The organism is Flavitalea sp. (assembly GCF_035489435.1).
GTDB lineage: Bacteria > Bacteroidota > Bacteroidia > Chitinophagales > Chitinophagaceae > DATHKG01.
This window is the reverse complement of record NZ_DATHKG010000181.1, coordinates 1-57671: the sequence shown is the minus strand read 5'-3', so window position 1 is coordinate 57671 and position 57671 is coordinate 1. Positions and strand designations below refer to the sequence as shown.

Genomic DNA, 57671 nt, shown 5'->3' with positions numbered 1-57671 from the left:
AAGCCGGCCATCTTCCTGTTCCAGGTGAAACAATCCTTGGAGGAACATTTCTGATGAATCCTGGAGGCAAAGGTGCTAATGCTGCTGTCTCGGCTGCCAGGCTTGGAGCCAATGTGGTATTCATTTGCAAAACAGGCAATGATGTTTTTGGCCATCAATCTATAGCAATTTTCAAAGATGCGGGGATTGATGTATCTCATATTGTTACCGACGCAGATAATCCTTCCGGGGTGGCGTTGATAACGGTTGACAGGGATGGCGAGAATTGCATAGTAGTAGCTTCCGGCGCCAATGCAACACTGTCACCGGGTGACCTAACCGGGATTGAAGATCTGGTAGCATCGTCAGCTGCCGTTTTGATGCAGCTCGAAATTCCCCTTTCTACAGTTCAATATGTGGCGGCCTTAGCTTTTCAAAAAGGAGTAAAGGTGATTTTAAATCCAGCACCGGCCTGCGAAATTCCGGACGAACTGCTGCGATATGTAAGTATTATCACACCAAATAAAACAGAAGCAGAAATGCTCACCGGCATCAAGGTGTTTGATCTTCAGTCGGCAAAATCTGCTGCCGCGGCGCTGAGCAGCAAGGGTATAGCAACAGTAATAATAACTATGGGCAGTATGGGCGCGCTGGTTCTACACGATAATGTATATGACCATATACCGGCAGTTCCAGTAGATTCTATCGATACAACGGCAGCAGGCGATGTATTTAACGGAGCACTTGCAGTTGCTTTGTCTGAGGATAAAGACATAATTCAGGCAACCCGTTTCGCCTGTATGGCAGCCGCGATATCAGTTACCAAACTTGGTGCTCAAGCTTCGGCGCCATCTAAGCAGGAGCTGGAAGCTTTTATTGCCGTTCTAGAAAATTCAATTGGTTAAAATTTGCAGGCCATTGAATCAGTTTGCACCTTTTTGAGTTATGAAACGAAATGATAGCAACGGTTTTGTATTTTCTTTCATAATTCATAACTCATAATTCATAACTCTCTTAAACCGTCGCTATATGACAAAACAAAATATCCTGCTTATTATTTCTATGTTTTTTGTTTCTTTAGTTGTCTCACAAAAACCTGTCTCTATTTCAAAAAAAGTGCTGCATGACAAAATCAAAGGTGGCTGGGCCGGTCAGACCATTGGTGTAACATTCGGTGGTCCTTATGAATTCAGGTTTAATGGAACTTTTATCCAGGACTATCAACCGCTGGTTTGGAAGGATGGATACCTGAAGGCTGCGATGATCAATAATCCTGGCCTTTATGATGATTTGTATATGGACCTTACATTCGTTGACGTATTTGACAAATACGGGTTGAATGCGCCGATCGACTCTTTCGCAAATGCATTTGCAAATGCTGGTTATATGTTGTGGCACGCGAACCAGGCAGCAAGATATAATATCCTTCATGGGATTAAAGCACCGGAATCGGGTCATTGGAAATACAATTCACATGCAGAAGATATTGACTACCAGATTGAAGCTGATTACGCTGGTTTAATGAGTCCCGGTATGCCGAATACGGCCTCCGCAATCTCTGATAAAATCGGGCATATTATGAACTATGGCGATGGTTGGTATGGTGGAGTTTATATCGGTGCCATGTATTCGCTCGCATTTATTTCAGATGATATTTCATATATAGTTACGGAGGCTTTAAAAACCATTCCAGCAAAAAGTACTTATTATCAATGTATCAGTGATGTGATCAAATGGCATAAACAATTTCCGGCCGACTGGCACCGGTCTTGGTACGAAATACAGAAAAAATGGTCAAGTGATATTGCCTGTCATGAAGGAATTTTTAATCCATTCAATATTGATGCAAAAGTAAATTCTGCCTATGTTGTACTCGCTCTTTTATACGGACAGAAAGATTTCGGTAAATCTGTAGAGATCGCCACCCGCGCCGGTCAGGACGCTGACTGTAATCCTTCATCAGTAGCAGGAGTACTCGGTACGGTGTTGGGCTACGACAAAATTCCTTCAGAATGGAAACTTGGATTATCAGAAGCAGAAGACATTAATTTTAAGTATACCGAGATCTCACTTAATAAAGTTTATGAGATCGGTTTGAAACATGCATTATTGAATATAGAAGCCAATGGGGGAAAAGTCAGCAACGAAATAATAACCATCAAAAGCCAGTTACCACAGTCAGTGAAATTTGAACAGGGTTTTACCGGTTTGTACCCGATTGCCAGGGTGGACTTTAATCATAGTATCACTGAGTTGTCATTTGAGTTCGAAGGGACAGGGTTTTCATTAGCCGGTGAAGCAAAAAAGAAAACCGGGGTTAAGGAGGATTATATATTTCGTGCCGAGATTTATCTTGATGGTCAGAAGGTGGAGACAGTGGAACTCCCCACCAATTTTACACATAGGCGACTGGAACTGTTTGCTAGGTATCCCCTCGATAAAAAGAAACACCTGGTAAACATCAAACTGTTGAATCCAAGTGAGCAGCACGAATTGAGGAGTTATAATTATGTTGTTTTTTCCGATAAACCTTTTAATGCTAACAAACCTTGAGTTAAATATAAACCCTGGGTACACCTCAATATATTATTCTGGGTACATCTCAACATGTCTTTAACGTCTCAACTGCAAACAGATTCTGAAAACAACGCCCCAATAAACTTTATCAAATGTATATTGTCACAGACTATTCACTCGCTATCCTGTTTTGTTTTATTACGATGTTGTGTTGGGGTTCATGGGGAAACACACAAAAGCTGGCATCCAAACATTGGCGTTTTGAATTGTTCTATTGGGATTATGTGATAGGGATCTTGCTGTTTTCGATTATTTCCGCTTTTACAATTGGCAGCATTGGTAGTAATGGAAGAAGTTTCCTTGAAGATCTAAAGCAGGCTGACGGTGCAAACATCAGGAGTGCATTCCTGGGTGGGATTATTTTTAACGCAGCAAATATCCTCTTATCGGCGGCTATAGCCATCGCTGGCATGTCGGTAGCCTTCCCGGTAGGAATTGGTATTGCTTTGATACTTGGAGTTGTAATAAACTATGGAGCTGAACAGAAAGGCGATCCGGTGTTTATTTTCTCCGGTATAGCTTTGGTTATGATCGCAATTGTATTAAATGCTATCGCTTATAGAAAAAAAGAAAATACAAATAAAAAAGTTTCTTCAAAAGGTATATTTATAGCGATTGCGGCTGGTTTCCTGATGTCTTTTTTTTATCGCTTTATTGCCGCTGCTATGGATCTGAATAATTTTGAATCACCGGCTATAGGCAAGATGACCCCATATACTGCTGTTTTTATTTTTTCCATAGGTATTTTAGCCAGCAACTTTATTTTTAATACCATACTTATTAAAAAGCCAATTACCGGTTCGCCGACAAGTTATTCCCAATATTTTGCAGGTTCACTAAACACCCATCTCACAGGAGTACTGGGCGGACTTATCTGGGGACTTGGAAATTCATTAAACCTTATTGCTGCGGGGCGCGCTGGTTCGGCGATATCATATGGACTTGGCCAGGGAGCCACCCTGGTTGCTGCGCTTTGGGGTGTGTTCATCTGGAAAGAGTTTAAGAACGCACCCAGGGGCACAAGCTCCCTGCTTGCATTTATGTTTTTATTCTTTGCGCTTGGAATTGTTTTGCTGATTTATGCGGGTGATAAATAATTCGGGTGATAAATAATTGATGTATAGTAATATATTTAAAAATGAAAAAACCTGGCATTAAGCGGGAGTTTACGAATAAGTCTTACGAAAATCGCGCGGCGAATACCCTGTTAGTTTTTTAAATGTAGTCGCGAAATGTTGTGACGAATAAAAACCGGTATCCAGGGCAATATCAGTAACACTGAAATCTTTACGCCTGAGCAGGTTAACTGCTTTAGAGATCCGGATGTTGATGAGAAAGTTTAGCGGGGAGAATCCCGTGAAATTTTTTACTTTTTCAGAAAATGCAGTATGTCCCAGGCCAACAAGCGAAGCCATCTCGTCGACCGTCCACTGGTGCGACAAATTTTCTCTAAGCGACTTCTCCAGTTTCATAAATACAACCGGGTAATCACGGTGAGTATTTTTCTGCCGGCTCAGGGTGCGTGCCAGCAGGATCAGTAATTCGTTCAGCAACTGGTTCACACGCATGAAATGCCCGATTTCTGATGATACCAATTCGGCCCGTATATTTTGCAACAGATTTCCAGCGGCCGGTAAATTAAGTATCGGCTTATAATGAAGTCGGAATATCTTTTTTATGATTGCCTTTTCTGTTGACGATAAATTGCACCAGGTGCCCGGGAATATACCATGATCGCCCGGACTCTTCGCCACATCGATATCGATCCAGGTCACCGTTCCGATATTAAAATAATTGTTTACCCCACCGAATAACATGCCTGGTAATGCAATTGCAAGGTCACCGGGATATAAAATGTGAGATTGTTTGCCAAGCACCCAATTAAACTTTCCTTGAAAAACATAATAGAGCCTGAGGGTTGGCTTTGAAGTTACAGGAAGAGAATCAAACTGGATGGTATTGCACTTCGTGAGCGCAAATTCGGCAACATGTGGAAATGGCACCAGCTCTTTGTTTGTTCTGTTCAGCAGAAAAGAGATCATATAGGCAAGTTGAATCTGTTTCAGCCGGATACTGCAAAATGTCTTTGCAACACTTATCTAAATATAACCTGTTTTTTGGTATGTACATTATTCGCCGGTGGATTTTATTGGAAGTTTATTGTTGATAAGAAAGGATACTTTGTTATGTAATTGCAGCTTCTAATTTCCTTCAAACTACCTGCTTATGAACAAAAAAATCTTTCCGGCATCTTTGCCGGTTTATTCAAGACTGCTCACAAGCTTCCTTCTCATTTTCTTGTTTTCGGGATCCCTGTATTCACAAACCGTGACTGGTACGGTGACGGATAACCGAAATCAACCGATACCTGGTGTGACTGTATTAGTAAAAAGAACAGGCGATGCTACAGTTACGAATGCAACAGGTAAATTTGAAATCAGGGCAACCGGTACCGACTCATTGCAATTTACATCGGTCGGGTTTGCGGCCCAGACGGTTCCTGTCAATGGCCGCAATGATGTTTCTGTTAATCTCCAGGCAGGTTCGCAGGATCTCGATGCCATCGTTGTGACCGCACTAGGTATCAGTAAAGAGTCAAAGAGACTTGGTTATGCCACAACTACGGTTAATGCAGATGAATTGACCGTTAATCGCACACCAAATCTGATGAATGCCCTGCAAGGCAAGGTTGCCGGGGTTAACATTTCCGGTCTTGGCACTGGCCCTGCCGGTACTTCCAAGATTCGTATCCGTGGGCAATCATCCATTTCAGGTCAAAATAACCCCCTCATTGTTGTCAATGGTATTCCGCTTGACAACACAAATTTTGGTACCAATCCAACTGCCAGCGGATCAGTTCAGGGTGATAATTCAATTGCGGTCCGAGGAGGTGGAAATACATCTGATGGCGGCGACGGATTATCCAGTATCAACCCTGATGATATAGAATCCATGACCATCCTGAAAGGTGCTGCAGCTGCCGCCTTGTACGGATCACGTGCAAAAGATGGTGTGATAATGATAACTACAAAAACCCGGGGCAAAGGAAAAGGCATCGGAGTTTCTTATAATCTTAATTATACCAACGAACAACCATTGGACTTTACCGATTATCAATATGAATATGGCCAGGGTGAAAATGGAAAACGTCCGACAACACGCAACCCGACTTCAGGGCAGTGGTCATTCGGCGAGAAATTTCAACCCGGTATGACCCAGGTATTGTTCGACAGTGTTGTTGTACCCTATGTGCCGCAATACGACCGTATTAAAAAATTTTTCCGTAATGGCCAGAATCTTACTAATACAGTAACCATTGAAGCGGGCGGTGAAAAAGGTGGCCTTCATATTTCTCTTGGTAACCTCGATAGTAAGGGTATTGTGCCTAATAATACATTTAACAGGAAGACGATGAATCTTGGGTTCAGCTACAATCTGTCTGATAAACTAAGTTTCATGGGGAATGCAAATTATTCAATCGAAAAAAACAACAATCCTCCCAATATAGCCAACCAGGACAACTCTATTCCGACGGTTATATACAACATGTCGAATTCCATGCCGTCGGATCTGCTTAATGAAAAGAAATACAATGCACAGGGAAACGAATTTATTTACTCAAGATTTATGAATCGCACTAATCCCTATTGGGTACTGGCTGAACAGTTTCAAACTATTAGGAGAGACAGGTTATTCGGAAACTTCTCTGTTAAATATGACATCACTCCATGGTTGTTTATTCAAGGGCGTATCGGACAGGATTTCTGGACCCGTGACCAGGATTATAATAATTTTCCAACAGGGCATGCCTCAAGAGGCCCGGCCCCCGCAGGATTTGTGAACGGTGTTTACACCCAGGATGCAAGGCGGTTCCGGGAAACAAATGCAGACTTCCTGGTAGCTTCCAATTTCGAATTCAGTAAGTTCGGACTTAATGTAAATCTTGGTGGCAACCAGATGCGCAGACGTTCTGATCTCAATAGCGTGCAGGTAACCGACTTTGTTGTCAGAGGCCTATATACAGTTCAGAATGGCCGCGCAAAAGATCCTTTATATGATCTGCAGAAACGTGGTGTGAATTCATTGTATGGATCGGCAGAAGTATCCTATAACAACCTCTTGTTTGTAAACGGTACCCTAAGAAATGATTGGTTCTCAACTTTGTCTCCTGAGAACCGAAGCATACTTTATCCATCCATTTCTGCCAGTTATCTCTTTTCAGAATCACTAAAATCACTCACGTGGTTGAACCTGGGTAAATTAAGAATGGCTTTTGGTGAAGTAGGTAGCGATACTGATGTTCCGCCTTATGCTGATGTCCTTTTTTACCAGATCAACGCTAATCTTATACCAAACCCGGCAGGTGCAGCACAACCGGTTGGCGGACCAAATGGTAACACAGTTCCTAATGCAAACCTTCGACCTATGAGGATCTCAGAAATCGAGCTCGGAGTTGAGTTGAAAATGTTTAATAACAGGGTAGGGCTCGATATCGCAGCTTATCGGAAGATCACAACAGACCAGATAGTCCAGGCCCAGATTTCTGATGCTTCAGGATTTATAGATACAAGGATAAACAGTGGACAAAGCCGCAACCTTGGTATAGAAGGCTTACTAAGCCTGGTTCCCATTCAGTCCTCAAATTTCCGTTGGGAATTCACAGCAAATGCTACCTATAATAAAACAGAAGTTCTGAGCCTGCTTACAGATAAACCCGGTGAAAGTATAACTGTCGGAACCCATGTTTTTAACGGTGAGCTTCGACAGATAGTAGGAAAGGAAATGGGGCAGATCGCAGGTTTAGGTTATAAAAGAGATGCTAAGGGCGAACGCATATTTGGAGCAAACGGGGTCCCAATAAAAACAGACGCCGTGGTGACTTTTGGGTCGGCATTACCGAAATGGTATGGAGGTTTTCTCAACGCCTTTAATTACAAAGGTGTATCCCTTTCATTTCTGATTGATTATAAACTTGGTAACAAGATGTTATCCGGTACTAATTTCAACATGATACGTGAAGGACATCATAAAATTACCCTTGAGGGCCGTGAAGGTGGAGTAATCGGTAAAGGTGTCAATGAAACTGGTGGTGTAAATACCAAGGCGACCGAGGTCCAGATGTACTGGGAACACCTGAGATCACAAGGCATAGTTGAACCGGTGATTTACAATGGAGGATACTGGAAGCTACGCCAGATTACACTTGGATATGATTTCACGAAATACCTCCCGGGAGCATGGCCTGTCAAAGGCGTTAAGCTGAGCTTCGTTGCAAATAACGTGTTGATCCTAAAAAGATGGATTGATAATATAGATCCTGAAACATTCGGGTATAGTTCTGACAATCTTGTAGGAATGGAATCTACAGGTCTGCCTTCTACACGGGGCCTGGGTCTGAACCTTAACATTAAATTTTAATAGCCGTGCATATGAAAAAGATAATTCAATACACATTCCTGTTGACGGTGCTGTTATTCCAATTCGCTTGTGATAAGGGGCTTTCTGAACTAAATGAAAATAAAACAAACCCGGTTGCTATAGATCCGATTTTCCAATTGAATAACGCGGTCATCAATTTATCTTTCCCAGTGGCAACACTTACTTATGAAATGGGAATAGTTCAGCAGGTTATTTCACCAAATGGAGGCGTACTTGCAGGGGCAAATTTCAACCAGGATAACCGGAACCTGCTGTCGCCGATATGGCAGGCATACTATCGTAATGTTATCCGAAATACCAGGGATGTCATAGCCAACACCAAGGAATCGCCCACCCGGGGTAACCTGATGAACATGGGAAGAATTTTACAGGCTTTTGCATTTATGATTCTTACTGATACTTATGGTGACATCCCATACACTGAAGGTGGGCTCGGTTATTCTGAGCAGGTGTTCTTGCCAAAATACGATGCACAGCAGGCGATTTACACAGATATCATAAAAGAACTGACTGAAGCTTCTGCAGCACTCGACGCAGGGAAACCAACGGAAGCCGGAGATATACTTTATGCTGGAAACATCGTTCAATGGAAAAAATTTGGCTATTCGTTATTATTGAGAGCGGGCATGCACATAACTAAAGCCGATGCTGCCAAAGCAGACGCAACTGTTAAAGCTGCATTCGCCGGAGGTGTCATTACTTTGAATGCAGACAATGCAATCATGCGGCACGATGCTAACTATCTCCACCCGATTGGCAACACGCTCAATGGAACGGAAGGAGCAAATTTCTACCTGGCCAAACCATTCGTTGATCAGCTTAAAAACACAAACGATCCCCGCTTATCAGCTATCGCTATCCGTTATGTGGGTGCCAAATCCGGACCGGAGCAGGTACCAGCTGTTGGTACAACTGACCCCGCCCGGCAAATTGGGCTTGCGATGGGAAAAGACAATGGTGGTGCAACGGCCGCTGCTGCAGCGGATGGTCTTGCCAGCTATTATGAATATAGCCAGGTTGACCGGCGGAGACTTACTAAAGGAACAGTACCCGCATTTTTTGTAACCGCTGCTCAAACACTATTACTGCTTGCTGAAGCTGCTCAGAGGGGATGGGTGACCACCGGAACTGCCAAAGGTTATTACGATCTAGGCGTTACCGCACATATGCAGGAACTCGGTACCCATGATGCGAACGCTGCAGTACCGGCATCAGCAATACAACCATATCTGACAGCAAATCCATTTAACCCCCCTACTGCAATGCAACAAATAGGAACTCAATATTGGATCGTATCGTTTCTGAACGGTTCAGAAGCCTGGGCAAATTTCAGACGCACAGGGTTTCCTGCATTGGCTGCAAATCCTTATGTTGGTGACATCCCCGCTGGCACATTTATCAGGAGAATAACATATCCTCTTTCAGAAATATCAGCCAACACAACAAATGTAAATGAAGCAATTGCAAGGCAGGGCGCGGATAAAATGGACACCCGAGTGTGGTGGGACAAGTAAAAACAGTTATGAATTATGAGTTATTAGTTAAATCCCGTACATGTATTTTCAAACTAAATTTAAAACTAATGTTGAAGATCTTTTTGTTTTCACTTTTTCTGTTTGGTTCTGTAACAGTTTATTCACAGCAAGTTTCATTAACTGCCGAACAGGTAAAACAATTAACCGTTGAATGGAAGGGTGAGAGGTTTCCGGATGGTCGCCCGAAAGCCCCTGCCAAATTGATGGCAAGGTTAAAAAATATATCCATCGAAGAAGCCTGGGGTTATCTCCGTAACAAAGGTTACCAGAATCAATATGAAGGTGAATGGACAATTATCCGTCCTGATTCAGTGATGGTTGGACAAGCAGTTACTGCCCAGTATATGCCGATGCGGGCAGACTTCGATAAAGTGATTAAAGACAAGGGCAAGGAAGAAAAAAGGGTGGGAGCACCCAATTCATGGCCTATTGATGTTTTACAGGAAGGAGATATTTATGTTGCAGACAGTTATGGTAAAATAGCTGATGGTACCCTGATTGGCGACAACCTTGGTAATTCTATCTATGCAAAAACACATAGAGGAGTTATCTTTTATGGTTCGGTAAGAGACGTTGAAGGCTTGCTTGCCATCAAAGGATTCAATGGTTGGGTAAAAGGAATTGATCCATCTTATATACAACAGATGATGCTTGCGGGAATCAATCTTCCGGTGCGGATTGGCCGCGCCACCGTACTTCCCGGAGATGTTGTTCTTGCAAAAAAATTCGGAACCATATTCATTCCGCCTCATTTGCTCGAGGATCTGGTGATAAATTCTGAGTTCATCCAGTTAAAGGATGCATTTGGTCACCAGCGACTCATTGAAGGAAAATACACACCTGGTGAGATAGATCAGCAATGGACTGATGCAATCAAAAAAGATTTCCTGCAATGGTTGTCTGAACGAAAGAACCTTCCCATGACCAGGAAAGAACTGGATGATTTTATGAAGGGCCGCACCTGGTAACGCGGGAACCCGGAATCAATACTAACTCAACACCGAATCACCACCGGGACCAACACTGAACTAACTTCTGAATCACCACCGGGACCAACACTGAACTAACACCTGAATCAACATCTTAAACGATATCGAATTAATATTCAAATCAACATTCGAATCAACCTGTTATTAACGCCATAAATTAATTTTTCATGACACCATCACAAAAATTTCTTCAGAAACTTGGTTTGAAAGATGATCAGCCGCGACCTGATCTGGATTTTAAAAATGATACTTATGAAAATGGACGCAGGAACTTTCTTAAGATGTCAACACTTGGTGGGATTAGTCTCGGTGGTGCTTTGATTGCTTCGCCTATTGAAGATATACTCGCACAAGCCACTCAGAAAGTAAACCGCAACTCAAAACCATCAGAGTTAAAAATTACGGATATGCGGTATTGTGTAACCACTGTGTTAGGACGTACCGCAATTATACGGATCGATACAAACCAGGGCATATATGGTCTCGGGGAAGTAAGAGATGGGGCTGATGTAAGATATGCACTGATGCTCAAGAGCAGGATACTTGGTCAGAACCCATGCAATGTGGAAATGATTTTTAAATCTGTTAAACAATTTGGAGGACAGGCAAGACAGGCGGGCGGGGTTTGTGCCGTAGAGATGGCGCTATGGGACCTTTGTGGTAAAGCTTATAACGTGCCTTGCTGGCAATTGCTTGGAGGAAGATACCGGGACAAGATCCGCATGTATGCCGATACTCCTGAATCCCAGGACGTGGAAGAGTTTAAAGCAAAAGTTAAATACAGGACAGTGGACCAGGGATATACCTGGCTCAAGATGGATGTGTCTATCGGGATGTTGCGTAATATCCCGGGAACCCTTGTAAACAGTGCATTCTGGGGCCAGGGCCTTGCACAGTGGAACGGCGATTATATGTCTTATGCAAACGCCGCACATCCATTTACAGGTATACAGATAACTGAAAAGGGTCTTGAAGTAATGGCCAAACGCGTTGCGGATGTCCGGGCCGTTATTGGGCCAGAAATACCACTTTCAACCGATCATTATGGTCACTTTGATCTGAACAACATGATAAGGTTTGGTAAATCTATTGAGAAATACCGGCTCGCCTGGCTTGAAGATATGGTTCCCTGGCAGATGACCGAACAACATAAAACCATTACCGATGCTTTGGAGACACCGACATTAACTGGTGAAGATATTTACCTGTTGCAAAATTTCAAACCTTTGATCGATTCACATGCCGTCGATATTATTCATCCGGATCTTGCTTCATCAGGTGGGTTACTTGAAACAAAAAGAATAGGAGATTATGCGGAAGAAAAAGGTATAGCTATGGCGATGCACCAGGCCGGAACCCCGGTATCATTTATGGCGAATGTACATTGCGCAGCGGCCACTCAAAACTTCCTGGCCCTGGAACATCACTCGGTCGATCTGCCATGGTGGGAAAGCCTTGTGAAAACAACAGACAACAGGAAGCTTATTGACAAAGGGTTTGCGCCCTTGCCGCTGGAAGCGCCAGGACTCGGCATCGAACTAAACGAAGAAGTAGTTAAACAACATCTGCATGCAAAAGATAAAACATATTTCGCCCCAACACCGGACTGGGACTCTTTGAATTCACATGACAGGACCTGGAGTTAATGGTGCATGCTGAATTTTATTTACGGTTCATTTCATCGTTTTTAACCGAAGTCTGGCATTACCATATTCAGGCTTTATTAAGCGTTTAACAAAATATGACTAAAGCTGCAAATGCTTCCTATCGTGTTTTTTATGGGTTAGCAGCACTGTTTTTCGTTTGCTGGGTGGTGATCACAATTATGGCAAAACACTATCTGGCCGGATGGTTCCTGATGTTATCCCTTGTGAGTGTAGCCATCGCTTTCCGTGGCAGCAGAGTGCTGAAAGGCTTATCATTTACCATAATCATTTTTGGAGTCGTTAGCCTTGCTATGTACTATCCCCAGTATTTTAAAACGATTGGCGACTTTAAACTTTCGGGATTGATAGTTCCGTTGTTACAGATCATTATGTTTGGTATGGGAACAGAACTTAGTCTGAAAGATTTCAATAATGTTTTGCGAATGCCCAAAGGTATAATAGTTGGAATAGTTTGTCATTACACCATTATGCCTTTGATTGGATTTGCGATTGCAAATCTTTTTGATTTTCCAAGTGAAATTGCGGCGGGCATTATCCTCGTTGGGTGTTGTCCCAGCGGTCTTGCATCCAATGTGATGTCTTACCTCGCGAGGGCAAACCTGGCTTTATCAGTATCGGTAACAACTGTATCTACACTGCTGGCGCCATTTTTAACGCCCTTGCTTATGCGCTTATTAGGTGGTGGTTTTGTTGAAGTTCATTTCTGGGATATGATGTGGGACATTACAAAGATTGTGATTATCCCAATTGCAGCCGGTCTTGCATTTCACTACCTGGTGAGGGGTAAGTTTGGCTGGCTTGATAAAGCTATGCCGCTATTGTCCATGGCAGGAATTGCGCTGATTATTATGGTAATTACTGCTGCAGGACGCGATAGCCTGCTCAAGGTTGGTGGCTTGCTGATTATTGCAACCTTTATACACAATGTTGCCGGTTTTATACTTGGTTACTGGTCGGGCCGGCTATTAAAATTCGCTGAACGCGATTGCAGAACAATTGCACTGGAGGTGGGTATGCAAAATGCTGGCCTGGCATCTGGCCTGGCCCTCACCATGGGTAAACTTGCTACCGTTGGCCTGGCCCCGGCAATTTTCGGTCCGATGATGAATATCACTGGTTCATTTCTTTCGAGCTGGTGGCATAGCCGTTTACCCGAAGATGATATTGATCCGAATTCTGTTGAACTGCAAACCGCTGATCGGAACATAACTACTGCTGGTCCCAGGTAGAGATTTGAATCGCATAAACCGGGGCAATCCGGCTTCCGGCTAAACTGGTGACCGGCGACAAAAACATAATTATATGAATAAAAAAATAATAATTGCCTGTCTCCTGGTATCAACTTTTGTAGTTGATCATATACAAGCACAGCAAATCTCAAAAGAAGAATTAATTTTCCTCACCCCGGAATGGAAGGGGGAGCGATTTGCAGATGGGCGGCCAAAAGTGCCCGATGCAATTCTAAACCGTATACGCAAGGTGAGCCAGGAAGAAGCATGGGCAGTAATGAAAAATGAAGGATATGGATACCAGGTTGCTGAGAACTGGCAACAGATAAATCCAGACAGTGTACTCGTGGGGCGGGCGGTGACGGCGACATTTATGCCAGCCAGGCCAGATGTTTGGAGTGCGATCGATGCGAGGGGTAAAAAGGCCGGTAAACGTGGTCAGAACAGCTGGCCGGTCGATCTGCTCGTTAAAGGTGATGTATATGTTGCTGATCAGTTCGGGGCTCATCGCAATGGTCCTACCATTGGTGATAACGTTGGCAATGCTATCTATGCAAAAACAGGTAACGGTATTGTATATGATGGTGCCATCCGCGATATCGAAGGCCTGAAAGAAATAGGGGGATTTACTTCTTATTTTACCAGTTATGATCCTTCATATCATAATCCAACCGGCGATCTAAATACCATGATCATCGGCATAAATCAGCCAACACGTATCCGCACCGTCACTGTTATGCCAGGAGATATCGTTTTAGGTAAACAGGGAATAGTAAGTTTTATTCCACCACATCTTGCGGAAAAAGTTGTAAAGACCTCCGAGATCGTAAGGTTGAGAGATATGTTCGGACATCTCCGTTTAAAAGAAGGTAAATATACAGCCGGGCAAATAGATTCCAGATGGACAGACGAAATTGAAAGAGATTTTTCAAAATGGCTGAATGATCATATCAACGAATTGCCGGTACCAAAAGAACAGGTACAGGAATTTCTGAAAGCCAGGACCTGGTAAAAAAAGCTTTAGAGCCTGGAACATTATACCGCTCACAATTTAAATCCGCTATTATGTCGCATTCGCCATCCAGAAGATCTTTTCTTTCAAAAATCGCTATGGCTTCTGCGCTTGCATCCATAGCGCCTTTTGCACTTTTTGGGAAAGGACTCGAAGATGCTGTTGAAAAAACGCCATTCGCCTCGCCCCCGGCAGATCTGAAAATAACGGGTGTAAAATGTGGTTATATCCGCGGATCGGTATTTGTAAAGATTTATACAAACCAGGATATCTGGGGTTGTGGTGAAGGCGTTGACGCAATACCCGGTACCTATCACCTGGTTAAAAATTTTGGTGCAAGACTAATTGGTAAAAGTCCATTAAACGTTCACCGGCTTTTTGAAGACATAAGAAGATCAGGATTTTTCCAGGGCGCACAGTCGGGTATGTATATAGCTGTATTGTCTGCCATTGAAACAGCGCTCTGGGATCTGGCAGGTAAATCGCTGGGCCTGCCTGTTTACCAGTTACTCGGTGGTAAGTTTCGGGATAAGATCCGTGTTTATTGCGACACTGCCCTGTACCAGAGAAACCTGCCCACTCCGAAGGACTTTGCAGAGGCAGCATTAAAATCAAAAAAAATGGGTTTTAATGCCATCAAGTTTGACCTGGACCAGGCTAATGATCCCAACAAATATGATGCATATAACTGGACAGCAAGTCCGGCTGAACTACAACGCATGGTTGATCAGCTTACAGCTGCCCGTGAAGCGGTGGGACCTAATATTGACATTTGTGCGGATATGCATGGACGTTATGATGCGGTTACCGGCCAACAGATAGCAAAACGAGTGGAACATCTTAACCTGATGTGGCTGGAAGAACCCATACCTGCTGAAAATCCGCAGGCATATAAGCTTATAACTGATTCAACCAGTACTCCTATTTGCGCCGGCGAAAATCATTATCTCGCTCATGGGTTCCGTCCACTGCTCGAAATCGGAGCCGTAGATATAGTAATGCCCGATCTGCAGAAGGCGGGTGGGTTGGGCGAGGGGCAGCGGATTGCAAACCTGGCCAACCTTTATTATGTTCCCTTTGCACCACATATGGTAGCTTCATTCCTGGGCGCAATGGCCTCGGCGCATGTTTGTGCTTCAGTTCCTAATTTTATGGTACTGGAATGGCAATCATATTTTCATACAGAACCTATGTTCAAAGAGATAATTACTTATGATGGTGAATGGGTGAAGGATAGTTTTATAACGCTTTCAACAAAGCCAGGTATCGGTGTGGAAATAAACGAAGAAGGTATGCGAAAATATGCCATCAAGGACACGCCCTTTTTTGAATGATGAAGATTTAATGAATATCTGAATGATTATTTGAATGATATATTTGAATGAAATAAAGGTAGCCTTATGAAAAGAATTGTTATTCTTATTTCAATATTTTATTGCTCGGTTTGTTCCTGTTCCATTTGTTTTTCTCAAACAAGACAATCTTTTGATTCAGTGCTGTCTCAGATGAAATTCTCAGCAAAAAAAGAATTGCTGGATGTTTATTATCCTAAAAACATCGACACCTTATATGGAGGATACCTGACCGACTTTTCATTTGAATTTAAACCTGCAGGCAAACAGGACAAGATGATTGTTACGCAGGCCAGGCATGTCTGGACTACTTCAAAGGCAACACTATTTTACAAAGACACCAGTTACCTGGCAATGGCGCGACATGGTTATTTTTTTCTCAGAGACAAGATGTGGGACAAACAATATGGCGGATTTTATACACTTGTAAACAGGAAGGGTGATATGATATCCGAACGGAAGGAGGCATACGGGAATGCCTTCGGTTTATACGCGCTCGCAGCATATTATAAAACCTCCCGTGACCCCCAGGTACTGGAACTCGCAAAAAAAGCTTTCGGCTGGCTCGAGAAAAATAGTCTTGACCCTGTATACAAAGGCTACTATCAACACCTGGAAAGATCGGGGAAACCTATTCGCCGCGATTCGGGCACACCGCTTGCATCTGATCTTGGTTACAAGGATCAGAACAGTTCCATTCATATACTGGAGGCCTTTACTGAGTTGTATGCTGTTTGGCCCGATCCGCTTTTGAAAACAAGGTTACAGGAAATGCTCTTATTGATTAGGGATACGATGGTTCATCCCAAAGGATATCTGCAGTTATTTTTTACACCCGAATGGAAACCTGTTTCGAATAAAGATTCAACCCGGGATATAATACTTCAGCGACGATCCCTGGATCATGTTTCATTCGGACACGATGTTGAAACTGCCTACCTGATGATGGAAGCCACGGAGATCCTCGGTAATCACGATGATAAAAAAACACTCGCTATTGGAAAAAAGATGGTTGATCACTCATTGCGCAATGGCTGGGATCACGCACTGGCAGGTTTTTATGACCAGGGATATTATTTTAGAAACAGTGATACCATCAGCATCATCAAACAAAGTAAAAACTGGTGGGCCCAGGCCGAAGGATTAAATACCCTCATGATATTTTCGCAATTGTATCCTTCCGATAAACTGAACTATGCAGACAAATTCCTGGAATTATGGAATTATGTTCAGTTGAATCTTATCGATCATGTACATGGTGATTGGTATGAAGAAGGGATAGATCATGATCCCGCCAGAAAAACCTCGGCCAAATCACATATCTGGAAGGCGACTTATCATAATTTCCGGTCATTGAGTAATTGTATACGAATGCTCGAAAAGAAATGATTTAATAAACTACATATACCGGTCATTGCGCCACGGGTATGCAGTATTCGAATATCCATTTCTTTCCCAGAAACCTAATCTGTTATGTGTAAGAAATTCAATCCGGTTTATCCATTTCGAGCCTTTCCAGGCATAAAGCTGCGGGGTAATCATTCTTACCGGCCCGCCATGTTCCTTTGGTAAAGGATTATTTTCTGCAATATGCACCAGCAGTACATCAGGTTTAAGCGCTTCTTCCAATGATATGTTAGTCGTGTATTCATCATAACCATAACATAAGATATGAGTGGCCGTATCTTTCACCTGTACCAATGCTGCCAGATCCAGCAGTCGGACACCTTTCCAGCTCATATTCAGTTTTGACCAGGTGGTTACACAATGAAAATCGGAGACATCTTCTGTTTGTGGTAAGGCCATAAAGTCCTCCCAGTTTAACACAACAGGATGATCAACTGCACCGTTCAATGTAAGCCGCCACTCTGTATTTGAAATTTCAGGTTGTGTACCAAGATCGAGGACCGGCCATTTTTTTGTTACAGTCTGGCCAACAGGAAGCTCTGGCATCCCGTGCCTGTTTGGTTTACCTGAACCGAGAGGCTTTGAATCAGAAACAGAAGGTGTGTCCCTGATTTTATCTTCGAAGCGGGCCTTTAATTTCATTCTGGCTTCGACAATTCGATGTAGTTTTTCGGAGTCTCCCATGACCATTTTAATATGAGTGATGAGTGATGAGGAAGAAAATTATGAATTATGAGTTATGAATTATGAAACGAATTCATAGGACTTATGAATGATTTGTGAATAAAATACTGGCACAGACAAAATTAAACAATTTTAGGGACTTGATTTCTTGTAGTGAGCTAGCCCACTATTGCTATGCACTGTGCAGGAATATGAATGGCTTCTTTTTTGAAAGCCTGATATCATTATTATGTGGAACGATATGGCGATTGAGGAAAATGACCAGTAATACCAACAAAGGTATACCACCGGCAAGCAGGGTGCCAAGCCAGATAGAAAGAAATGTATTTAATCGGGCATCAGCGGGATTTGCAGTGTTGTAACGTACTGGTGCCAGGTCGCCTGGTTTATAACTGATATTTGCACTGCTGTTAAACCAGGTCGTGTCTGCATCATGTTCAAAATAAAATACCGAATAGGTAGAACGAAGCATGTCACCGGCATTACCCATTCCCTCGAATGACATTACCCCGGTTGTTGTTTTCGTTTTTGAGATCCAGATCAGTTTATTGATCAACAGTGGCACAGCAATGAGGCTTGCTATTGTCAAAACAAATACTGAGCGTCGTATTATCATTGAATTACAAATTCAGGTTGCAAGTAAAGTCAGCACTATTTCAGTACTATTAAGGTAACTGAAATTGTTGAAAAAAATCCCATAGCAGGTCGTTGGCTTTTATAACTTTTGAAGGCGAATCTCCTAATGCACTTCCCGGCTCTCCTCCCGGCCATGCATGTGCGCCATCTTTGGTAAGATAATAATTGATATTAACCTGGTTCAGGCAATCGGACCATTTGAAAAATGTGTAACCAGGATTATCCGCAACTTTTTGTGCCTTGGTTCCGCAGGCATTTATGGCCGACCACACATTCAATACTGAATCAACCGGAGCAAAATAGGCTTTCGAAACACCATCGCCGTATCCACCCTTATAAGGAACATTCTTGTCATTAACCGAATGCATATGAAGAACGGGGACCGGTCTGGATGAATCGCAGGGTTTTGTAACCGACATACTGCAAGCGTTTGGTGCAATAGCTGCAATCTTCCACGCAAGTTCGCAAGCCAGTCGGTAAGCCATGAGACCACCATTTGAATGCCCGGTAGCGTAAACTTTTTTTGGATTGATTTTATAATTCCTTACAAGAAGATCGATGAGTTGACTGATGAATTTAACATCATCGATATTTTTTTCGACAGCATAATCGCAACAGCTTCCACCATTCCAGGTTTGTGCTTTCAAAATACCCGTGCTCTTTACGCCGTTTGGATAAACAACAATAAAATCAGAGGCATTAGCTTTATCGGTGAGACCTGTTGAGCTTTCAAATTGTTCAGCGTTTCCTCCACCACCATGCAAAGCAATCACCAGCGAAAGCTCGTTTGATTCATAATAAGATGGCGGCAGGTTTAACAGGTAGGTCCTTTCCAGGCCGTCAACGCTTATGGTTCCCGTAAAACGAAAAATCTTTTGAGGCGCCGGTGAGTCTTTGCCACACCTGATACATAAGACGCTGATAACCATAAATATATGGTATATAATTCGAATTTTATTCATGTTTTGGTTTATGGACAGATATTTTAGGGGTCATCGTCGTAATATAGACTTACAAAACGTCGCAGCGTTTAAATGTTATATGATTTTTTGTTCCATGTGCGGTTGTTTTAGGTATGCTTGTAGCGCTGGTTGCGAAAAAAGATCTCGGTAATTAACTGCATTTCAATAGTCAGTAATTTTTCAACAGTCAGTAATTGAACAATATCAATCACAAAATTCGCGGAAAGAATAACTGTAAACTTTTCTTGAAAATTTATTTTTGATAAACCCTATGCTTTTTATAGACTGATAAGATTTCTGTATTATCTTTGCGCTAGTTCTTACAACACTTATCAAGAAAGGCTGAGGGAATGGCCCTGCGACGCCTTAGCAACCGTCCATGATTGGAAATGGTGCTAATTCCATCCCCTACGTACGGGATAGTTAAGTCAGAAGTTTTGCATTAAATATGTCAACATAACAAAGCACTCCTGATTAACGGGGTGCTTTTCGTTTTTAAATGCTCCCTGTACATTGATAAGGAAAAAGAATCAACGATTTGCCAGGCCTGTGACTCAAACAGTGTAAAAAAACAACGATGACAACTTTTAATGCCTATCAACAGTGCTCCAGTAAATTACCTGTGTACATTAAATCGCTTAAACGCAGCTCAATGCGTTGTTGTTGCTGTTTATCGCGACACTAAAGTGATGATGTAATTTATTCAAATCTCGTTTATTGAATTTTTGAAAATTGGTTTGGTACCGCGGGTAAGTTATTACCATGCAGGAAGCCATTTGGCACAGCTATGCCGGTATCGGACAATCAAACTATTAACCAGGTTTACTATGTTTAAAACAATTAGATTTTTTATTCCAATCTTATTATTGCTATTTACCAACGTTCTTGTGGCACAAACAAAAACGTTAACCGGAACGGTACGTTCCGCCGCAGGTGAGTTGTTGGTGGGTGTAACTGTAAAGGTTAAGAACAGCCAGCAAAATGTTCTTACTGATGCACAGGGTTTATTCACTATTACTGTTTCTTCGAATGACCAGCTGGTATTTTCTTATATTGGGTTTCAGACCAGTGAGATCAAAACGGAAAACATTAACGCTCCGCTCCAGATCGTTTTACAGCCCGGCGACAACGCCCTTGATGAAGTTGTAGTAACCGCACTGGGAATCTCCAGGCAAAAGAAATCACTTGGCTATGCAGTACAGGAGCTTAAAACAGAGGATATCGCAGAAGTAAAGACACCTAACCTGGTAAATGCACTTGCTGGTAAAGTTGCCGGGGTAAGGATCACGAACAGCCAGGGTGATATGGGATCATCAAGGATTGTTATTCGCGGGGAAACTTCTATTTCGGGCAATAACCAGCCTCTATTTATTATCAACGGCATTCCAGTTGACAACTCTCAATTAAATTCCGGTGGTGCACGGGATTATGCAAACACAATCTCAGATATCAATCCTGATGATATTGAATCTATAAGTGTATTGAAGGGCCCGAATGCTGCCGCACTTTATGGATCAAGGGCCGCTGCCGGTGTGATCCTTATCAAGACAAAAACAGGCAAAACCAAAAAAGGTTTAGGCATTACGGTAAACTCAAATGTTGTTTTTGAAAGTTTGCTTACACTACCGGAATACCAGAATTCTTATGGCCAGGGCTCTGAAGGAAAGTTTAGTTATGTGGATGGAAAAGGAGCAGGTATAAACGATGGAGTTGATGAAAGCTGGGGGCCAAGACTTGACGGAAGACTAATCCCACAGTTCTATTCCAAAGGTGAACCGGTTCCATTTGTTGCTCATCCTGATAACGTAAGAGATTTTTTCAGGACAGGTTATGTAGCTACCAATGGGATTTCAATTGCAGACGCAACCGAGAAAGTTGATTATCGTGTTTCATTTAACAATCTGAAACAAGAAGGAGTAATACCGAACTCCGGGCAGGGCAAAAATTCATTTGCGTTAAATACTACGCTCCGGGTAACTCCAAAGCTCGCTGTTACTGTCGATGCAAATTATAGCCGTCTTGCTTCAGACAATCTTCCCGGAACAGGTGGTACCCGTGCAACAAGCACGATGCTGCAATACACATGGTTCGGAAGGCAGGTTGATATAAACCGCCTGAAACCATATCGTGATGAAAATGGTGTTCCTTTCAACTGGAACAATAGCTATTATAGTAATCCCTATTTTATTGCTTATGAAAACACAGTTGAACAAAGACGAAACCGTTTGATAGGTAGTGTTGCCCTGAATTATAAAATAATTGAAGGTCTGAGTTTTAATTTCCGTTCCGGTACCGACTATTATAATGATCGCAGGAAAATAAAAGTTGCTTATGGTACAAACGGTGCTCCTTTTGGATCGTATTCTGAAAGCGCGTTTACAGTAAATGAAACAAATACTGAAGGAACGTTTAATTATGATAAACGCATCAACAAGGATTTTACCGTTGAAGCACTTGCAGGTGGTAATATCAGGTCACGCTATATTGAGCAGAATGACCAGAGCGCTCCAAGGTTGGCTGTGGCTGGTCTTTACTCATTAACCAATTCAAGGGATCCTTTAATATCATCTAACAACTATAGCAAGCTCAAGTCTTATAGTGTATTTGGTTCTGCGCAGTTAGGCTTCAGGAATTATTTGTTTTTAAACGTAACTGGCAGGAACGATTGGACGTCTACCTTGCCCGCAGCCAACCGTTCTTACTTCTATCCTTCATTCAACGGTAGCGTGGTATTAACGGAAGCGCTCCAGATCCAAAGCAACGTTCTCAATTATGCTAAGATCAGGGGTGGCTGGTCGAAGGTTGGTAAGGATGCCGATCCATATAGGTTGCTTAACACATATGTGTTTGGAGCACCTTATGGAGCTTACCCACAGCTTAATGCATCCACAGCTTACCTGAATCCGGATCTTAAACCAGAAACAACAAATTCAACTGAACTTGGTGCTGAAGCAGTTTTATGGAATAAAAGGGTAAAAGTTGACCTGAGTTTTTATAACACAAACAGCTATGACCAGATACTTAGTGTGGATGTAAGTCCTGCCACAGGCTACCGCTCCAAGTTGCTCAATGCCGGAGAGATAAATAACAAAGGGTTTGAAGTTCAATTAGGAATTACACCTGTCAAAAGCCAGTTCACCTGGGATATCGACCTTAATTACGCATTGAACAGATCTAAGGTGATAGAACTCGACCAGGAAGGGTTGCTTCAGAATTATGTGATCGCTACTAATTCAGCCCAGGTCATAGCGGCAGTTGGTCAGCCTTATGGAACCTTATTTGGGAACGCGTTTCTAAGAGATGATGCAAACAATATTATTGTAAATGCAACCGGTACTCCAAAAATAGATCCGACGAAAAGAGTTCTCGGGAAATACACTCCTGATTGGATCGGCGGTATAAGCAACACTTTTTCTTTTAAAGGCTTTAGTCTTGGAGTGTTGATAGATGGAAGCTTTGGAGGTTCCATATACAACGGCACTTTTGCAACGGGCACGTATACAGGTGTGCTCGCATCCACCTTGCCTGGAAGAGGAGCCGAGAATGGTGGTTTGTTTTATTACTATCCCGGCAATAACAAAGCAAATGGTACAGTTAAACTTGAACAGGGCTCCTCTGCACCTGCAGGCGAAACCGTATACGACGATGGTATTATATTTAACGGCGTAACCGAAGACGGGAAAGCAAATTCAAAAATTTTACCGGCTCAACAATATTATAAGTCGTTCCGCACAATCGATGAAGCGAATATTTTTGATGCTTCTTATGTAAAGCTGCGTGAAGTAAAGCTGAGTTATAATCTTCCTGTAAAATGGATTCGTTCGATAGGTCTTGTCGGTGCTTCAGTGTCACTGGTTGGCCGGAATCTTTATATCATACATAGAAACGTTGATGACATCGATCCGGAAGTGGCTTTCAATACAGGTAATGGCCAGGGATTGGAAAGTCTCTCAAATCCAACAACACGCAGTTATGGATTTAATATCAACCTTAGATTCTAATCAAACCAGCATTACCGGATTCAAATCAACATCACCGAATTCAAAACAGCATCACAGAATTCAAAACAGCATCAATCATGAAAAAAACAGTTTATCATATAGCGCTTTTCCTTGCGATTGGTTTAACAGCCTGCAACAAGGAGCTCGACGAAGTAAATACAAATCCCAATGCCACTGAAAATGCGCAGCCGGATTATCTTTTGACCGGTGCAATAAAAAATACCGTCGATGCATACTGGGGAACAGCAAATACCATGAATTCAAGTCTTCTTTTTGTACAGCACTGGGCTAAGATTCAGTATACGGAAGAAGATCGTTTTATATTTTCCAACAGTAGCTTTACGAGTCTTTGGACGACCGGTTATTCACAGGGCATCACGAATCTGAATGAGATCATAAAACTGGCAGACGAAACAGCTAACCCAAATTATAAAGGAGTTGCCATTATCCTCCGGTCCTGGATCTTTCAGTTAATGACAGATGCTTATGGCGATGTGCCGTATACTCAGGCTGCTGCTCTTGATAAATATATATCGCCAGCTTATGACAAACAGAAAGACATTTATTTTGGCTTGCTTGAAGAACTGAAAACGGCGAAATCATTGCTACAACCTTCCGGCAAGGCAATATCCGGTGACATTATCTATTCAGGTAATATTACGAAATGGCAAAAACTGGCTAACTCTTTAAGGTTGCGGATTGCCCTTCGCATTGCAGACAAAGAGCCAGCTAAATCAAAACAAGTGCTTGATGAAATCAATGCTGCGGGCGATGTTTTGATCAGCGACAATGCTGATAATGCACAGTTAATATATCTTACTTCGCCACAACAGAATCCCGTCAGCGCTTTATTTGAAACAAGAGATGATTATCGGATAAGCAAAACCGTGACTGATAAATTGTTCCAGTTAAATGATCCCAGGCTTACCGTGTTCGCAAGCAAAACTCAAACACCAACTCCGCAGGAATATGTGGGCATACCCAATGGTTTGACGAATTCAGAAGCAAGCAATCTTGGATTTGCAAAAACTTCGAAGCCTGGTGCATCCTTTCTCACACCACAATCTCCTGCCATTATTTTTAGTTATTCCGAACTTCTTTTTGACAGGGCAGAAGCAGCGGCGCGAGGCTTTACCACTGAAAATGCCGCGGTACTGTATCAGCAGGCAATCAGTGCTTCGTTTAAACAATATGGTATTTCAGAATCTGCAACTGCTACTTATCTTGCTCAGCCGGGTGTACAGTTTGACAATAGTAATTTCAAAAAATCTATTGGTGAACAAAAGTGGATCGCTTTATTTGGCCAGGGACTTGAGTCATTTGCGGAAAGAAGAAGACTGGATTACCCGGTGCTGACCGCATCAGCCAATACGGTGTTAAATGGAGAGATACCGGTGAGGTTCATCTATCCCGGCACTGAGCAATCGCTTAACGGGGATAGTTATAAGGCAGCAGTGGCAAACCAGGGAACAGATTTGCTGACAACAAAACTCTGGTTTGACTTGTTTTAGTATCTGAATACTTGTCTTGACGCTTACCTGCTTTAACGCTTGACTGATTTAACGCTTACCTGCTTTAACGCTGGTTTAATATATTAACACATAATTTCGTTATAAACCGGCTAATTATTTCAAATATGAGATTAACAATCGTACTAGTTTTGTCAATACTTATTTTTACCGGATGGGCAGACAGCACCTATAGTTACACGGGTATTCCGGTAATGACTGAGCAAAAAAATTCACGGCCTTTGCCTATTGAAGGCAAATGGCGGGGTGAATTTGAAATCCGCCCGGGACTTAAGGTGCCATTTGTATTTGAATTCGCGAAAGGCAAGGATAATAAGCCAGCTATATATTTCCTGAATGGAGATGAGAAGTTTGAGGGTGGGTCCGTTAAACAGGTGAATGACTCTGTGATAGTGTCGCTTGACCAGTTCGATAACGAGTTTGCGTTGAAGTTGGTTGGTGATGAATTATCAGGTGAATTGAGAAAACAAAACAGCAACACACCCGGAACTCCTTTGACCGCCAAAAAAAATCTTTCATACCGGTTTAAAGATAGCGGCTCTTCGACAGCAGTAGCCGATGTTTCAGGAACCTATGATATTTTGTTCAAGGCGGGAAATGGAACAGAAGAAAAAGCAGTTGGACTGTTCACCCAGGAAGGGAATAAGTTAAAAGGGACATTTCTGAGAATAACGGGTGATTCAAGGTATTTGGAAGGAACGGTAGATGGGAACAAATTTCAGCTTTCATCTTTTATCGGATCGTCACCATCTTATTATAAAGGTCAGATAAGCAGTGATGGCAAATTGACCGGTGAAGCAATTGGTTCAAGATCAAGCCAGGTATTTACTGGAGTGCCAAATGAAAATGCAGCTTTGCCCGATGCATCTACACTTACTTTGATGAAGCAGGGATATTCGACGCTGGATTTTTCATTTCCGGATGCAGATGGTAAGCTGGTATCACTAAAGGATGAAAAATTCCGTAACAAAATAGTAATCGTAACCATAGGGGGAACCTGGTGTCCTAATTGCATAGATGAAGCGAATTTTTTATCTCCATGGTATAAAAAGAATAAAAGCAGGGGAATTGAAGCGGTCTCGATACACTACGAGCGCCAGACTGATCCTGTATTCGTCAAAAAAGCGCTGGATCGTTTCCGTGAAAAGTATGATATCGGGTATGCGCAGGTTTTTGGAGGCAAGGCAGACAAGCAGGCCGTTGCGGCTTCATTGCCAGCCTTAAATACATTTCTTTCATTTCCGACAATGATACTGGTCGACCGCCAGGGTAAGGTCGCGAAGATTCATACAGGATTTTCGGGTCCTGCTACCGGAAAGTATTACGATGAGTTTGTTAAGGAGTTCAACCATGATATTGATGAACTGGTTAAAAAATAAATAGGGAGGGAATATAAATTTATAAAGCCGCGCTCCGACGCGGCTTTCATTTTTCAGTTTATATTATTATTTTGGTATGGAATCGGCCTTTTTTGCTGGTCTAATCAGTCCTTATAAAACCTAAACTATGAAACCTGCGATTATTTTTTCAATGACCATGATGTCTATTACCATGATGTTTATTGCATCATCGGTTAGTGCACAAGATCTTTTCCCATTAAAAAGAAAGCCTTACTTGTTGACAGTTGCCGTTGACAAGAAAACTACATACGAAGAAAACCTGCCTGAAGCAAACTATGTGTTACCTGATCAAACAGTTCAGTTATATCCCGGCGAAACGGTTTTTATTGAGATCGAACAGGAAAATGGAGTTGTGAAAAATGTAAGGGCGGTAGCGGAAAACAAATTCCCGGAAAAAACGCTGATCATCAGTTTCACACAAATTTCAAAAAAGAAAGTACACGAGGGGATGATGCTTAAAATACAAAATCCCTTTAAGTATAAGCTGAAGTATGATGCAAAAACCTATCTGCTGAATTATAAAAACTGGGTAAACGCACGTGTACTACCCATCCAACCTGCCCTTTCAGCCTACGAAACCTGGGCCGAGGTCATTACGTCTGTAGCAGTAGGAAACCTTTCATTTGAGTTATGAATTATGAGTTATGAGTGATGAGTGAGTGATGAGTGATTTATAAGTATGAATGAATAAAGTACAATCATTCATAACTCTACATTCGTAACTCACTCATCACTCATCACTCATAACTCATAACTTTCTTAAGGTTTTCCTATTCGATAAAGTCTACCCTGATCAGTCACTGCATACAGCGCTCCATCCTTACCTTGAGTTATATCGCGGAAGCGTTGAGCGAGTTCAGGAAGCAATCTCTCTTCCCCAACTACCTTGTTGTCTTTGATGATGAGCCTGGCCACATGCATACCGCTTAAACTACTGATAAAAAGGTTGTTTTTCCATTCCGGCATATTATCCCCGGTGTAAAAGATCATACCACTGGGTGAAATAACCGGATCCCAGTAATATACCGGTTGTGTCATGCCATCTTTTTGGGTTATTCCATCACCTACTTTTGACCCACTATATTCGATACCGTAAGTGATAGTTGGCCAGCCATAATTTTTACCTGGTTGTACCAGGTTTAACTCATCTCCGCCTCTTGGACCAAATTCATTGTTCCAGAGATCACCGGTTTGAGGGTTGATGGCCAGACCCTGTACATTGCGATGGCCATAAGAGTAAAGTTCGGGCCTTGAATCCGATTTGCCTGCGAAAGGATTACCAGCGGCCGGTTTACCATCTTTTGTGATCCTGATAATTTTGCCGAGTGCAGAATTTAGATGCTGTGCCTGGGGCCGGGATTCTATGGAAGACCTTTCTCCTGTACTTATTATGAGATTTCCTGTTTTATCAATCACAATCCTTCCACCATAATGATTGTTACTTTTAAAAGCCGGAGTGGCTCTATAGATAACCGTTACATCCTGGATTGATTTTTCGTCTGCCGATAATTTGCCTTTGGCTACTGCAGTAAGGTTGCCATCACCTGTTTTTTCAGAAAACAGCCAATAGACCATTCGGTTGCTGCCAAATGCCGGATCGATTGCGAGGCCAAGCAATCCTCCCTGCCCGGCAGGATTAACTTCTGGTATGCCTGAGATAGGTTCGCTTACCTGGCCCTCTGGTGTTGCCAGGCGCATCTGCCCGCGTTTTTCAGTAATCAGGAACCTGCCATCTGGTAACATCGCAATTCCCCATGGACTTTTTAAATCGCTTGAAAGCAATTTACCCTGGAATGCAGTTTTTGTTTTCACTCCGGCCACCCGGGTCTGTCCTGCGAAGGCTGATTTGTAGTCGCTGTTTGGAGCTTTGGTTTCTACAGGTGCAATAGCAGTATCACGGGACTGTTGCTGATTAGCCATCGCCCCGCTGACAATCATACTCATGGTAAACGCAGGCAAAAATGCTTTAAACTTTTTGTACATTTCTATTGATTTTATGTTTATCTATTGGTTTTATGTTTAGAACTTTGAACAAGGCAGGAGCTCTTCCTTATAACATGCCTTAAGGTGGATGCAATTGTTGAGCCTATAAATATATGACTTACTCAACTTCTAAATAAAACATCTCTTAATGTGATAAGTTTACCCTTTTCATATGGGCTTTATGAAATTGTTATGCTTTTGTAGGGTTTTTGACATTTCGATACCAGCTTCGCTTTGATAATTATCTTTACTTTTACCGCTTTATTTTAACCGCATAAATCATTAATATGAATAGAATTTTTCCTGTAACATTAATTGTGACTGCCATTGTTTTTTCGGCTTGCGAAAATAAAAAGAGCAATGAACCGGTTGCTGCCAACGCCGATTCTACCAGTGCCGGCGCAACTGTTGAGACAAAAGAACCGAACTCAAAATATAAGCCGGCCTTCGCAGGCCAAACCCGTATCGGTGGCGTGAAAACAAACACCCCTTATGAAGTCAAGGCCATAACTACCGACCTCAAGACCCCATGGGGCATTACTGTTCTCCCGGATGGTCGTCTCCTGATTACTGAAAAAACCGGTACAATGCGCATAGCCACTACCAGTGGCCAGTTGAGTGCTCCAATCACAGGCCTTCCAAAGGTGAATCCGGCCGGACAGGGTGGACTATTAGGCGTGAGGGTTGATCCTGCATTTGCAACCAACAGGATTGTGTACTGGGTGTTTTCTGAACCATTGCCGGAAGGAAACCTGACTGCTGTAGCAAAAGGAAAACTTTCTGCAGACGAAAAAACAATCGAAGGTGCTACCGTGATTTACCGGGCAACACCTGCTTATAAAGGTACTCTTCACTATGGAGGAAGAATTTTGATCGACCAATCAGGTAACCTGGTGGTAAGTACCGGTGAGCGTTCTGATCTTGTTACCCGTCCCCAGGCACAGGATATTAAATCAGGTCTCGGAAAAGTTTTGCGTATAACCACAGATGGAAAGCCAGTTCCAGGGAATCCTTTGGCTACTAACGCCAATGCAAGACCGGAGATCTATTCTTATGGACATCGTAATGTACAGGGGCTTGCATTTCATCCCCAGACCGGAGATCTTTGGGAAGTTGAGTTTGGTCCCCGTGGAGGTGACGAATTGAACAGGATCGAAGCCGGCAAAAATTATGGCTGGCCTACGATTACATATGGCATAGAATACAGTGGTGAAAAAGTGGGTGATGCCATCCAGCAGAAGGAGGGAATGGAACAACCGGTATATTATTGGGATCCGGTAGTGTCACCAAGTGGGATCACTTTCTATTCATCAGATAGTTTACCTGAGTGGAAAAATAACCTGTTCATAGGTGCACTTAGTGGTCAGCATATTGTGAGGCTTGTGATAGAAAATAATAAAGTCACCGGAGAAGAACGTTTGTTGGGAAGCGAAAACCAGCGTTTCCGCGATATCACACAAGGTAAGGATGGAGCGCTGTATGCGGTGACTGAACAGGGAAGACTGTATCGTATAGGAAAACCTTAAGAGAATTATGAGTTATGAGTTATGAGTGAGTTAAGAATGTAGAGTTATGAATGAATTGTACTTTATTCATTCATAACTCTACATTCTTAACTCACTCATAACTCACTCATAACTCATAACTCATCACTCATAACTTTCTTAAGCCCTAAATACAACACGCTGTTAAGAATAAGTTTGTTCTGAATGGGATTGTTGAAAGTAAATGACAGTTCCTTGTTGGTGCCGTTTTCGTAATCAATATCGTTATGGCCCATATTGAAATAAATCATCTTATACTTTTTGTTGGTCCACACAACCGGGTAATATCCGCTATACCATATTTCATGTTTCTTTGGCCCGGTGCCAAGCGGGAAGCTGCTGGAATCAATTGAAACCAGGATTTCAATATCCGGGTTTAAACGAAGATCATTACTCCAGCGATACCATTCATTGGGCGAAGATTTGAACAGGCCCGGAATTGTTTTCATTCCAGGATGATTTTTCTTCTCGATTTTTAAAAAAGCGGAAGTAGGCCGCCATGTATTGCTAACGTATTCCCCAGCCCCAAGGAATTCCTGGTGGTACCAATTCCAGTTTTGAGGGAAGTCGGAAGGCGTTAATGCAAAACCGGCAAAATGAAATCCGATCCAGGCTCCACCATTTTTCATGTATTGTTCAAATGCATCTCTCTGATCGGTTTTATCCGGACGGGTATCAAGGAATATCACTAACTGATATTTGCTGAGCGTTGAAGAATTCATTTTACCCCAGTCTGAAGTGGTGTCATAGGAGAAATTATTCTTACCGGCGACATCGGTAAACCACTTATTTGCTTCTTTCACAAAACTTATATGTGCCTTATCATTCCTGCACGTAAAAAATGCAATCGCTTTAAATAATGGTTTAAAACTTGCTGATCCATTAACGATCCCGGGATTCGCAAAAATAGTGTTGGCCAGTAATAAGCCCAGGGAAACAAGTATCTTAACAGCAAAAGAGGTTGCCGGCATCGGGATAAGTTATTAATAAATCTAAATATATGGGTTTAAATTTTTCTGTTCCCAAAGTTGATTATGCTTTTATTAAATCCTGAAATAAATAATATGAACCGGTCCCTGGTACAATTGAAAGTTGTTTTCGTTTTAGCATCTGCAATGTTTTTAATAAATGCCCATGTAAATGAGCAGCCGTATCTGGAAGATTTATCTTTTGATATTACCGGTAACATAAAATCTGAAAGCAGATCAGAATTGGTTAAACCACGTAAAGTGGTTTTTGTGATAGTAGATGGAATCCCTGCTGATGTTATAGAAAAAGTTGCTACACCTGCGCTTGATCTTATCGCAAAACAGGGCCGTTATCTCCGGGCCACTGTGGGAGGTAAAAAAAATAGTTATTCCGAAACTCCCACTATTTCTGCAGTCGGATACAATAGCCTGCTAACAGGTACCTGGGTTAACAAACACAATGTATGGGACAATGATATTGCAAAACCGAACTATCATTATCCGACCATATTCCGGTTATTCAAAGATCAGTATCCTGGTAAAAAAACAGGTGTGTTTTCAAGCTGGGAAGACAACCGGACAAAACTGGTTGGTGAAGGCCTGGAGATGTCCAAAGGGTTAAAGATTGATTTTGTATTTGACGGTTTGGAAAATGATACTATAAAATATCCCCACGATTCAGCAAGAAAATATATTCATCTGATAGACGAGGACGTTGTAAATAAAGCAGCTGAAACAATTGTTAATCATGGTCCTGACCTTTCATGGATTTACCTTGAATATACCGATGATATGGGTCATATGTTTGGAGATAGTGAGCCATTTTATAATGCTGTCAGGATAATGGATAAACAGGTGTCAAGGCTATGGTCATCCATTCAATCGAGAGCCAAAGCAAAGGGGGAGGAATGGCAGATATACATCACCACCGATCATGGAAGGGATTCAATAAGTGGAAAAGGACATGGCCGTCAATCTGATCGGGAAAGATCTACCTGGATTGTCACCAATGCGCCCGATGTGAATAATTATTATAATAAAAACAAACCAGCTATTGTAGATATAATGCCTTCAATCGCGCGTTTTATGAATATTGCGATACCAAGGTCGCAATTGATGGAAATAGATGGAACATCGCTTACCGGTAAATTGTCTGCGGTTAATCCCTCTGCGATATTGGAAAAGAATAAAATAGTGGTAAGATGGGATGCACTGGAAAAAACGGGTAAAGCAAAGATCTGGATTGCTACGGAAAACAACTACCGGCTTGGCATTCCTGATAAATATTTACTCGCCGCTACAGTACCGCTGGCCGGGCAACAGGCATCGGTCGACTTAACCGCAAACAAATCCCGCTTCTATAAAATTGTTATAGAAACGCAGGAAAACTTTCTGAATTGCTGGGCAGGAGAAGACCTGGCTGGCCTTGTTCAGCAATACAAATGATAAGGTCTTTTTTATGCTAAACCCAGATAAAGCAAATTAAAAGATTCACTGAATCCGTCTCATACTTCATAGAAGTATTTCGAAACGGGACACTCCATGTAACAAAACCGAACACATCTTTTCTTCTTAGATCTTTGTTTTGAGCTGATTTTCAATGATCTGGCAACATGGCACCCTCTTGGAAGAGATATACGCGGAACCGGACATATCCTTAACAGAAGCATCAAATACATAAAATCAGGACAGTGATAGAAAGTTATTTTAAAATCGCAATTCGCAGTCTTTGGCGCAATAAGGCCTTCTCTGCAATTAATATATTCGGCCTCGCTACAGGGCTGGCCACCTGCATAGTGATTATGCTGTTTGTTAAACATGAACTCAGCTATGATACCTACAGTAAAAAAGCAGATCGTACGGTCCGGGTTATTTTTCGTGGGAAAGTACAGGGCCAGCAGATGCGGGAAGCCAATGTATTTCCGCCCGTAGCTAAAACGATGTTGAAAGATTATCCCGAAGTAGAAGAAGCTACAAGATTAAGTGTTGGCGGAGCTCCGACCGTTGTGATCGGAAACAAGACCTTCAATGAGAGAAACATTGCGATGACTGATCCCAACTTTTTCACATTGTTTACAATCCCATTATTGCTGGGAGATGCAAAGACTGCGCTTTCAGAACCAAACAGCCTGGTTATTACCAGGGAAATGTCCAACAAATATTTTGGTACTGAAAATCCAATTGGAAAAATTCTCACATTTAAAAACTTTGGAAAAGATTATAAGGTTACCGGGCTTATCGACAAGATTCCTGACGCATCCCATTTTCACTTCGATATGTTTGCATCACTTACCGAAGTACCTGATGCATCATCAAATTCATGGATGACCTCCAATTATTATACATACCTGGTATTAAAACCTGGATACGATTACCACAGGCTCCAGGAAAAATTACCATTGGCGGTTGATAAATATATGGGTCCCCAGTTAACACAGGCCCTGGGGGTCAGTTTGAAGGAATTCAGAGCTGCAGGAAACGATATTGGTATATTTTTACAACCGCTCCGCGAAATACATCTTCACTCAGATACTACCAACGATCTTGAACCTGCAGGTAATATCAGCTATGTTTATATCTTCAGTGCAATTGCATTATTTATGCTTGTGATTGCATGCATCAATTTCATGAACCTCTCTACTGCCAGTGCCGGCAAAAGAGCGAGGGAAGTGGGAATAAGAAAGGTAATGGGTTCTCTTAAATCTCAGCTTATCTGGCAATTCCTGATTGAGTCCCTGGTTATCACAACGATCGCAGTTATGATCTCCCTGGTATTTGTAGAATTTGCCTTACCCGTATTTAATAAATTATCCGGCAAAGAGCTGCAGTTATCCCTGGCCATGAGTTCATGGTTTCTTCCCGCACTTTGTGTAACGGGTATGATTACTGCATTTGTTGCTGGTACATATCCGGCTTTTGTACTGTCTTCATTTAACCCGGTGAAGGTGCTTAAAGGTAAGTTTCAGGCTTCTAAGGGTAATGTAAGTCTGCGAAGCGGACTAGTCGTTTTCCAGTTTGCGATATCTATAGTGCTGATGGTTAGTACAGCTGTGGTCTACAGTCAGCTGGCATACATCCAGAACAAAAAACTTGGTTATAATAAAGAACAGGTGGTCCTGATACCGGGAGCTCAGGATCTTGGTGAGAAGCAGGATTATCTCAAAGATATTCTCCGCAGTGATCCCCGTGTGGCAAGCTTTACCAGTTCGGGTTATTTACCGGCGGGTCCAAGCTATGGAAATAACTTTTTTGTTTTTGAAAAAAATTCTGCAGACCAGATCAAAACACTCCGGTATGATGTGGATGAAAATTATATCTCAACACTTGGGATGGAAATAAAGGAAGGGCGAAATTTTGCGGGCGACTTTGGCACCGATTCGAGTGCGATCATAGTAAATGAATCAGCCGCGAAAGCCCTTGGATGGAATGAAAATGCCATTGGCAAAACGCTTACGCATCCTGATAACAGTGGTAGTGTCAGAAATTATCATGTAGTGGGAGTGGTTAAGGATTTTCATTTTAAATCTTTACACGAAAAGATCTCACCACTTGTCATGACTTATAGCAAAAATTCAGGGCAATTGATAGTCAGGGTGAAAACGGAAGATATTGCCGGTGTGATTAAACAAATTGAATCCGGATGGAAATCACTCAAAATGGATCGTCCCTTTGATTATTCATTCCTTGATGAACAATTTTACAATACATACAAAGCGGAACAAAACACAGGTCAGATCCTGGGTATCTTTGCAGGTCTTACGATATTTGTAGCTTGTCTTGGTTTATTTGGTCTTGCAACATTTACCATAAGACAAAGAAACAAAGAGATTGGTATCAGGAAAGTTTTGGGCGCCAGCGTCTCTGGGATTGTGGTATTGCTTTCGAAAGACTTTTTAAAATTAATCGTAATTGCCTTTTTGATCGCTGCACCTGTTGGCTGGTTACTGATGAATAGGTGGCTCCAGAATTTTGAATACCGGATTGGAGTAGCCTGGTGGATCTTTGGCATAGCTGGCTTGTCGGCTATTATTATTACATTAGTTACGGTAGGTTTCCGGGGATTAAAGGCTGCGCTGATGAATCCCTCGGTTGTTCTGCGGAACGAATAGTTCTTTTCAGGTAATGGCTTGGCCAGGTTGTAATATTGAACTAACTTTTGCCGGGTAATTGTTTGCATATTTGCGGGTAACTGTTTGCATATTAAATGGCCAACGCCGGATCTTTAAAACAACCAAAGCCAATGGCAGCATATCAGTCGATTCAGGATACTGATCATATCACAGGTAATAAAGATGCACCGATCACTCTGATAGAATACGGAGATTTTCAGTGCCCCCATTGTGGACGTGCATATCCTATCATTAAAAACATTCTGCAAAACCTGGAAGGTAGCCTGATGTTTGTTTATCGTCATTTTCCACTTTCTAAGGTTCATCCTGAAGCGCGTATGGCAGCGGTGGCTGCGGAAGCGGCTGAAAAGCAGGGTTTGTTCTGGGAAATGTACAATATGCTTTTTGAGAACCAGCGTCAATTAAAAAATGATGCGATTATGAGATATGCGGGAATTATCGGGCTGAACCTTGCGCAGTTTGAGTCAGACATACAGGACGAAACTCTTTATAAGAAAGTGGAAAATGATTTCCTGGATGGATTGAAAAGTGGTGTTAATGCTACTCCGACATTTTTTGTAAATGGGCTAAAGTATGAAGATAGCTGGGATGGCAAGCGTCTTGAAGAATATTTACATTCACTGATAGTTATACGTTAATAAGCAACGCATTTGTAATTTAGGTTATGATTCTACTGTTTATAGATTATTTGAAACCACTTGCAGGAAAAATGCTGAAAGCGAATGTTTTTAATCGGGCTGACTGATCTTGTTTCCGCTTTAGCGTTGAAACTTCACCCTGAGGGCCTTCAGACCGGTAACGCCCTGCAAATCCTGGACTTCAACTTCTTCAATTGATTTTTCAAGTAAGCCAACGGCTTGAAGTTCGTTGATATAAATGTGATATTGCTTTGCTTCATCCTCGTCTGAATAAACGATTGCTATCTTGCCGGGCTCCGTCAAACGGTTCAGTGTTCCTTTGAGATATGCTTTGTCTATCCTTTTTTTAACTATTTCGAATCTTGCATTATAACTGCCATCGACGTCGAAACGTTTTTCATCCATGCGAAACCGGATGGCAAGGGGTTGCGTGTAAAGAAGGATCAGGGTTGTTACTTCGAGTGGGTAGGGAAGGGAATCACGCATCAGGAAATGTGTTCTTTCCATTTCACACAAAGTCTGCAGCTGCCATAATCTGATTTTGCCAAGCTTCCGGGGTGAAAGGTTTTTTCCGGGTGCGATCGAATCGCCAACATAAAGACTATGATCTAAACCATCTGTTTTAAATCTTTCAAAATAGTGCGGAAATATTTGTTGAGCCTCCGCTTGTCTTTCGTCGATAATCACAGCCATTTTTTCATTGATCCTTCGGACAGTTGTATCGTACAATCTCCGGTAATGATGATAGTCACCATTGTTTTTATTCGTTTCCCTGAAATAGTCTATGATCTGATTTGTCAGCGGATGGCCGGCGATCCTATCCAGCAAGCCATGCACCTCACTTTCAAGATAATGTGTGATCAGTTGTTCTGTTCCGGCATGAATAGGAAAGGCAAGCTCGCTGATAAAGTTCTCCATATGATATATGGCTGCTGAAAAATCAGGAACCTGAAGATTCTCATGGGTAATAAGCTGAATATTTCCACCAGTGGCCACAGGAATGGATCCTGCTGTAGCGGCATTTGAGAATGAAAGTTTGTTTGATCCCTTCAGGCCTGTAATATCTTTTAATAAAAGATGAACATCTGTAAGTTGCCTGAGTAGATCCTTACGTGTTGATTCATTCCTTGCATCTGAAGATCCCTTAATGTCGATCTGTCCATACAATGGAAATACATTGTCAAACACAATTTCAGGTAAGATCGAGGGTTCGCTCAATACATCATTGTGAATGGCTTCCAGGGCCGCATCCCGGAATTTCCAGTAAACACTTGGGTGCAGGGAAGTATAATTTCTTTGGATTACAGCTTGTATGCGATTTTGAAACTGGGCCACCATACTTTCAATGGTGTCGGTCAGAAAGGGCATAATAACGTCAAGCTTATTTGCATTAATACTATTAAGTTCCTGTTCCTTTCCTGAAACCACCTCCAAAAGGCCGAACATGTGATTGTTTTTTACTACCGGCGCAAGAATTACGCTTCTTATATCCTGGTCGCTAAGTCGGCTCGCCAGGGGACTCTCAGGATATTGCCTGCGGAAAGCAGCCGTATCCGAGATAGCAAAATATTTTTTAGATTCTATCAGGTGATGATAGGAAGGAGTACATAAGACATTTTTTGCCGCTTCCTTTACAGATTTGTTAAGCAGGAAACTATTCATCTTATAACCCATCCCTTCACCATTGAGCATTCCTTCGTTTTCATTAAACAAAGCAAAGCCGATACGGATGCCCGGGCTTCGATATATAGATCTGAAAATAGTTTCAACATTTTCCTGTAAATCCTGCGGCTGCAGGGTAAGCAACTTTTCTTTAAAAAGAGAGACGGCATTTTCAATGGTTACATCAACCAGGGTCATAATGGCGAAGCCTTTCAGGATATAACTTTCGGGAGGAAATTTTGCTTTCCATAAGTTAATGTCATCATAGTTGTCCATTAATTCGTCAATGTCATGCTGTGAAAGCTCTATTGAGCCTGGAGTCCGGAAGACGTTCAGGAAATCACCGTTGTAAAGTATACGATAATGTTTTATGACACCATTTGCCATGGGGATATCATAAAATAAAGGTTTTGAAAAATCAAGGTTGGTGCCATAGAGTTCATTCAGGATCAGGCAACAACTCAGTACATAAAACTGGTGATCATCAAAATCCCTGATCCGGAATTCGAAGCCAGGACCAGCAGCTGCAAGTATATTTTCGAATCGTTTTGTATGATTAAAAATTATGCCTGTATAAGGAAGAGTGACGGCTTTTATTTCATTTAAGGTAAGGGAAGGAGGGAAATAATCCTTTAATAGCCGGCGAAGAAGATCAAGGTGATCGCTGATTTCAGAAAAATCAGTAATGCCTGTTATTAACGCAGGTAAGCGGCTTAGCTCTTCCAGATCTTTACGTATCTGTGCTTTGTTTACCTTGTCATGATCTTTCAAAGTTTGCTCAAGACGGTCAATCAATTGTGCAAATGAAAATTGTATATGGAAAGGAGTTTCCTGAAACGCGGGGAAAAGCATTACAAATTTTTTCAAAGTTAAACAAAAACTTAACTGTCAATTAATATCTGCCTAATCTACAGGTAACATTGGCTTTGCAACTTTACATATTATTTGTGGCAACAATTCCAGCTTTGCCTTCAGTCGTTTCACAATGGCAGGCTTGCCTGCTAACGGAAGGAAGAACAAAAACCAACGGATGAAACCAAAAAAACGAAAAGTTGATCTTGTAGTCATTTCCGACGTTCATCTTGGAACCTATGGCTGCCGTGCAAAAGAACTGCTGCACTATCTCAAAAGCATTAATCCGACTACCATTGTACTCAATGGTGACATCATCGATATCTGGCAGTTCAGTAAAAGATACTGGCCCAAAAGCCACATGAAAGTTGTTAAGCACCTGATGCACTGGATAACGAAAGGCAAGAAAACCTATTACATAACAGGGAATCATGACGAAATGTTGCGGAGATTCGAAGGATTAAAAATGGGCTCTTTCAGCATTGTCAACAAATTAGTACTTGAACTGGAAGATGACAAGAGGGCCTGGATCTTTCATGGGGATGTTTTCGATGTCACCATGCAACATTCAAAATGGCTGGCGAAACTCGGAGCTATTGGGTACGACACGCTTATTGTTATAAATAGTGTTGTGAATTTTATTTCGGAGAAGGTATTTGGTAAAGGAAAGATTTCTTTATCAAAGAAAATCAAGAACGGCGTAAAATCAGCAGTTAAATTTATTAATCATTTTGAACAGACAAGTGCAGATATAGGAATAAGCCAACAATACGATTTTGTGGTTTGTGGTCACATTCACCAACCTGAGATCAGGGAGATTACAAATGCAAATGGATCTATTTTATATCTTAATTCCGGAGACTGGATAGAAAACCTGACGGCTTTGGAGTATCATAAAGGTCAATGGAGCATTTACAAATTTGCCGAGCATGGCCTTCTGGATATGATCCTTAACAAGGAAGAAGAAGAAATAGAATTATCAAACAACGAATTGTTTTCAAATTTGCTTACAGAATTCAGGATGATTAAGAAATGAAAATACTCTACGCTATCCAGGGTACTGGAAATGGACATGTTGCAAGGGCGACTGAGATAGTTCCGTTGCTAAACAAAAAGGGCCAGGTAGATGTTCTCATCAGTGGAAGTCAATCTGATCTTCAACTTCCGTTCCCGGTAAAATATAAGGTGGGAGGACTCAGCTTTATTTTTGGTAAAAAAGGAGGCATTGATCTTCTTGCTACTTATAAAAAAAGTCACCTCAAGCAATTATTAAAAGAGGTCAGCAAACTTCCTGTAGAAGATTATGATCTTATTATCAGTGATTTTGAGCCGGTTTCTTCCTGGGCATGTTATTTAAAAAACAGGACCTGCGTGGCACTCAGTCACCAGGCTGCAGTATTGAACAAGAAAACACCACACCCCAAAAAAACAGATCTTGTCGGAAGAGCAATCCTTAAGTCATATGCACCTGCTACTGTTAGCTATGGATTTCATTTCCGTGGTTATGATGAAAATATATTTACACCCGTTATAAGAAGCGAAGTGAGGAAACAGGCAACGGGAAACCTTGGTCATTACACCGTTTATCTTCCGTCCTATAGTGACAAACGGATCATCATTGAACTATCGAAATTTGAAGGTGTTAAGTGGGAGATCTTCTCAAAGCATTTTACTCATGCCATCTCATCAGATACAATAAAACTGTTACCTATCAATAGTGATTCGTTTTTGAAAAGCATGGCATCGTCACAAGGAGTACTTTGCGGCGCCGGCTTTGAAACCCCGGCAGAGGCTCTATATCTGGGAAAAAAGCTGTTGGTCATACCAATGAAAAACCAGTATGAACAGCATTGTAATGCGGCTGCTTTAAGTGAAATGGGAGTACCTGTGATAAAAAGCCTGAAAGAAAAACATCTGCATGTGATAAGTGAGTGGATGAAGTCAGGTCCAACCATTCCTGTGGATTATAAAGATGAAACTGCAGAACTGATAGACCGCATCATTGATACACATGCGGTGCATGCGCACACTCTTTCTGTTAGTCCGATCGGGCCTGAAAAACTGACAGTAAAAAAGCTGAGAGGACTGACCATCAAAAAAATCCTTTTAAAACTTTCTCATTAAGATGGCGTTTTCGAAGGTTGATTTTGGCGAAGATTTCGCCTGGGGCGTTTCGTCAGCTGCATTTCAAATTGAAGGAGCGGTGAACCAGGGTGGTAAAGGCCGTTCGATCTGGGATGAATTTTCACATAAAAAAGGGAAGGTCCGTAACGGGGACCTGGCTGACATAAGCTGCGACTTCTATCATAAGTTTCCGCAGGACCTGGCTCTTATGCGTTCAATGAATATTCAAAACTTTCGGTTTTCATTGTCATGGAGCAGAATATTTCCTTCCGGTACAGGGAATATCAGCAAATCAGGAGTTGACTATTACAATCGCCTTATTGATTTTTGCCTTGAACTAGGGATTGAACCATGGGTAACAATATATCATTGGGACCTGCCCCTGGAACTACAACATAAAGGGGGATGGTCAAATCGTGAAATTATTCACTGGTTTGAATCTTACGCTGCCTTCTGCATAAAAACATTTGGAGACAGGGTAAAAAATTGGATGATCCTGAATGAGCCTATGGTGTTTACAGGGGCAGGATATTTTCTGGGTATACATGCGCCGGGCAAGACCAATGTTGAAGAATTTTTTAGTGCCGTACATCACGCCGCTTTATGCCAGGCGATTGGTGGTGCGGTACTGAGATCATCCCGTTCGGATATAAAAATTGGAACCACCTTTTCCTGTTCGCAAATTCAACCGGCCTCACAAACCCAGTTTGATATAGCCGCGGCTTCAAGAATGGATGTCCTTCTTAACCGTTTATTTATTGAACCGCTTTTGGGTGAAGGTTATCCGTTAAAAGATCTCAGGATACTTCAGCGTATCGAATCGAATATAAAGGATGGCGATGAACAGCGACTTAAGTTTGACATGGATTTTGTTGGGCTGCAAAATTACACCAGGGAGGTTGTAGCCTACTCATGGCTGGTTCCTTACATGCAGGCAAAAATTATTAAAGCAGATGAGCGGCATGTTGAAAGAACAAACATGAACTGGGAAGTATATCCACCATCGATATATGCCATGCTAAAACAATTCGGTGCATATAAAAATGTTCCGCCGATTATTGTGACCGAGAACGGTGCAGCTTTTAATGATGTTATACATGACGGTATAATCAACGACCTGGAAAGAAAAAAATTCCTGCAGCTTTATATTGGCCAGGTTCTGAAAGCAAAAAATGAAGGTACTGCCGTCAAGGGTTATTTTGTCTGGACCTTTACGGATAATTTTGAGTGGGCCGAAGGCTTTGAACAGCGGTTTGGTATCGTAAATATTGACTTCACCACCCAAAAAAGGACGATTAAATCATCAGGGTTATGGTATAAAAAATTTCTTTCGGGGTTGCCCGTTGAAACAGGAGACCCGGAAGCAGTAAAAAATACGGAAGGAAACATTTCTAACGATATATTTGCGCCTTAATTGATGCCATAAAAATAAAAATTATTGGATATGAAAATCTCAGGTAAATTTTTTTTAACAGAACAAGGAAAGATAACAAGGCGTTCAAAATCTATGAAAGTTCAGAAGATATTATTGCTGGCCGTTTGTTATTTTTTTATAGTCGCCGTATCTGCGCAGCAAATGAAAATTGCAACATTCAATATACGGTATGATAATAAAAGAGACAGCGGGAATCTATGGGTAGACCGGGCTCCGATCGTATCAGCCCTGATAAGGTTTCATGACTTCGATGTCTTTGGCACCCAGGAAGGATTGAAAAATCAACATGATGATATCAGCCGGGCTTTGCCGGAATACACCCGTTATGGATTGGGCAGGGATGACGGAAAAGAAAAAGGTGAACATTCAGCAATTTATTTTAAGACAAGTGAATTCAAATTGCTTAAAAGTGGTGATTTCTGGTTATCAGAAACGCCTGATAAACCGTCGTTGGGATGGGACGCTACCTGTTGCAACCGCATTACATCATGGGTGTATCTGCAGCATAAAAAGACCGGTAAGAAGTTTTATATGTTCAATGCACATTTTGATCACCAGGGTGTAAAAGCAAGAAAGGAGAGCAGCCTGCTTATACTGAAAAAGATACGTGAAATTGCAGCCGGACAGCCGGCGATCTTTACAGGTGATCTGAATGGTTCACAGACCAGCGAATGGTACCTTACCCTTGCCAATTCCGATATTCTCAAAGATTCCTTCAAAGAAGTTAAATATCCTTATGTTAACAACGCTTCTTTCAACTCGTTTGGAAAAGCCAGGAAGAGTTTTGAGATCATTGATCATATATTTAGTACCAAACATTTTTCAGCGAGCAAATGGGGAATACTTACTGATACCTACAATGGGAAATTTCCATCAGATCATTTCCCTGTTGTTGCATACCTGACACTCAAATAATCAACTTTTTAGCGGTAATTTAAGGCTGGTCTGATATTTTTGCCAATTCGCCGGGCGCCTTCGGGCTTCCGGCGAATTATTAGTTTAGAAACAAATCCTAAGATGAGGCAAAAAAGGAATCGGGCCATATTACCAATATTACTTACGATCATTTTGTTCGCCCTTGAATCAAAGGTTCAGGCGCAGTTCAGCGACAGCATTACCCGTTATATCTCTTACACAGCGACCGGTGTAATAAATAAAACAGATGATGGGGATTCTTATGTTTTAAATAATAATCTTCGGTTCAATGTAAGGCGCAAGGATGTTTCATTGAACGCAGCTGCTGGTTGGATTTATGGAGAACAGAATGACCAGCGAACCAATAACGATTTCACATCTTCTCTTGATTTCAATCTCTTTAAAACATTTAAGCATTTCTATTATTGGGGATTGACTACTTATGAAAAAAGCTTTTCACTGAAAATCAATGACCGGTTCCAGACTGGTCTTGGCATTGCTTACAATATCGTCGAGAAAAAACCGCTGTTTATAAATGTGAGTGAGGGGGTTTTATTTGAGAAGAGTGATGTGTTTATCAATGATACAACAAGGGAGAAAAACAATATCCTTCGAAATTCCTTTCGCTTCAGGTATCGATGGGTCATAAAAGAAATTATAACTCTTGACGGAACTCATTTAATTCAAAATTCTTTATCGGATGGGAATGATTATATTCTCAAATCAGTAAATGGCTTAAGTTTTCGTTTATATAAGTGGTTAAACTTTACCACGGCTCTCACCTACAACAGAGTGGGGAAAACTGATCGTCAGAATCTTCTCGTGACATTTGGTTTGACCGCAGAAAAATATTTTTGACAGAATGTTTGATCAGTTTTGCTAAATAATTTAGTATTTCCTACATTTACAGTGAAAATCTGATTAATTATTCGATAAACGCAACATACAAAATGGAAACCTCTGATACATCAATTGCCTTATTCAGCAATAAGGTCCAGGCAGGATTTCCATCACCGGCTATGGATTACATGGAGGAGCGGATTGATCTCAATAAAGAATTTATTAAACATCCATTGGCAACATTTATTGTTGAATGTACGGGTGATTCCATGATCAATGCGTTTATTCCTCCAAAAGCAAAACTTATTGTCGATCGCTCCTTATCTCCCAAAAGCGGGGACATAGTTTTAGCTGTGATAAATGGAGAGTTTACGGTTAAGTTTCTAAAAAAAAACGATTACAATTGTTTTCTTATACCGGCGAATAGTAAGTACAAAGAAATAAAGGTACTTCCGGAGATGAATATGGAAGTGTGGGGAGTTGTTACAAGTATAATCACAGATACGAGGGATGTAAAAAGATGTATGCTTTAGTTGACTGCAATAATTTCTATGTTTCGTGTGAGCGTTTGTTTGATCCAAAACTTGCAGGAAAACCAATAATAGTTTTATCCAACAACGATGGCTGTGCCATTGCCAGGAGTGAAGAAGCAAAAAAGCTCGGCATAGATATGTGTACGCCCGCATTTATGATCCAGAACCTGATTGAAAAAAACGAAGTGAAGGTTTTCAGTTCCAACTATACATTATATGGCGATATATCCGACCGGGTGATGCAAACCATTGGCAGCTTTGTTCCGGGGATGGAAATTTATTCTATCGATGAAGCCTTCCTGGACATGCATGATTTGAACTTCGCTGACCTGTTAAGCATTGGTGCTGATATACGGAAGACGGTAAAAAGAAATATAGGCATACCAGTTACCGTTGGCATAGCGCCGACAAAAACGCTTGCAAAAATGGCTAACCGGTTCGCAAAAAAGAAACGAAAAGATGCCGGGGTTTTCTGGGCCGCCAATAACGAACTCATAGATGTGATGTTAAAGGAAACGGCCGTTTGCGACATTTGGGGCATCGGACATCAACACTCATTGTTGTTGAAAAAAAATGGGATTCATACGGCTTATGAACTTACAAGAGTTCCGGAGGAATGGGTACGGGTAAATATGTCGGTTGTGGGCCAAAGGCTATTGAATGAGCTACTTGGGATACCCACTATTCAATGGGAGTTTGAAACACCCTCGAAAAAGAACATTTGTACTTCCCGTTCATTTGGATACCTGTTAACTGATATAACGATCATCAAAGAAGCGCTTTGCAATCATGCGGCAACCTGTGCATTGAAATTAAGACAACAAAGAACCTGCTGTTCCTCGGTTCATGTATTTATTCAAACCAATCTGCATAGAGTGGGAGATCTTCAGTATTCGAGATCCATAGATGTGGAACTGGAGACCGCATCCAACGATAGTTCGGTAATTATCAAGGCGGCGTCAAAGGGACTTGATATCATTTTCAAAGAAGGATTCAGGTACATGAAATGCGGTGTGATTGTGTCAGAATTTGTTCCTGAAAACAATATTCAGCAAAACATGTTTGACAATTCAAACTTGGCAAGATCGAAGAACGTTATGAGCGCACTTGATAGTATCAATAAAAGCCTGGGTAAAGAAATTGTGAGATTTGCGGTCCAGGGATTTGAGAAAAAATACCGGTTGAAGACAGCATATATATCCCGGAAATACACAACGAATATTGACCAGGTAATAAAAGTTTTGAACTGATGTTTCAGCCTTTTGAAAAATTTAAAATTGAATATATAAGCAGCCTTATCGGGCTGAGTAAGTTATACATCGTTACACAGACTTATGCGCGGGGAACAACCGCCGGCGTTGCCGTGGAAAAAGATTCCCTGTTGCTGACTGACTATGATGATTTGGGTATAGCAATGATTCATTATAAGGCGGTGATCAATGATAGATTCGCGGCCATTATTCATCTTTCAAAGCCTGCTCATAAACAAAAGTTGACAGACATGTTAGCACCGGGATCCAACTATGATCTTTATTGGGCGGTTGTTAAAAGTAAAATACTGCTTGAGCGGCAGATTAATAAAAGGTACCGGGACAGTATGCGTGAGTATATTAAAGAAAATACGACATGGCGCATCGATCATGACACTACAGTCCGGCCTTCGCTCCAGCTGATTTTTGGTGAACTATTTATCGTAATTAAACATGGAAAACAGGTAGTAAGAGTTAAATTTGAGGAACTCGAAAAATGACCTGCAATGTGTTACGATATTTCGTTTACGGTGAACATTAAAGAATTGGGCGATTATATTCCAGACCTGGTCTATGATACACAGATCTCCATCAATTTTGATGCGACCATGCATATCATGGCTCATGGATATGGTGAACACCCGATTATTTACCGCGACAGGAATGACATGTTAATTCATTGCCGGCTGATGGAGTGGGGTTGTATTCCCTTTTATGTGAAAGAAGAAAAAGCATTTCTTTCGCAACGCAATACAATGCTGAATGCAAGAAGCGAACGCATCCTGGAAGATAACCGTAGTTACTGGTATAAAATAAGAAATCGTCGCTGCCTGATCCCTGTTTCAGGAATATATGAACATCGTGAAATTACCGGATGGAAGAAAAAAGTTCCATATTTTATTCAGCTGCATGAGCAACCGGTATTTTTTCTTCCGGGTTTGTATTCAGTTGCCGAATTACCGGACCTCGAAACGGGTGAATTGATAAAACGATTTACCTATACGCTAATAACGCGGAACGCTAACAGGGTGATGATGATGATTCATAACGGAGGTGATAACAAATTTCGCATGCCTTTGTTCCTGCCCTTAAGCATGTCAGTGGAATGGCTCAACGAGGATCTTACTGAAGATCATTATAAAGCTATTCTTGATTTTGAAATGCCTTCTGAGCAGTTGAAGTACCATCCCGTTTATACAATCAGGGGAAGAACCCCAAGACCTGATAATAAAATGAAAAACGAAAGATGGGAATGGGAAAAACTTCCTGAATTATAATTGCATTTGATCATTTTATTTTTTTTATTTCAAATTGAACTATCGTACATTAGGATAAGAGAATCTCCACTATCCTTTCATCGTTTACCTTTCTTATAAACCATAAAAGCTTATCTATGGCCAAAACTCTACTCAACTACACATGTAGTGCAGGCATACTATTGTGTGCACTGACACCATCCTTCTCCCAGGTTCCCGGTAATCCAAGACTAGACAGAGCAATCATTCCTAAATCGGCACCAGACAAAAGTGGTTCCAGGCTAAGTCCGGATCTGAGGAAGCTTGTTCTACAATCAAAGACAGCTGATATTACCAACCTTGCCAAACCTTCACCAGGGGATATAGGCAATGGGCTTGAAAGCCTCATCCAGGTATATAATGGTAAAGTTGTTATTGATGCAACCATAGCCGGAGATCAGGCTCAGGCCAGGCTTCAGCTCGAAAAAGCCGGCGCTACAATTACCGGCTCATTTGGGAGAATTATATCGGCACTTATTCCGATAGAATCCTTGCCCAAACTTGAACAGGCGACACAATTACAGTTTGTAAAGCCTGCTTATAAACCGAGGCATCAGCATCGACCTCTTCTAAAAAACGAATTATCTGAAAAAACTATGTACCAGCCTGCGCCAGTCCAGACGGTATACAGCCAGGGCGATACAGCCCAGGGGTCATATATTGCCAGGAACAAGTATAAGGCGAATGGCAAGGGTGTTAAGGTTGGTATATTATCAGACTCTTATAACAACCTGGGTGGGGCCGAAACCGGAGTATTGAATGGCGAGCTCCCCGGACCAAAAAATCCCTACAATTATAAGAAGCCGGTAACGGTTCTGTCGGACATGGACTCTGGTGGAATAGACGAAGGCAGGGCAATGGCTGAAATTGTCCATGACGTAGCTCCGGGAGCCGAGATCGCTTTCCATACTGCTGATTTTGGGCAAGCGGCTTTTGCCCAGGGAATTGTTGACCTTGCAAATATTGGTTGCAAAGTAATAGTTGATGATATATACTATTATGCCGAACCATATTTCCAGGATGGAATCATTGCCCAGGCAATTGATAAGGTAGTAAAAAAAGGGGCTACATATTTCACTGCGGCGGGAAATTCATCCAACAGGTCATATGAGATGAATTACAAACCGACGGACTATCAACCTCTGGGTCCTGGTTGGGGCACGGCTCATAATTTTGCAGCTCCTGGTGCCGCACCGATCTATTATCAGCCTGTATTTATTCCTACCGACGGGATTTTTACAGTTGGTTTCCAGTGGGATGATCCATTTTATTCGGCGGGCGGATTAGGAGCAGAGTCGGACCTCGATATATTTTTATTCGACAATAACGGTAATCTGATCTCCCGGTCGATATACAACAATATTGGTAACGACCCTTTTGAATTTCTTGGATTATATAATAACAGTCCAAATACTACTTTTTACATTAGCCTGGTTAAATATGCCGGACCTAATCCATCAAGGCTTAAATATGTCATGTTTGACCAGGGTTCTTTTTATTCCAATGTTCCGATCCCTGGCCAGTTTGCACCTGCTATAGTAGGCCATTCTAACAGCGCTGGGGCTATCTCCACCGGAGCAGCCTGGTATAAGTCAACTCCTGCATACGGGTTGGATCTTCCCTTGATTGAAGGTTTTTCTTCATTGGGTGGAACCATGATTTATTTTGATAAAGAAGGCATCAGGATACCTGCCATCCTCCGGAAGAAACCAGATATTACTGCCCCGGATGGTGGAAATACTTCTTTCTTCACAAGAGATGATGCGGGAGACACTGACGGATTTCCGAATTTCTATGGAACATCAGCCGCAGCCCCGCATGCCGCTGGTGCTGCCGCGTTAATGATAGATGCACAAAAGCTGAACACTTTAACACCGTCACAGATCCGGGGAATTATGGCTGCAAAAACATACGATATGGATAACCGTTATGCGGCTGGTTTCGAGAAAGGCTTTGATTACAATACCGGTATGGGGCTTATAAGAGCAGATCAATCAATAGGCGAAGTAAGGTTTCCGAATCTTTATATAAAAAATCTTGAACTCGTAGCATTGTGTTCCGATGATCCGGGCAAATCAAGAAATTGGAAAATTGTTAACCCAAATCCTTTCGAAGTAAAAGTTCATTGGTTCCTTACTGGATTTGGACAGGATAACAAAACATCTGTTCCACCAGGTGACACTTATTTCAGCACTCAAACCGGGTATTACCGGAACCAGCCGGTACCCAATATCGTGATATTGGACTGGGAAGATAATTTTGGATTTACCCGGTTTGACCTTGCATCTGCAAAAACAAACGAATGTAAAAATGATGTTGCAGGTACACAGGTACTCTCAGTTGGTGACAAGGCTGCCCTGGTAAAAGAAAAACCTGTAAAACCAGAAATTGCAGACGTATTTCCAAATCCCAGCAGCTCACAATTCAAACTATATTTATCGCTTAACAATCCAGGTAAAGCTGATATAACATTATTCACCGAAAGTGGTAAAATGCTCTATCGCAATAACGTCCAGGGAAGCGGCATTTATGACATTGATGCCAGCAATTACAAGCCAGGTTTATACCTGATGAAAATAAAACAAGGTTCCTTTACACGGACATTGAAGCTGATCAAACAATAATGACCTTAAAAAAATAAAAGCTAGTTACTGATCAACAGAAATCTTTTTCCGAAGGCAAAAACAAATCAGCGAAGGCAGTGGTAATTCCCTGCCTTCGTCTGTTTAGATAAGAGCAATTCCTATAAGATCTAAAGATAATTTGCATTGGAATAAATTTCTTCATTACTAAAATCGTTATATTGTTTGTGGCTTTAACCCTTTAACCTTATATGCGACTTTCAGTCTATGTGTACAAAACGTACCACAGGATCCTCCTTGAGCGTCTCATAACAAAACACGCTCATCACATTTCCGGTTCAATGCTGGATGTTGGTGCACTCAGCCCGCGATATAATCATTTGTTTAAAGCTTCTGTTACTTCCGTTGATATTGTTGTAAATGAGAAGCTCGGTGTTCAATATGGTGATATTGAAAAAGGCCTGACATTTGAAGATGCCGCTTTTGACAGCGTTATCTGCATCGAGGTCTTCGAATACCTGGATAATTATCAATCGGCAATCGATGAGATTCATAGGTTGTTGAAACCGGGAGGGAAAGCGTTGATCAGCTTGCCTTTCATTTACCGGGACCACCTTGATAATATCAGGTTAACCGAAAAAATGCTTAAATCAAAACTGAAACAGTTCAGTTCTGTTTCCAGCATACGGATAGGCAATGGTTATATCGTTGTCTGGGATATCCTTAAAAGGAAGATCTTCAGTATCAGGCTGAAACCGCTTCGATACTTTTTCTTTATTCTACTCTTGCCTTACCTGGCTATATTGAAATTATTTAATGTTCAGAAGATCAGGGATGATTTTTATTCCGGCCTGTTCATGATAATTCAAAAGTGATCGTTTGTTATCCTGATTAAGCCAACATCAGAACATTTTAAGGGCAAAGACATTTAACTTTACCGAAATCCATTTTAATGCGGGTATTGTTATTTATTTTTTTGTTCGGAGCAGCTAGCTTATCTGCCCAGGATACATTTTATTTTAAGAAAGGACTTGTGGTGAATGCACCCGTTCGGTATGGACGTGAAGCACTTTACATGGACGAGCTTGCATGGCAGCTCTATAAGGGCAATCTGAAATCCCCGGCTGATGGGGCCACGTTTATGAAAGATGATAAAGGCGAACCTGTAACATGGAAAGAAATTAAGGCCGACAGCCTGCATCGCCTGAGAGGCAGCGGTGGAGGATTTGGCGCTGGCCGCAGGGGACCGACCTATCTTTATCTGAGTTATAAATCTGATAAAGAAAAAACGGCGCTGGTGAATATCAGGGGTAATGCCGGATTTTATCTTAACGGGGAACCACATATGGGCGATGCTTATAGTTCAGGATGGTTATATGTACCGGTAAAGCTCAGGAAAGGATTGAATGAATTTTATGTCAGAGGAACTTTCGTTACTGCAAGCATGGTACTGAATACGAAACCTGTTTTATTAAGTACAGAAGATGCAACAATTCCCTCCCTCCTGGTCAACCAGGCAGAAAAGAAGGGTATGGCAGGTGTTGTTGTTATCAACACATCATCAAAAGAAATAGCAAACGCAACAATAAAAAGCATATTGGCCGGCAGAATAACTGAAACCAAATTACCTTCTATACCGGCATTGGCTATGCGAAAGGTTATTGTTGAATTCGACGCATCTGGCATTAGTATAGCAGGTAAACACCGTTGTGAACTCATATTATCACAGAAGTCCGGCCAGTTGGACACAGGAAGCATCATACTTGAGGCGCCCGTACCTGGTGCTCAATACAGTGCTACTTTCGTAAGTGCCATCGATGGAAGCCTTCAATATTATGCTGTTACTCCGCAATCAGATCCGAAACCGTCCGGCAATGCACTTTTTCTTTCTGTGCATGGTGCCGGTGTTGAAGCGATAGGGCAGGCCAGGGCTTATAAACCCAAAGATTGGGGAACATTGGTTGCAGCTACAAACCGGCGCCCCCGCGGCTTTAACTGGGAAGACTGGGGCCGGCTCGACGCATTGGAGGTGCTTGAAATTTCGAAAAAACAATTTAAGCCTGATCCCCGGCGTATATATCTTACCGGTCATTCGATGGGTGGTCATGGAACCTGGTTCCTGGGTGCAACATATCCCGACAAGTGGGCCGGCATTGCCCCTTGTGCAGGTTACCCAACATTAAAAGGATATGGCTCAGCTGATGGCCTGATACCCGATAGTAGTGCGAATCCAATTGAAAAAATACTATTGCGTTCAAGCAATCAAAGTGATGTGATCAAACTTGCCGGGAACTACAAGGCTTTTGGTGTTTATATATTTCATGGAGATGCCGATAAAACCGTTTCTGTAAATTATGCACGCCAGATGAAAAAGATCCTGGCGGATTTTCATCCTGATCTTAGTTATTATGAATATCCTGGCGGGGAACATTGGTTCGGTGATCATAGCGTTGACTGGAAGCCCATATTTGATTTTTTCAAATGGCATAATTTGCCCGCTGATACAACGAGGAACAATATAGACTTTACTACAGCCAGTCCCGGCATTTCTTCTTCTATGCACTGGGCAGCGGTTATGCAACAAGTTCATCCGCTTGAGTACAGCAGGATCCGGTTAAACCGAAACGTGGCATCAGGAGTGATAGCCGGTACAACAGAAAATGTAGAAATAATTAAACTAACCCTCGAAGGTTTTAGGCCGGGTACAAATGTTAAGATCACCCTGGATGGAGCCGGTGAAATTAAGCATACTGTTGCAGCGGATGGTGATAGTATATTTCTTCAAAAACAGCATCTCCAGTGGGCGAAATGCAAAGCCCCATCTGTTGCAGCAAAAGGTCCTCATCGTTATGGTACCTTCAAGGATGCATTCAATCATCAGATGGTATTTGTGTACGGAACTACTGGCAATGCTGAAGAAAACAACTGGGCATTGAACAAGGCGAAGTTTGATGCTGAAACCTGGTACTATCGTGGGAACGGGGCTGTAGATATCATAAGCGACAAAACATTTGATCTGGAAAAGTATGCCGGGCGGGGAGTGATTCTTTTTGGAAACGCCAATACAAACAGCGCATATAATAGTCTGCTCAAAGATTGTCCTATTAAGGTAGAACGTGGAAAAATAACTGCAGGTGATAAATCATGGAACGGTGATGACCTCGCGACCTATTTTGTCTGGCCGATCAAAGGTTCATCAAACGCGTCTGTTGGAGTAATATCTGGCACGGGCCTCAAAGGTATGCGTGCAGCTAATGCTAATCAATATTTTGCCGGCGCAAGTGGATTTCCTGATTTTATGATCTACTCAATCGATATGCTTCATGAAGGAACAAAACATCTGAAATCAGCCGGTTTTTTTGACAATAACTGGAAGCTTGCAGATGCGGAACAACATTCAGTGCAGTAAGATAAACCCATGATCAGATAACTGAATAGTTTTATCTTACAATTATCTCAAAAAAAACATATGAGAACAATTTCAATTACCGGAGCCGTAATTTTTGTGGTGTTGCTTTCATTTACCCTGAAGCCCATAAATGTAAAAGCTCCGGCAGTTCAACCACCTGCCCCTGTTCTACCTGTTCCTACCGAAAAACAACTGCGGTATCATGAAATGGAAATGAATGCATTCATCCATTTTACTACCAATACATTTACTGATCTTGAATGGGGGATGGGTGATGAAAGCCCCGCAATATTCAATCCAACATCGCTCAATGCGAAACAATGGGCAGGTGTTGTAAAAGAAGCAGGGTTTAAAGGTCTTATTCTGACAACAAAACATCATGATGGATTCTGTTTATGGCCATCAAAGTTTACTGATCATTCACTCGAAAAAAGCCCTTATAAAAATGGCAAGGGTGACATCGTAAATGAAGTTTCAGATGCAAGCAGGCAGGCAGGCTTGAAATTCGGTGTATATCTTTCGCCCTGGGACCGCAACCGTTCCGATTATGGCACACCGTCATATGTTGAGTATTACCGTAACCAGCTAAAAGAATTGTTTACCCAATACGGGCCCGTATTTGAGATGTGGTTTGATGGCGCAAATGGTGGAAAAGGATACTATGGAGGAAGTAATGAAACGCGGAAAATTAATAGTGCAACCTATTATGACTGGCCGAAAACGCTTCAGATCGTAAGGTCAATACAACCTGATGTTTTGTTTTTCAGTGATGCAGGTCCTGATATCCGCTGGGTTGGCAACGAACGTGGAACTGCCGGTACCACCAATTGGAACACTATCACAAATGATACTTTATATGCCGGTAAATCAGGTATTGAAAAACTTTTGAATAGTGGAAGTGAGGACGGTAAGAGCTGGGTGCCGGCTGAAGTAGATGTTTCAATCAGACCAGGTTGGTTTTATCATGCAAAAGAAGACTCTTTGGTAAAGTCGCCTGAAAAATTGTTTGAGATATATCTCAGTTCAGTGGGCAGGGGATCAAACCTGCTGCTAAATCTTCCGCCGGATAGAAGAGGACTTATTCACGAAAACGATATAAGGGCATTGAAGGGATTCAAAGCCATAAAAGATGCGGCTTTCAAAAACAACCTCGCAAGCAGAGCCCGGATTACCGCAAGTAATACAAGAGGTAATGATAAAACTTTTGCTGCTTCCAATCTTAATGACCAGCAGAAAGATAATTATTGGGCAACAGATGATGAAGTACGGAATGCCGAAATTGAAATAAGCTTACAGCGCCCGGAAACAGTAAGCTATATTGTATTGCAGGAATATATCAGGTTAGGACAACGTATAAAATCATTTTCAGTTGAAGCTATGGTGGATGGATCATGGAAAGAAATAGCCACCGGTACAACAATTGGGTATAAAGTGATAAAAGCGGTTAAACCTGTATTAACACAAAAACTCAGGATCAGTATTAAGGATTCTAAAGCTTGCCCGGTTATTTCAGGCATCAGCATTTATTAGAGGTTATTTCACGCATCAGCTTTTTAGGAATTTAAATAATTAGTATTAAATCATTTTATCGTTTATTAGAATTAGAACGTTTAGAATTAGAACATTTGATTAATGTAGAATCATTAAGTAGCGTTAAAACAAATATGGGTGGTTTGTGCATATGCACATCCACCCATATTTCAATTTCCATTGCCACAAAAAACGATTGTGACAACGTGCTACTAATGCTCAGTTAACCTAATCCTTTTAGCCAGGTAACGAGTTCGTCCTTGCTTTTTCCAAGTTTTTGCTGGAGACGACCCAACAATTCATCGTCTTTTCCATCTTCATATTTCAGATCGTCATCAGTTAGGTCAGCATGAGCCTGTTTAACTTTGCCTTTTATCTCGTTCCACTTACCTTTTAATTCTAATTTATCCATGATCTTGTTTCTTATAATACTTAAAGAATTGTGCCATTGCCTGGAGTTCTCTTTATCTTATTAGGGATCAAAAGTTTAGAAATAATAATGACCTGGTATGTGCTTCGCCTGAGCAATGATTTCAACAGCCACAAATAAAAAAAGCACACATTTCTGTATGCTCTGTTTTACGTTATGTTTAACAAATGTCAGGCAGGAACCGCTTCCAGTTGCGCAACCTGTATATTTGCCAGGAGTTTAATGTCTTCTCCAAGGGCAAGTCCACCTGCTTCAGTGATAGAATTATAAGTTAGACCAAATTCTTTGCGGTTGATCTTACCAGATACTTCGAAGCCATGTTTTACATTACCATAACCATCTTTTTCAGAACCGCCGTATTCAACATCAAGTTCTACTGGTTTGGTAACACCATGCATGGTAAGATTGCCGGCTAATTTATAGTCATCACCTTTCACTTTTGTAAATGATGTTGATTCGAAATCGATTGTTGGATATTTGTCGGTTTCAAAAAAGTCTGTATTCTTCAGATGCGCGTCACGTTGCGGTTGATTTGTATCAATACTGTCAACATCAATTGAGAAATCAACTTTCGCGTTTTCGAATTCACCTGATGTTGAAGTCGCTTTACCGTTGAAAGACTTGAATGTACCGGTAACGGTAGAAATCACCAGGTGTTTCACTTTAAAATGTACTTCAGAATGCGTGGGGTCTATTGCCCAGATTGTTTTTGCCATGATTGTTCGTTTGATAAATGTTAGTATAATTAATAAATATTTTAATGCTTGATTCCAGCCAGGAAGTTGTTAACCGATTCATTGAGTACCGGATCGTTCAGGTCAGGAATTTCTTTCTCCCGGGCCATCATTTGAATCGATACAAGTCCATGAAGCATTGACCAGAAACTTTTCATTTTTGTTAAGCTCTCATTTTCACTAATGACCCTTCCTTCATAAAGATGCAGTATGGTGTTTCTTAAGGTTTCTATCAGTTCTCTTAATTCTTTCATTTCGTTCACGGTTTCACAACCTGGCATGCCCATACCATACATCAGCTGATAAAACTCCTGGTTCTCAAAAGCAAAATTCCAATATGCGAAAGTCACTGACCGCAGGTGATCCACCGGGTCCGTTATCTTCTTACCGGCAAGTATCAAATCTTTATTCAGCAAGCTGAAACCCTGCCGGGTAAACTCGCTCAATATTGCTTCCTTATTTTCAAAATGATCGTAAATCACAGGTATGCTATATTCGATAGCTTCCGCTATTTTCCGGATCGATAATCCCTGCCAGCCTTCTTCCTTAACAAGCTTCCAGGCTGCTGTAAGTATTGAGTCATATACTTCCTCTTTCTGCCTTTGTTTTCTTTCTATCGTACCCATTTCTTTTAATTGTGTTAGTCTTCCTAACTGCGTTAGCAAATCTAAGACGGTTATCATTATTTACCAAATTAAAGTTCAAACATTAATCCGTTTAAACACAATGGGAACCTATATTGTATTATATTCGGTGTGTAAACATCAATATATCATGGAGTTAGACAGAAAGGCGGATTTTGTGTTCAAATTGTTAAGATTCAGAACGCGGCAGAACATCGGTGGTCAGATCATGCTTAATTGACTTGCTATTTTCTTAAACACATCTCAGTAGTTATAAATAAATTGCTGGTTCTTTATGAAAGTCGGACTTTTTATTCCCTGTTATGTTGATCAATTCTATCCAAAGGTGGCCATTGCCACCCTGGAGTTACTGGAAAAGCATGGTTGTGAGGTAGTATTTCCATTGAACCAGACCTGTTGTGGACAGCCAATGGCGAACAGCGGTTATGCGAACCTGTCCAAAGGTTGTGAGCGTAATTTCCTGGAAAACTTCAGGGGATTGGATTATATAGTTTCACCATCGGGGAGCTGCGTTCTGCATATCAAAGAACATTTACATGATGATAAGGATCCCGCCGTTGCCCTGGCTATCAGTGAAAATATTTATGAACTAACCGAGTTCCTCACGGATATACTTAAGGTAGACAACCTTTCTGCCAGTTTCCCACATAAAGTTGGCCTTCATGTTAGCTGCCATGGACAGCGTGGCCTTTTTATTTCATCTATGTCTGAGCTGGTGAGTCCGTCATTTTCCAAACCCGAACAACTGCTTGGAATGGTAAAAGGTCTCCGTTTATCAAAGCCGGAACGGGTAGATGAATGTTGTGGTTTTGGAGGATCGTTTTGTGTTTTTGAAGAAGCTGTATCTGTGAAAATGGGCAAGGATCGTTTAAAAGAACATGCAGTTAATGATATCGAATTTATTACCGGTACGGATGTGAGTTGCCTGATGCATCTTGAGGGCATATTACGCAGGCAGGGTAGTGCAGTTAAGGTGATGCATATCGCTGAAATATTAAATCAAAATAACAATGCCGGTACTTAGTCATTCTGAAGCCGCGGCAGCATTTATTGCTGATGAAAAGCGTACCGACTGGCATGATGAAACGCTGTGGTTCGTTCGTGAGAAACGTGACCGAGCTGCACATACGGTTACTGAATGGGAAACCCTGCGCCAGCTGGCATCTGATATTAAGGATCATACATTGTCTGATCTTGACAATTATCTTTTGCTATTCGAGCAAAAAGCTATTTCAAATGGCATCCGTGTGCATTGGGCTGCTGATGCCAAAGAACATAATGAGATTATTTACCGGGTCATCCGTGACCATAAAGTGAGCCGGATAGTGAAAAGTAAATCGATGCTCACCGAAGAGTGTCACCTGAACGATTTCCTGGTTAAGCAGGGCATTGAGGTGGTAGACACGGATCTTGGTGAAAGGATTGTTCAATTCAGAAAAGAAACTCCCAGTCATATTGTACTTCCTGCCATACATCTGAAAAAGGAAGATGTAAGCGCAACTTTTCACGAACATCTTAATACTGAAAAAGGCAATAATGACCCACAATATCTTACTGAAGCTGCGAGGCAGCATCTTCGTGACAAATTCATCCAGTCTGAGCTTGCTATAACAGGAGTAAACTTCGCCATTGCAGAAACCGGTGGATTTGTGGTTTGTACCAATGAAGGCAATGCTGACATGGGTGCACATGCAGCTGCTATCCATATTGCCTGTATGGGTATCGAAAAGATAATACCCAGGGCAGCTGATCTCGGCGTTTTCCTCAGGTTACTT

The 57671-nt window shown here is 41.7% G+C and carries 44 protein-coding genes and 1 riboswitch (1 of these 45 running past the window's edge); of the genes, 34 read left to right on the top strand and 10 right to left on the bottom strand.

The window, feature by feature from the left end:
* From rbsK to VK664_RS28770, 3 genes are all read left to right on the top strand, one after another.
* Nucleotides 1–884 carry the 3' portion of a ribokinase gene (gene rbsK, locus VK664_RS28780; RefSeq protein WP_461402193.1) on the top strand. The gene continues 52 nt to the left of window position 1, outside the view, so only the last 884 of its 936 coding nucleotides appear in the window; its start codon lies off the left edge, out of view; its stop codon occupies nucleotides 882–884.
* Nucleotides 885–1008: 124 nt separating this feature from the next.
* Complete coding sequence (locus VK664_RS28775; protein ID WP_461402192.1) at nucleotides 1009–2532, top strand: ADP-ribosylglycohydrolase family protein; 1524 nt, start codon at nucleotides 1009–1011, stop codon at nucleotides 2530–2532.
* A gap of 116 nt (nucleotides 2533–2648) precedes the next feature.
* Nucleotides 2649–3653 (top strand): GRP family sugar transporter, encoded by a 1005-nt coding sequence (locus VK664_RS28770; protein ID WP_461402191.1) that lies wholly within the window; start codon nucleotides 2649–2651, stop codon nucleotides 3651–3653.
* Between the two features lie 69 nt (nucleotides 3654–3722).
* Here VK664_RS28770 and VK664_RS28765 read toward each other — a convergent pair whose 3' ends face one another.
* Nucleotides 3723–4598, bottom strand: a complete 876-nt coding sequence (locus VK664_RS28765) for a helix-turn-helix domain-containing protein (protein ID WP_461402190.1) — start codon at nucleotides 4596–4598, stop codon at nucleotides 3723–3725.
* 184 nt (nucleotides 4599–4782) lie between these two features.
* Here VK664_RS28765 and VK664_RS28760 point away from each other — a divergent pair, with 184 nt between their 5' ends.
* The 8 genes from VK664_RS28760 (at nucleotide 4783) to VK664_RS28725 (ending at nucleotide 17168) form a co-directional block, all read left to right on the top strand.
* On the top strand, nucleotides 4783–7974 hold the full coding sequence (locus VK664_RS28760; RefSeq protein ID WP_461402189.1) for a SusC/RagA family TonB-linked outer membrane protein: 3192 nt from the start codon (nucleotides 4783–4785) through the stop codon (nucleotides 7972–7974).
* Nucleotides 7975–7985: 11 nt separating this feature from the next.
* Nucleotides 7986–9509, top strand: a complete 1524-nt coding sequence (locus tag VK664_RS28755; RefSeq protein ID WP_461402188.1) for a SusD/RagB family nutrient-binding outer membrane lipoprotein — start codon at nucleotides 7986–7988, stop codon at nucleotides 9507–9509.
* 68 nt (nucleotides 9510–9577) lie between these two features.
* The gene (locus VK664_RS28750) at nucleotides 9578–10498 is read left to right on the top strand and encodes an RraA family protein (RefSeq protein WP_461402187.1); all 921 of its coding nucleotides are present in this window, start codon (nucleotides 9578–9580) and stop codon (nucleotides 10496–10498) included.
* A 188-nt stretch (nucleotides 10499–10686) separates the two neighbouring features.
* On the top strand, nucleotides 10687–12165 hold the full coding sequence (locus tag VK664_RS28745) for a mandelate racemase/muconate lactonizing enzyme family protein (protein ID WP_461402186.1): 1479 nt from the start codon (nucleotides 10687–10689) through the stop codon (nucleotides 12163–12165).
* 95 nt (nucleotides 12166–12260) lie between these two features.
* Nucleotides 12261–13415 carry a bile acid:sodium symporter family protein gene (locus VK664_RS28740; RefSeq protein ID WP_461402185.1) on the top strand — a complete coding sequence of 385 codons (1155 nt, stop codon included), beginning with the start codon at nucleotides 12261–12263 and terminating at the stop codon, nucleotides 13413–13415.
* A gap of 73 nt (nucleotides 13416–13488) precedes the next feature.
* A complete protein-coding gene (locus tag VK664_RS28735; RefSeq protein WP_461402184.1) occupies nucleotides 13489–14427 on the top strand; it encodes an RraA family protein in 939 nt (312 codons plus the stop codon).
* 53 nt (nucleotides 14428–14480) lie between these two features.
* Complete coding sequence (locus tag VK664_RS28730) at nucleotides 14481–15761, top strand: mandelate racemase/muconate lactonizing enzyme family protein (RefSeq protein ID WP_461402183.1); 1281 nt, start codon at nucleotides 14481–14483, stop codon at nucleotides 15759–15761.
* A 66-nt stretch (nucleotides 15762–15827) separates the two neighbouring features.
* Nucleotides 15828–17168, top strand: a complete 1341-nt coding sequence (locus VK664_RS28725) for an AGE family epimerase/isomerase (RefSeq protein ID WP_461402182.1) — start codon at nucleotides 15828–15830, stop codon at nucleotides 17166–17168.
* A 9-nt stretch (nucleotides 17169–17177) separates the two neighbouring features.
* Here VK664_RS28725 and VK664_RS28720 read toward each other — a convergent pair whose 3' ends face one another.
* From VK664_RS28720 to VK664_RS28710, 3 genes are all read right to left on the bottom strand, one after another.
* Complete coding sequence (locus VK664_RS28720) at nucleotides 17178–17870, bottom strand: molybdopterin-dependent oxidoreductase (protein ID WP_461402181.1); 693 nt, start codon at nucleotides 17868–17870, stop codon at nucleotides 17178–17180.
* Nucleotides 17871–18042: 172 nt separating this feature from the next.
* Nucleotides 18043–18486, bottom strand: coding sequence for a DUF3592 domain-containing protein (locus VK664_RS28715; RefSeq protein ID WP_461402180.1), 444 nt, complete (start codon nucleotides 18484–18486; stop codon nucleotides 18043–18045).
* Between the two features lie 49 nt (nucleotides 18487–18535).
* Nucleotides 18536–19468: a CE1 family esterase gene (locus VK664_RS28710; RefSeq protein WP_461402179.1), complete on the bottom strand. Its 933-nt coding sequence runs from the start codon at nucleotides 19466–19468 to the stop codon at nucleotides 18536–18538.
* Nucleotides 19469–19794: 326 nt separating this feature from the next.
* Nucleotides 19795–19898: riboswitch (SAM riboswitch) on the top strand.
* 397 nt (nucleotides 19899–20295) lie between these two features.
* Between VK664_RS28710 and VK664_RS28705 the strand changes: the two genes are divergently transcribed.
* The 4 genes from VK664_RS28705 to VK664_RS28690 all read left to right on the top strand — a co-directional run bounded on the left by VK664_RS28705 (nucleotide 20296) and on the right by VK664_RS28690 (nucleotide 27032).
* Entirely contained in the window at nucleotides 20296–23469 is a 3174-nt protein-coding gene (locus VK664_RS28705) for a SusC/RagA family TonB-linked outer membrane protein (protein ID WP_461402178.1), read from the top strand.
* 77 nt (nucleotides 23470–23546) lie between these two features.
* Nucleotides 23547–24980: a SusD/RagB family nutrient-binding outer membrane lipoprotein gene (locus tag VK664_RS28700; protein WP_461402177.1), complete on the top strand. Its 1434-nt coding sequence runs from the start codon at nucleotides 23547–23549 to the stop codon at nucleotides 24978–24980.
* A gap of 125 nt (nucleotides 24981–25105) precedes the next feature.
* Nucleotides 25106–26377, top strand: a complete 1272-nt coding sequence (locus tag VK664_RS28695; RefSeq protein WP_461402176.1) for a peroxiredoxin family protein — start codon at nucleotides 25106–25108, stop codon at nucleotides 26375–26377.
* Between the two features lie 127 nt (nucleotides 26378–26504).
* On the top strand, nucleotides 26505–27032 hold the full coding sequence (locus tag VK664_RS28690; protein WP_461402175.1) for a hypothetical protein: 528 nt from the start codon (nucleotides 26505–26507) through the stop codon (nucleotides 27030–27032).
* Between the two features lie 125 nt (nucleotides 27033–27157).
* Here VK664_RS28690 and VK664_RS28685 read toward each other — a convergent pair whose 3' ends face one another.
* Nucleotides 27158–28381 (bottom strand): PQQ-dependent sugar dehydrogenase, encoded by a 1224-nt coding sequence (locus VK664_RS28685; protein WP_461402174.1) that lies wholly within the window; start codon nucleotides 28379–28381, stop codon nucleotides 27158–27160.
* A 287-nt stretch (nucleotides 28382–28668) separates the two neighbouring features.
* Here VK664_RS28685 and VK664_RS28680 point away from each other — a divergent pair, with 287 nt between their 5' ends.
* Entirely contained in the window at nucleotides 28669–29907 is a 1239-nt protein-coding gene (locus VK664_RS28680) for a PQQ-dependent sugar dehydrogenase (protein ID WP_461402173.1), read from the top strand.
* Between the two features lie 113 nt (nucleotides 29908–30020).
* On the opposite strand, the gene VK664_RS28675 is transcribed toward VK664_RS28680, so the two are convergent.
* Entirely contained in the window at nucleotides 30021–30896 is an 876-nt protein-coding gene (locus tag VK664_RS28675; RefSeq protein ID WP_461402172.1) for a ThuA domain-containing protein, read from the bottom strand.
* Nucleotides 30897–30989: 93 nt separating this feature from the next.
* Here VK664_RS28675 and VK664_RS28670 point away from each other — a divergent pair, with 93 nt between their 5' ends.
* The 3 genes from VK664_RS28670 (at nucleotide 30990) to VK664_RS28660 (ending at nucleotide 35661) form a co-directional block, all read left to right on the top strand.
* A complete protein-coding gene (locus VK664_RS28670) occupies nucleotides 30990–32339 on the top strand; it encodes an alkaline phosphatase family protein (RefSeq protein WP_461402171.1) in 1350 nt (449 codons plus the stop codon).
* Between the two features lie 245 nt (nucleotides 32340–32584).
* On the top strand, nucleotides 32585–35002 hold the full coding sequence (locus VK664_RS28665) for an ABC transporter permease (RefSeq protein WP_461402170.1): 2418 nt from the start codon (nucleotides 32585–32587) through the stop codon (nucleotides 35000–35002).
* Nucleotides 35003–35133: 131 nt separating this feature from the next.
* Nucleotides 35134–35661, top strand: a complete 528-nt coding sequence (locus VK664_RS28660) for a DsbA family protein (RefSeq protein WP_461402169.1) — start codon at nucleotides 35134–35136, stop codon at nucleotides 35659–35661.
* Between the two features lie 120 nt (nucleotides 35662–35781).
* Here VK664_RS28660 and VK664_RS28655 read toward each other — a convergent pair whose 3' ends face one another.
* On the bottom strand, nucleotides 35782–38190 hold the full coding sequence (locus tag VK664_RS28655; protein ID WP_461402168.1) for a GAF domain-containing protein: 2409 nt from the start codon (nucleotides 38188–38190) through the stop codon (nucleotides 35782–35784).
* Between the two features lie 163 nt (nucleotides 38191–38353).
* On the opposite strand from VK664_RS28655, the gene VK664_RS28650 reads away from it, so the two are divergent.
* The 13 genes from VK664_RS28650 (at nucleotide 38354) to VK664_RS28590 (ending at nucleotide 54088) form a co-directional block, all read left to right on the top strand.
* Nucleotides 38354–39211 (top strand): UDP-2,3-diacylglucosamine diphosphatase, encoded by an 858-nt coding sequence (locus tag VK664_RS28650; protein ID WP_461402167.1) that lies wholly within the window; start codon nucleotides 38354–38356, stop codon nucleotides 39209–39211.
* Nucleotides 39208–40299: a glycosyltransferase family protein gene (locus tag VK664_RS28645; RefSeq protein WP_461402166.1), complete on the top strand. Its 1092-nt coding sequence runs from the start codon at nucleotides 39208–39210 to the stop codon at nucleotides 40297–40299. The genes VK664_RS28650 and VK664_RS28645 overlap by 4 nt, the downstream gene beginning before the upstream one ends.
* Nucleotide 40300: 1 nt before the next feature.
* On the top strand, nucleotides 40301–41713 hold the full coding sequence (locus VK664_RS28640; protein ID WP_461402165.1) for a GH1 family beta-glucosidase: 1413 nt from the start codon (nucleotides 40301–40303) through the stop codon (nucleotides 41711–41713).
* 30 nt (nucleotides 41714–41743) lie between these two features.
* A complete protein-coding gene (locus VK664_RS28635) occupies nucleotides 41744–42649 on the top strand; it encodes an endonuclease/exonuclease/phosphatase family protein (RefSeq protein WP_461402164.1) in 906 nt (301 codons plus the stop codon).
* A gap of 102 nt (nucleotides 42650–42751) precedes the next feature.
* Nucleotides 42752–43507 carry a DUF481 domain-containing protein gene (locus tag VK664_RS28630; protein WP_461402163.1) on the top strand — a complete coding sequence of 252 codons (756 nt, stop codon included), beginning with the start codon at nucleotides 42752–42754 and terminating at the stop codon, nucleotides 43505–43507.
* A 92-nt stretch (nucleotides 43508–43599) separates the two neighbouring features.
* Nucleotides 43600–44022, top strand: a complete 423-nt coding sequence (locus VK664_RS28625; protein ID WP_461402162.1) for a LexA family protein — start codon at nucleotides 43600–43602, stop codon at nucleotides 44020–44022.
* A complete protein-coding gene (locus VK664_RS28620; protein ID WP_461402161.1) occupies nucleotides 44010–45272 on the top strand; it encodes a Y-family DNA polymerase in 1263 nt (420 codons plus the stop codon). Before VK664_RS28625 ends, VK664_RS28620 begins: the two co-directional genes overlap by 13 nt.
* The gene (locus VK664_RS28615) at nucleotides 45272–45772 is read left to right on the top strand and encodes a hypothetical protein (RefSeq protein ID WP_461402160.1); all 501 of its coding nucleotides are present in this window, start codon (nucleotides 45272–45274) and stop codon (nucleotides 45770–45772) included. The genes VK664_RS28620 and VK664_RS28615 overlap by 1 nt, the downstream gene beginning before the upstream one ends.
* A gap of 6 nt (nucleotides 45773–45778) precedes the next feature.
* The gene (locus VK664_RS28610) at nucleotides 45779–46549 is read left to right on the top strand and encodes an SOS response-associated peptidase (protein WP_461402159.1); all 771 of its coding nucleotides are present in this window, start codon (nucleotides 45779–45781) and stop codon (nucleotides 46547–46549) included.
* 116 nt (nucleotides 46550–46665) lie between these two features.
* Nucleotides 46666–49191, top strand: coding sequence for a S8 family serine peptidase (locus VK664_RS28605; RefSeq protein WP_461402158.1), 2526 nt, complete (start codon nucleotides 46666–46668; stop codon nucleotides 49189–49191).
* Nucleotides 49192–49400: 209 nt separating this feature from the next.
* Nucleotides 49401–50024, top strand: coding sequence for a class I SAM-dependent methyltransferase (locus tag VK664_RS28600; RefSeq protein ID WP_461402157.1), 624 nt, complete (start codon nucleotides 49401–49403; stop codon nucleotides 50022–50024).
* Nucleotides 50025–50101: 77 nt separating this feature from the next.
* Entirely contained in the window at nucleotides 50102–52558 is a 2457-nt protein-coding gene (locus tag VK664_RS28595; RefSeq protein WP_461402156.1) for a carboxylesterase family protein, read from the top strand.
* A 60-nt stretch (nucleotides 52559–52618) separates the two neighbouring features.
* On the top strand, nucleotides 52619–54088 hold the full coding sequence (locus VK664_RS28590; RefSeq protein ID WP_461402155.1) for an alpha-L-fucosidase: 1470 nt from the start codon (nucleotides 52619–52621) through the stop codon (nucleotides 54086–54088).
* Between the two features lie 223 nt (nucleotides 54089–54311).
* On the opposite strand, the gene VK664_RS28585 is transcribed toward VK664_RS28590, so the two are convergent.
* The 3 genes from VK664_RS28585 to VK664_RS28575 form a co-directional block, all read right to left on the bottom strand.
* Nucleotides 54312–54500 (bottom strand): CsbD family protein, encoded by a 189-nt coding sequence (locus tag VK664_RS28585; protein ID WP_461402154.1) that lies wholly within the window; start codon nucleotides 54498–54500, stop codon nucleotides 54312–54314.
* Nucleotides 54501–54688: 188 nt separating this feature from the next.
* Nucleotides 54689–55234: a YceI family protein gene (locus tag VK664_RS28580; RefSeq protein WP_461402153.1), complete on the bottom strand. Its 546-nt coding sequence runs from the start codon at nucleotides 55232–55234 to the stop codon at nucleotides 54689–54691.
* A gap of 41 nt (nucleotides 55235–55275) precedes the next feature.
* Nucleotides 55276–55935, bottom strand: a complete 660-nt coding sequence (locus tag VK664_RS28575; protein ID WP_461402152.1) for a TetR/AcrR family transcriptional regulator — start codon at nucleotides 55933–55935, stop codon at nucleotides 55276–55278.
* 235 nt (nucleotides 55936–56170) lie between these two features.
* Here VK664_RS28575 and VK664_RS28570 point away from each other — a divergent pair, with 235 nt between their 5' ends.
* Together VK664_RS28570 and VK664_RS28565 are read left to right on the top strand one after the other, a co-directional pair.
* Nucleotides 56171–56920 carry a (Fe-S)-binding protein gene (locus VK664_RS28570; protein WP_461402151.1) on the top strand — a complete coding sequence of 250 codons (750 nt, stop codon included), beginning with the start codon at nucleotides 56171–56173 and terminating at the stop codon, nucleotides 56918–56920.
* Nucleotides 56907–57671 (top strand): LUD domain-containing protein (locus VK664_RS28565; RefSeq protein WP_461402150.1); only part of this gene is annotated, 765 nt, incomplete at its 3' end. The genes VK664_RS28570 and VK664_RS28565, both read left to right, overlap by 14 nt.

Bases quoted from the DNA above. Each gene is read 5' to 3' on its own strand.
- VK664_RS28775 (WP_461402192.1), top strand. From the start codon at position 1,009: ATGACAAAACAAAATATCCTGCTTATTATTTCTATGTTTTTTGTTTCT.
- VK664_RS28770 (WP_461402191.1), top strand. From the start codon at position 2,649: ATGTATATTGTCACAGACTATTCACTCGCTATCCTGTTTTGTTTTATT.
- VK664_RS28765 (WP_461402190.1), bottom strand. From the start codon at position 4,598: ATGATCTCTTTTCTGCTGAACAGAACAAACAAAGAGCTGGTGCCATTT.
- VK664_RS28760 (WP_461402189.1), top strand. From the start codon at position 4,783: ATGAACAAAAAAATCTTTCCGGCATCTTTGCCGGTTTATTCAAGACTG.
- VK664_RS28755 (WP_461402188.1), top strand. From the start codon at position 7,986: ATGAAAAAGATAATTCAATACACATTCCTGTTGACGGTGCTGTTATTC.
- VK664_RS28750 (WP_461402187.1), top strand. From the start codon at position 9,578: ATGTTGAAGATCTTTTTGTTTTCACTTTTTCTGTTTGGTTCTGTAACA.
- VK664_RS28745 (WP_461402186.1), top strand. From the start codon at position 10,687: ATGACACCATCACAAAAATTTCTTCAGAAACTTGGTTTGAAAGATGAT.
- VK664_RS28740 (WP_461402185.1), top strand. From the start codon at position 12,261: ATGACTAAAGCTGCAAATGCTTCCTATCGTGTTTTTTATGGGTTAGCA.
- VK664_RS28735 (WP_461402184.1), top strand. From the start codon at position 13,489: ATGAATAAAAAAATAATAATTGCCTGTCTCCTGGTATCAACTTTTGTA.
- VK664_RS28730 (WP_461402183.1), top strand. From the start codon at position 14,481: ATGTCGCATTCGCCATCCAGAAGATCTTTTCTTTCAAAAATCGCTATG.
- VK664_RS28725 (WP_461402182.1), top strand. From the start codon at position 15,828: ATGAAAAGAATTGTTATTCTTATTTCAATATTTTATTGCTCGGTTTGT.
- VK664_RS28720 (WP_461402181.1), bottom strand. From the start codon at position 17,870: ATGGGAGACTCCGAAAAACTACATCGAATTGTCGAAGCCAGAATGAAA.
- VK664_RS28715 (WP_461402180.1), bottom strand. From the start codon at position 18,486: ATGATAATACGACGCTCAGTATTTGTTTTGACAATAGCAAGCCTCATT.
- VK664_RS28710 (WP_461402179.1), bottom strand. From the start codon at position 19,468: ATGAATAAAATTCGAATTATATACCATATATTTATGGTTATCAGCGTC.
- VK664_RS28705 (WP_461402178.1), top strand. From the start codon at position 20,296: ATGTTTAAAACAATTAGATTTTTTATTCCAATCTTATTATTGCTATTT.
- VK664_RS28700 (WP_461402177.1), top strand. From the start codon at position 23,547: ATGAAAAAAACAGTTTATCATATAGCGCTTTTCCTTGCGATTGGTTTA.
- VK664_RS28695 (WP_461402176.1), top strand. From the start codon at position 25,106: ATGAGATTAACAATCGTACTAGTTTTGTCAATACTTATTTTTACCGGA.
- VK664_RS28690 (WP_461402175.1), top strand. From the start codon at position 26,505: ATGAAACCTGCGATTATTTTTTCAATGACCATGATGTCTATTACCATG.
- VK664_RS28685 (WP_461402174.1), bottom strand. From the start codon at position 28,381: ATGTACAAAAAGTTTAAAGCATTTTTGCCTGCGTTTACCATGAGTATG.
- VK664_RS28680 (WP_461402173.1), top strand. From the start codon at position 28,669: ATGAATAGAATTTTTCCTGTAACATTAATTGTGACTGCCATTGTTTTT.
- VK664_RS28675 (WP_461402172.1), bottom strand. From the start codon at position 30,896: ATGCCGGCAACCTCTTTTGCTGTTAAGATACTTGTTTCCCTGGGCTTA.
- VK664_RS28670 (WP_461402171.1), top strand. From the start codon at position 30,990: ATGAACCGGTCCCTGGTACAATTGAAAGTTGTTTTCGTTTTAGCATCT.
- VK664_RS28660 (WP_461402169.1), top strand. From the start codon at position 35,134: ATGGCAGCATATCAGTCGATTCAGGATACTGATCATATCACAGGTAAT.
- VK664_RS28650 (WP_461402167.1), top strand. From the start codon at position 38,354: ATGAAACCAAAAAAACGAAAAGTTGATCTTGTAGTCATTTCCGACGTT.
- VK664_RS28645 (WP_461402166.1), top strand. From the start codon at position 39,208: ATGAAAATACTCTACGCTATCCAGGGTACTGGAAATGGACATGTTGCA.
- VK664_RS28640 (WP_461402165.1), top strand. From the start codon at position 40,301: ATGGCGTTTTCGAAGGTTGATTTTGGCGAAGATTTCGCCTGGGGCGTT.
- VK664_RS28635 (WP_461402164.1), top strand. From the start codon at position 41,744: ATGAAAATCTCAGGTAAATTTTTTTTAACAGAACAAGGAAAGATAACA.
- VK664_RS28630 (WP_461402163.1), top strand. From the start codon at position 42,752: ATGAGGCAAAAAAGGAATCGGGCCATATTACCAATATTACTTACGATC.
- VK664_RS28625 (WP_461402162.1), top strand. From the start codon at position 43,600: ATGGAAACCTCTGATACATCAATTGCCTTATTCAGCAATAAGGTCCAG.
- VK664_RS28620 (WP_461402161.1), top strand. From the start codon at position 44,010: ATGTATGCTTTAGTTGACTGCAATAATTTCTATGTTTCGTGTGAGCGT.
- VK664_RS28615 (WP_461402160.1), top strand. From the start codon at position 45,272: ATGTTTCAGCCTTTTGAAAAATTTAAAATTGAATATATAAGCAGCCTT.
- VK664_RS28610 (WP_461402159.1), top strand. From the start codon at position 45,779: ATGTGTTACGATATTTCGTTTACGGTGAACATTAAAGAATTGGGCGAT.
- VK664_RS28605 (WP_461402158.1), top strand. From the start codon at position 46,666: ATGGCCAAAACTCTACTCAACTACACATGTAGTGCAGGCATACTATTG.
- VK664_RS28600 (WP_461402157.1), top strand. From the start codon at position 49,401: ATGCGACTTTCAGTCTATGTGTACAAAACGTACCACAGGATCCTCCTT.
- VK664_RS28595 (WP_461402156.1), top strand. From the start codon at position 50,102: ATGCGGGTATTGTTATTTATTTTTTTGTTCGGAGCAGCTAGCTTATCT.
- VK664_RS28590 (WP_461402155.1), top strand. From the start codon at position 52,619: ATGAGAACAATTTCAATTACCGGAGCCGTAATTTTTGTGGTGTTGCTT.
- VK664_RS28585 (WP_461402154.1), bottom strand. From the start codon at position 54,500: ATGGATAAATTAGAATTAAAAGGTAAGTGGAACGAGATAAAAGGCAAA.
- VK664_RS28580 (WP_461402153.1), bottom strand. From the start codon at position 55,234: ATGGCAAAAACAATCTGGGCAATAGACCCCACGCATTCTGAAGTACAT.
- VK664_RS28575 (WP_461402152.1), bottom strand. From the start codon at position 55,935: ATGATAACCGTCTTAGATTTGCTAACGCAGTTAGGAAGACTAACACAA.
- VK664_RS28570 (WP_461402151.1), top strand. From the start codon at position 56,171: ATGAAAGTCGGACTTTTTATTCCCTGTTATGTTGATCAATTCTATCCA.